The sequence below is a fragment of the Anaerococcus obesiensis genome, from assembly GCF_016599815.1.
Classification (GTDB): Bacteria; Bacillota; Clostridia; order Tissierellales; family Peptoniphilaceae; genus Anaerococcus; species Anaerococcus vaginalis.
Genome location: NZ_CP067016.1, coordinates 1326447 through 1384117, shown reverse-complemented (window position 1 = coordinate 1384117; position 57671 = coordinate 1326447). Strand labels below are relative to the sequence as shown.

The 57671-nt window shown below is 27.3% G+C and carries 61 protein-coding genes, 3 tRNA genes and 4 pseudogenes (2 of these 68 cut by a window edge); 4 read left to right on the top strand and 64 right to left on the bottom strand.

Going from position 1 to position 57671, the window contains the following annotated elements; all coding sequences use genetic code 11:
• The 3 genes in view from I6H46_RS06990 to murB are tightly spaced (each overlapping or abutting the next) and all read right to left on the bottom strand, a layout consistent with a single transcriptional unit that may run on beyond the window.
• On the bottom strand, positions 1-141 hold the start of the coding sequence (locus I6H46_RS06990) for a tyrosine-protein phosphatase (protein WP_019117963.1). Its footprint begins 582 nt before the window's first position; only the first 141 of its 723 coding nucleotides appear in the window; it begins with the start codon at positions 139-141; the stop codon falls past the left edge of the window.
• Complete coding sequence (rapZ, locus tag I6H46_RS06985; RefSeq protein WP_019117964.1) at positions 129-983, bottom strand: RNase adapter RapZ; 855 nt, start codon at positions 981-983, stop codon at positions 129-131. The genes I6H46_RS06990 and rapZ overlap by 13 nt, the downstream gene beginning before the upstream one ends.
• A complete protein-coding gene (murB, locus tag I6H46_RS06980; RefSeq protein WP_019117965.1) occupies positions 983-1885 on the bottom strand; it encodes a UDP-N-acetylmuramate dehydrogenase in 903 nt (300 codons plus the stop codon). The genes rapZ and murB overlap by 1 nt, the downstream gene beginning before the upstream one ends.
• 164 nt (positions 1886-2049) lie before the next feature.
• Here murB and rpmB point away from each other — a divergent pair, with 164 nt between their 5' ends.
• Positions 2050-2238, top strand: a complete 189-nt coding sequence (gene rpmB, locus I6H46_RS06975; RefSeq protein WP_004838566.1) for a 50S ribosomal protein L28 — start codon at positions 2050-2052, stop codon at positions 2236-2238.
• Positions 2239-2339: 101 nt separating this feature from the next.
• Here the strand turns inward: rpmB and rpe are convergent, their stop codons facing one another.
• The 31 genes and pseudogenes from rpe to I6H46_RS06830 all read right to left on the bottom strand — a co-directional run bounded on the left by rpe (position 2340) and on the right by I6H46_RS06830 (position 27414).
• Positions 2340-3002 (bottom strand): ribulose-phosphate 3-epimerase, encoded by a 663-nt coding sequence (gene rpe / locus I6H46_RS06970; protein WP_019117966.1) that lies wholly within the window; start codon positions 3000-3002, stop codon positions 2340-2342.
• Positions 2996-3859, bottom strand: coding sequence for a ribosome small subunit-dependent GTPase A (gene rsgA, locus I6H46_RS06965; RefSeq protein WP_019117967.1), 864 nt, complete (start codon positions 3857-3859; stop codon positions 2996-2998). Before rsgA ends, rpe begins: the two co-directional genes overlap by 7 nt.
• Positions 3856-5859, bottom strand: coding sequence for a Stk1 family PASTA domain-containing Ser/Thr kinase (pknB, locus tag I6H46_RS06960; RefSeq protein WP_019117968.1), 2004 nt, complete (start codon positions 5857-5859; stop codon positions 3856-3858). The genes rsgA and pknB overlap by 4 nt, the downstream gene beginning before the upstream one ends.
• A 7-nt stretch (positions 5860-5866) precedes the next feature.
• Positions 5867-6595: a Stp1/IreP family PP2C-type Ser/Thr phosphatase gene (locus I6H46_RS06955; protein ID WP_019117969.1), complete on the bottom strand. Its 729-nt coding sequence runs from the start codon at positions 6593-6595 to the stop codon at positions 5867-5869.
• A gap of 2 nt (positions 6596-6597) precedes the next feature.
• Positions 6598-7629, bottom strand: a complete 1032-nt coding sequence (rlmN, locus tag I6H46_RS06950; protein ID WP_026074041.1) for a 23S rRNA (adenine(2503)-C(2))-methyltransferase RlmN — start codon at positions 7627-7629, stop codon at positions 6598-6600.
• A complete protein-coding gene (gene rsmB / locus I6H46_RS06945) occupies positions 7626-8906 on the bottom strand; it encodes a 16S rRNA (cytosine(967)-C(5))-methyltransferase RsmB (protein WP_019117971.1) in 1281 nt (426 codons plus the stop codon). The genes rlmN and rsmB overlap by 4 nt, the downstream gene beginning before the upstream one ends.
• A 1-nt stretch (position 8907) precedes the next feature.
• Positions 8908-9867, bottom strand: a complete 960-nt coding sequence (gene fmt, locus I6H46_RS06940; RefSeq protein WP_051008242.1) for a methionyl-tRNA formyltransferase — start codon at positions 9865-9867, stop codon at positions 8908-8910.
• The gene (gene def / locus I6H46_RS06935) at positions 9839-10303 is read right to left on the bottom strand and encodes a peptide deformylase (protein WP_004838558.1); all 465 of its coding nucleotides are present in this window, start codon (positions 10301-10303) and stop codon (positions 9839-9841) included. The genes fmt and def overlap by 29 nt, the downstream gene beginning before the upstream one ends.
• Before the next feature lie 11 nt (positions 10304-10314).
• A complete protein-coding gene (gene smc, locus I6H46_RS06930) occupies positions 10315-13845 on the bottom strand; it encodes a chromosome segregation protein SMC (protein WP_200225709.1) in 3531 nt (1176 codons plus the stop codon).
• Positions 13832-14908 (bottom strand): annotated as a pseudogene (locus I6H46_RS10465) (elongator complex protein 3). The gene smc and the pseudogene I6H46_RS10465 overlap by 14 nt, the downstream one beginning before the upstream one ends.
• Entirely contained in the window at positions 14901-15617 is a 717-nt protein-coding gene (gene rnc, locus I6H46_RS06920) for a ribonuclease III (protein ID WP_070607148.1), read from the bottom strand. The pseudogene I6H46_RS10465 and the gene rnc overlap by 8 nt, the downstream one beginning before the upstream one ends.
• Positions 15617-15841, bottom strand: coding sequence for an acyl carrier protein (locus I6H46_RS06915; protein WP_004838554.1), 225 nt, complete (start codon positions 15839-15841; stop codon positions 15617-15619). Before I6H46_RS06915 ends, rnc begins: the two co-directional genes overlap by 1 nt.
• Positions 15838-16812, bottom strand: a complete 975-nt coding sequence (gene plsX, locus I6H46_RS06910; protein WP_019117977.1) for a phosphate acyltransferase PlsX — start codon at positions 16810-16812, stop codon at positions 15838-15840. Before plsX ends, I6H46_RS06915 begins: the two co-directional genes overlap by 4 nt.
• A 48-nt stretch (positions 16813-16860) precedes the next feature.
• Positions 16861-17040: a 50S ribosomal protein L32 gene (rpmF, locus tag I6H46_RS06905; RefSeq protein ID WP_004838552.1), complete on the bottom strand. Its 180-nt coding sequence runs from the start codon at positions 17038-17040 to the stop codon at positions 16861-16863.
• Positions 17041-17109: 69 nt separating this feature from the next.
• A complete protein-coding gene (locus I6H46_RS06900) occupies positions 17110-18297 on the bottom strand; it encodes an acetate/propionate family kinase (protein WP_004838551.1) in 1188 nt (395 codons plus the stop codon).
• 11 nt (positions 18298-18308) lie between these two features.
• The gene (locus I6H46_RS06895) at positions 18309-19223 is read right to left on the bottom strand and encodes a hypothetical protein (protein WP_019117978.1); all 915 of its coding nucleotides are present in this window, start codon (positions 19221-19223) and stop codon (positions 18309-18311) included.
• A 218-nt stretch (positions 19224-19441) separates the two neighbouring features.
• Positions 19442-19690: a type II secretion system protein gene (locus I6H46_RS10060; protein WP_234287329.1), complete on the bottom strand. Its 249-nt coding sequence runs from the start codon at positions 19688-19690 to the stop codon at positions 19442-19444.
• Positions 19687-20001 carry a competence type IV pilus minor pilin ComGE gene (comGE, locus tag I6H46_RS06885; RefSeq protein WP_019117980.1) on the bottom strand — a complete coding sequence of 105 codons (315 nt, stop codon included), beginning with the start codon at positions 19999-20001 and terminating at the stop codon, positions 19687-19689. The genes I6H46_RS10060 and comGE overlap by 4 nt, the downstream gene beginning before the upstream one ends.
• Entirely contained in the window at positions 19994-20401 is a 408-nt protein-coding gene (locus I6H46_RS06880) for a type II secretion system protein (RefSeq protein ID WP_019117981.1), read from the bottom strand. Before I6H46_RS06880 ends, comGE begins: the two co-directional genes overlap by 8 nt.
• A 7-nt stretch (positions 20402-20408) precedes the next feature.
• A complete protein-coding gene (locus I6H46_RS06875) occupies positions 20409-21104 on the bottom strand; it encodes a prepilin peptidase (protein ID WP_019117982.1) in 696 nt (231 codons plus the stop codon).
• Positions 21101-21484 carry a prepilin-type N-terminal cleavage/methylation domain-containing protein gene (locus tag I6H46_RS06870; RefSeq protein WP_019117983.1) on the bottom strand — a complete coding sequence of 128 codons (384 nt, stop codon included), beginning with the start codon at positions 21482-21484 and terminating at the stop codon, positions 21101-21103. Before I6H46_RS06870 ends, I6H46_RS06875 begins: the two co-directional genes overlap by 4 nt.
• A 10-nt stretch (positions 21485-21494) precedes the next feature.
• Positions 21495-22592, bottom strand: coding sequence for a type II secretion system F family protein (locus tag I6H46_RS06865; protein ID WP_019117984.1), 1098 nt, complete (start codon positions 22590-22592; stop codon positions 21495-21497).
• On the bottom strand, positions 22593-23150 hold the full coding sequence (gene frr, locus I6H46_RS06860; protein WP_004838543.1) for a ribosome recycling factor: 558 nt from the start codon (positions 23148-23150) through the stop codon (positions 22593-22595). It lies immediately after the preceding gene.
• Positions 23140-23862, bottom strand: a pseudogene (gene pyrH / locus I6H46_RS06855) (UMP kinase). The gene frr and the pseudogene pyrH overlap by 11 nt, the downstream one beginning before the upstream one ends.
• A gap of 248 nt (positions 23863-24110) precedes the next feature.
• Positions 24111-24668, bottom strand: a complete 558-nt coding sequence (locus I6H46_RS10055) for an ABC transporter permease (RefSeq protein WP_234287328.1) — start codon at positions 24666-24668, stop codon at positions 24111-24113.
• Positions 24669-25116: 448 nt separating this feature from the next.
• Positions 25117-25569 carry an ABC transporter permease gene (locus I6H46_RS10050; RefSeq protein WP_234287327.1) on the bottom strand — a complete coding sequence of 151 codons (453 nt, stop codon included), beginning with the start codon at positions 25567-25569 and terminating at the stop codon, positions 25117-25119.
• Positions 25570-25776: 207 nt separating this feature from the next.
• Positions 25777-25947: a hypothetical protein gene (locus I6H46_RS10045; RefSeq protein ID WP_234287326.1), complete on the bottom strand. Its 171-nt coding sequence runs from the start codon at positions 25945-25947 to the stop codon at positions 25777-25779.
• 45 nt (positions 25948-25992) lie between these two features.
• The gene (locus I6H46_RS10320) at positions 25993-26127 is read right to left on the bottom strand and encodes a hypothetical protein (protein ID WP_267907439.1); all 135 of its coding nucleotides are present in this window, start codon (positions 26125-26127) and stop codon (positions 25993-25995) included.
• Between the two features lie 69 nt (positions 26128-26196).
• A pseudogene (locus tag I6H46_RS06840) lies at positions 26197-27131 on the bottom strand (ABC transporter ATP-binding protein).
• Positions 27132-27248: 117 nt separating this feature from the next.
• Positions 27249-27334, bottom strand: a tRNA-Leu gene (locus I6H46_RS06835).
• Between the two features lie 3 nt (positions 27335-27337).
• A tRNA-His gene (locus I6H46_RS06830) sits at positions 27338-27414 on the bottom strand.
• Between the two features lie 327 nt (positions 27415-27741).
• Between I6H46_RS06830 and I6H46_RS06825 the strand changes: the two genes are divergently transcribed.
• Both I6H46_RS06825 and I6H46_RS06820 read left to right on the top strand, forming a co-directional pair.
• Positions 27742-28338 (top strand): regulatory protein RecX, encoded by a 597-nt coding sequence (locus tag I6H46_RS06825; RefSeq protein WP_200225707.1) that lies wholly within the window; start codon positions 27742-27744, stop codon positions 28336-28338.
• On the top strand, positions 28335-28610 hold the full coding sequence (locus tag I6H46_RS06820) for a GIY-YIG nuclease family protein (protein ID WP_019117987.1): 276 nt from the start codon (positions 28335-28337) through the stop codon (positions 28608-28610). The genes I6H46_RS06825 and I6H46_RS06820 overlap by 4 nt, the downstream gene beginning before the upstream one ends.
• Here the strand turns inward: I6H46_RS06820 and I6H46_RS06815 are convergent.
• From I6H46_RS06815 to I6H46_RS06700, 24 genes and pseudogenes are all read right to left on the bottom strand, one after another.
• Positions 28607-29533 carry a ribonuclease E/G gene (locus I6H46_RS06815; protein ID WP_019117988.1) on the bottom strand — a complete coding sequence of 309 codons (927 nt, stop codon included), beginning with the start codon at positions 29531-29533 and terminating at the stop codon, positions 28607-28609. The two genes, I6H46_RS06820 and I6H46_RS06815, sit on opposite strands and share 4 nt — an antisense overlap.
• Positions 29530-30156 (bottom strand): hypothetical protein, encoded by a 627-nt coding sequence (locus I6H46_RS06810; protein ID WP_019117989.1) that lies wholly within the window; start codon positions 30154-30156, stop codon positions 29530-29532. Before I6H46_RS06810 ends, I6H46_RS06815 begins: the two co-directional genes overlap by 4 nt.
• A gap of 1 nt (position 30157) precedes the next feature.
• Positions 30158-33520, bottom strand: a complete 3363-nt coding sequence (locus I6H46_RS06805) for a penicillin-binding transpeptidase domain-containing protein (protein WP_019117990.1) — start codon at positions 33518-33520, stop codon at positions 30158-30160.
• An 11-nt stretch (positions 33521-33531) separates the two neighbouring features.
• Positions 33532-34023 (bottom strand): rod shape-determining protein MreD, encoded by a 492-nt coding sequence (mreD, locus tag I6H46_RS06800; RefSeq protein WP_019117991.1) that lies wholly within the window; start codon positions 34021-34023, stop codon positions 33532-33534.
• 9 nt (positions 34024-34032) lie between these two features.
• Positions 34033-34863, bottom strand: a complete 831-nt coding sequence (gene mreC / locus I6H46_RS06795; protein ID WP_070641792.1) for a rod shape-determining protein MreC — start codon at positions 34861-34863, stop codon at positions 34033-34035.
• A 2-nt stretch (positions 34864-34865) separates the two neighbouring features.
• Positions 34866-35879 (bottom strand): rod shape-determining protein, encoded by a 1014-nt coding sequence (gene mreB, locus I6H46_RS06790; RefSeq protein ID WP_004838531.1) that lies wholly within the window; start codon positions 35877-35879, stop codon positions 34866-34868.
• Positions 35880-35888: 9 nt separating this feature from the next.
• Complete coding sequence (gene radC, locus I6H46_RS06785; protein WP_019117992.1) at positions 35889-36569, bottom strand: RadC family protein; 681 nt, start codon at positions 36567-36569, stop codon at positions 35889-35891.
• Complete coding sequence (locus I6H46_RS06780; RefSeq protein ID WP_019117993.1) at positions 36562-37080, bottom strand: Gx transporter family protein; 519 nt, start codon at positions 37078-37080, stop codon at positions 36562-36564. Before I6H46_RS06780 ends, radC begins: the two co-directional genes overlap by 8 nt.
• Complete coding sequence (locus I6H46_RS06775) at positions 37077-37466, bottom strand: NusG domain II-containing protein (RefSeq protein WP_200225705.1); 390 nt, start codon at positions 37464-37466, stop codon at positions 37077-37079. Before I6H46_RS06775 ends, I6H46_RS06780 begins: the two co-directional genes overlap by 4 nt.
• Positions 37467-37577: 111 nt before the next feature.
• Positions 37578-38375 (bottom strand): RnfABCDGE type electron transport complex subunit B, encoded by a 798-nt coding sequence (locus I6H46_RS06770; protein ID WP_019117995.1) that lies wholly within the window; start codon positions 38373-38375, stop codon positions 37578-37580.
• A gap of 12 nt (positions 38376-38387) precedes the next feature.
• Positions 38388-38963, bottom strand: a complete 576-nt coding sequence (gene rsxA / locus I6H46_RS06765; RefSeq protein WP_004838526.1) for an electron transport complex subunit RsxA — start codon at positions 38961-38963, stop codon at positions 38388-38390.
• A gap of 8 nt (positions 38964-38971) precedes the next feature.
• Positions 38972-39637 (bottom strand): electron transport complex subunit RsxE, encoded by a 666-nt coding sequence (rsxE, locus tag I6H46_RS06760; RefSeq protein WP_019117996.1) that lies wholly within the window; start codon positions 39635-39637, stop codon positions 38972-38974.
• An 11-nt stretch (positions 39638-39648) separates the two neighbouring features.
• Positions 39649-40188 carry an FMN-binding protein gene (locus I6H46_RS06755; protein WP_019117997.1) on the bottom strand — a complete coding sequence of 180 codons (540 nt, stop codon included), beginning with the start codon at positions 40186-40188 and terminating at the stop codon, positions 39649-39651.
• The gene (locus I6H46_RS06750) at positions 40181-41119 is read right to left on the bottom strand and encodes an RnfABCDGE type electron transport complex subunit D (protein ID WP_019117998.1); all 939 of its coding nucleotides are present in this window, start codon (positions 41117-41119) and stop codon (positions 40181-40183) included. Before I6H46_RS06750 ends, I6H46_RS06755 begins: the two co-directional genes overlap by 8 nt.
• A gap of 11 nt (positions 41120-41130) precedes the next feature.
• Positions 41131-42447, bottom strand: coding sequence for an electron transport complex subunit RsxC (gene rsxC, locus I6H46_RS06745; protein ID WP_019117999.1), 1317 nt, complete (start codon positions 42445-42447; stop codon positions 41131-41133).
• A gap of 64 nt (positions 42448-42511) precedes the next feature.
• A complete protein-coding gene (locus I6H46_RS06740; RefSeq protein ID WP_019118000.1) occupies positions 42512-43168 on the bottom strand; it encodes a lytic transglycosylase domain-containing protein in 657 nt (218 codons plus the stop codon).
• The gene (coaE, locus tag I6H46_RS06735; RefSeq protein ID WP_019118001.1) at positions 43165-43755 is read right to left on the bottom strand and encodes a dephospho-CoA kinase; all 591 of its coding nucleotides are present in this window, start codon (positions 43753-43755) and stop codon (positions 43165-43167) included. Before coaE ends, I6H46_RS06740 begins: the two co-directional genes overlap by 4 nt.
• Positions 43742-46381 (bottom strand): annotated as a pseudogene (gene polA / locus I6H46_RS06730) (DNA polymerase I). Before polA ends, coaE begins: the two are co-directional and overlap by 14 nt.
• A 175-nt stretch (positions 46382-46556) precedes the next feature.
• Positions 46557-46643 (bottom strand) — tRNA-Leu (locus I6H46_RS06725).
• Positions 46644-46695: 52 nt separating this feature from the next.
• Positions 46696-47286 carry a phosphatase PAP2 family protein gene (locus tag I6H46_RS06720; protein ID WP_019118003.1) on the bottom strand — a complete coding sequence of 197 codons (591 nt, stop codon included), beginning with the start codon at positions 47284-47286 and terminating at the stop codon, positions 46696-46698.
• A gap of 71 nt (positions 47287-47357) precedes the next feature.
• Entirely contained in the window at positions 47358-48632 is a 1275-nt protein-coding gene (locus I6H46_RS06715; RefSeq protein ID WP_019118004.1) for a CapA family protein, read from the bottom strand.
• Between the two features lie 61 nt (positions 48633-48693).
• Positions 48694-50010, bottom strand: coding sequence for a sodium-dependent transporter (locus I6H46_RS06710; protein ID WP_019118005.1), 1317 nt, complete (start codon positions 50008-50010; stop codon positions 48694-48696).
• A 17-nt stretch (positions 50011-50027) separates the two neighbouring features.
• Positions 50028-51350: a sodium-dependent transporter gene (locus I6H46_RS06705; protein WP_019118006.1), complete on the bottom strand. Its 1323-nt coding sequence runs from the start codon at positions 51348-51350 to the stop codon at positions 50028-50030.
• 121 nt (positions 51351-51471) lie between these two features.
• Entirely contained in the window at positions 51472-51828 is a 357-nt protein-coding gene (locus tag I6H46_RS06700; protein ID WP_019118007.1) for a PaaI family thioesterase, read from the bottom strand.
• A gap of 88 nt (positions 51829-51916) precedes the next feature.
• On the opposite strand from I6H46_RS06700, the gene I6H46_RS06695 reads away from it, so the two are divergent.
• Complete coding sequence (locus I6H46_RS06695) at positions 51917-52834, top strand: diacylglycerol/lipid kinase family protein (protein WP_019118008.1); 918 nt, start codon at positions 51917-51919, stop codon at positions 52832-52834.
• 64 nt (positions 52835-52898) lie between these two features.
• On the opposite strand, the gene I6H46_RS06690 is transcribed toward I6H46_RS06695, so the two are convergent.
• The 6 genes from I6H46_RS06690 to I6H46_RS06665 form a co-directional block, all read right to left on the bottom strand.
• The gene (locus I6H46_RS06690; protein ID WP_019118009.1) at positions 52899-53507 is read right to left on the bottom strand and encodes a DNA-3-methyladenine glycosylase; all 609 of its coding nucleotides are present in this window, start codon (positions 53505-53507) and stop codon (positions 52899-52901) included.
• A 54-nt stretch (positions 53508-53561) separates the two neighbouring features.
• Positions 53562-54188: an HAD-IA family hydrolase gene (locus tag I6H46_RS06685; RefSeq protein ID WP_200225703.1), complete on the bottom strand. Its 627-nt coding sequence runs from the start codon at positions 54186-54188 to the stop codon at positions 53562-53564.
• Positions 54189-54263: 75 nt separating this feature from the next.
• The gene (locus tag I6H46_RS06680) at positions 54264-54782 is read right to left on the bottom strand and encodes a ClbS/DfsB family four-helix bundle protein (protein WP_019118011.1); all 519 of its coding nucleotides are present in this window, start codon (positions 54780-54782) and stop codon (positions 54264-54266) included.
• A 384-nt stretch (positions 54783-55166) separates the two neighbouring features.
• A complete protein-coding gene (locus I6H46_RS06675; RefSeq protein ID WP_234287325.1) occupies positions 55167-56321 on the bottom strand; it encodes an ABC transporter in 1155 nt (384 codons plus the stop codon).
• Positions 56322-56346: 25 nt separating this feature from the next.
• Positions 56347-57240, bottom strand: a complete 894-nt coding sequence (locus I6H46_RS06670; protein ID WP_019118013.1) for an ABC transporter ATP-binding protein — start codon at positions 57238-57240, stop codon at positions 56347-56349.
• Positions 57221-57671, bottom strand: the 3' portion of a protein-coding gene (locus I6H46_RS06665; RefSeq protein WP_019118014.1) for a hypothetical protein. Its footprint extends 338 nt past the window's final position; only the last 451 of its 789 coding nucleotides appear in the window; its start codon lies off the right edge, out of view; its stop codon occupies positions 57221-57223. Before I6H46_RS06665 ends, I6H46_RS06670 begins: the two co-directional genes overlap by 20 nt.

The following is a 57671-nucleotide window of genomic DNA, read 5'->3' as shown; positions in this document are numbered from 1 at the left end:
TGTGCAAGAATCAAGATTTGCACTTCTAATAAAAGATTTCCAAGAAGTAATTTCCCCATTAATGGTTGGATAGCCTCCCAAGTTTCTAGCATTTTTTATATTTTCAAATGGTAAAATTTTTAAATATTTTATTTTTTCCATTTTTCCCTATCCCTGTGTTTTCTCACAACTATATAATCACTATCCTTGAGTTTTTCATAAATTTTCTCACACATATAAACTGACCTGTGTTGACCACCTGTGCAACCAAATCCAATAGAAATTGAGTTTTTGCCCTCTTTAATAAAATAGGGAATAAGCTTTAACAAATTATCATACACCAAATTTTTAAAGTCATTTGCAATTTCAAAGCCATCAAGATATTCTTGTAGTTTTTCGTCAGTTCCATTTAGGTGCTTTAAATCTTTTATATAAAAAGGATTTGGTAAAAATCTCAAATCAAATACTACATCAACATCAAGGCTTAGACCATTTTTATATCCAAAAGAAAATAAATTTATAATGAAATTTTCTTTATTTTTAGAAAAATTAAGGAGAACTTTTTTTAAATCCTTGTTATTATAAGAGCTTGTATCAATTATAATATCTGCCATTTCCTTAATTTTTTTCAATTCCCTTTTTTCCTTCATAAGACCATCTTTTACATCTCCAAAAGAACCCAAAGGATGAGGACGTCTTAGTTCATTATATCTTTTTAAAATTGTTTCATCTTGACTTGTAAGATAAATTATTTTAGTATCTTCGTTTATTTTTTTGAGATTTTCCAGATTTTCTACCAAATTTTTATCAACTTTTATAGACCTAAAATCAACAACACAAGCAAGCTTGTCTATTGGTTTTTCCTGCTGTTTATTTAATTTTATAAAACTTTCCAAAAGTGTTGCAGGAACATTATCCATAGCATAATAATCAAGATCTTCAAAAATTCTAAGAGCTGTCGATTTTCCAGAGCCACTAAGTCCTGTTATTATTTTTACCTTCACTATTTTTCTCCTATGACTTTAACTTCCCTTTCAAGTTTAAAACCAGTTTTTTCAAAAACAATACTTGCAACTTCCTCAATAAAATTGATCATTTCCTCATAACTTGCATTGCCATTATTAATTAAAAATCCACAATGTTTTTCGCTAACTTGACAATCGCCTTTTCTATAGCCTTTCAAACCACATTCATCAATTAATTTTGATGCGAAAGAGCCTACAGGTCTTTTGAAAGTAGAGCCTGCAGATTTTTTATCAAGAGGTTGTTTTGTAACCCTTCTATTTGTAAAATCCTCATATTTTTCATAGATTTTTTCTTTATCATCTTTTTTCAATTCAAAAACCGCCTCAGAAACAACCAAATCATCATCAAAAACCTTAGAATGTCTATAAGAAAAATCCATATCCTCATTAGAAACTTCTAAAATTTCCCCAGTTTTAGAAACCAATCTTACACTTTTAATTATATCTTTCATCTCAACGCCATAAGCTCCTGCATTCATAGCAACAGCTCCACCAAGGCTTCCAGGAATTCCAGAAACTTCTTCCATGCCAGTTAGAGAATTCTCAAAAGAAAATTTGCTAGCTTTTGATAAAAGACATCCCGCACTTACTCTCAACAAATTTCCATCAAGAGAAATTTTATCATAATTTTTAGAAATAATAATAACACAACCCCTAATTCCTTTATCAGTAACCAAAATATTTGTCCCATTACCAATGATTGTTGTTTCTATATTATTTTTTTGATTAAATTTAATCAAATCTACAAGTTGGTATTCTTCTTTTACTTCCACCAAGACATCTGCTTTGCCACCAATGCCAAAATTTGTATAATTTTTTAATTGTTCATCAAATTTAATAATTCCAAAATCTTTATTTTCATACAATGACTTATAATCCATAAAGCCTCCTTGTCTAACTACTTACTAAAATCTATTTTTATTATACTCTTATTTGATTTTTTGTCTGTTTTTCTATATAATAGCAAGTAGCGATTATATTTGAAAATTTGATATAAATTTGATATAATAACTAAGATATTTCTAAGACATTGGAGGTGTAAAGTATGGCAAGAGAATGTGATATCTGTGGAAAAGGTACAAAATTTGGTAACAAAGTTACTTTCTCACATAGAAGACTAAATAGAAACTTTAAACCAAACGTTCATAAATTAAGAGCTAAAGTTAATGGAAGCGTAAAAACAATCAACGTTTGTACTAAATGTATAAAAAGCGGAAAAGTAGAAAAAGCTTAATAAGAATTTTATAGTGCTATAAGCACTATTTTTTCATTAAAAAAATCTCTTTCGAAATTATAGAATAATAATTTCAAAAGAGATTTTTAATTTTTATTTTTTTATTCATTTATTATTTTTTTATATTTTTCAACTTGTCTAGAAATTGAATTTTCATTATTAGAAAAAATATCAGAACCACTTACAACCAAATCAACACCTGCATCAATTACTTTTTTCAAATTAAAATCTTTAATTCCCCCATCGACTTCAATAAGGCAAGATAAATTTTTTTCATCGATAAGTGCTCTGATTTTTTTAATTTTTTCTAAAGAATCTTCCATAAAAGATTGACCGCCAAAACCTGGTTCAACGCTCATAATAAGACACAAATCAATTTTTTCTAAATATGGAATGATTTTATTTATATCAGTTTTTGGTTTAAAAGTAAGACCAACTTTCATACCAAAAGATTTAATTTTTTCAATAGTTTCATCCAAATTAGAGCAAGCCTCATAATGAATTGTAACTATATCAGATCCACATTTTTTAAAATTTTCAATATATCTTATAGGCTCTTCAATCATCAAGTGAGTATCAAAAACAAAATCATTATCTTTTCTAATCGCTTTTATTATAGGAAAACCAAAAGAAATATTTGGGACAAATTTCCCATCCATTACATCAATATGAAGATATTTAATATTAGATTTTTTCAATTCGTCTAAATCTTTTTGCAAATTAGAAAAATTTGCTGATAAAAGTGATGGGGCTATCTCTACCATGTTTGTCTCCTTTTTTTTATTTCTTCAAACAACAACAAATAATTTTCATACCTAGTTTTTTCAACAAATCCTTTTAAAAGATCATCTTTAACTTTACACTTTGGTTCATTGATATGATTACAATTATTAAATTTACAAGAATTATTATCAAATTCTTTAAAACAATATTTTAAATCTTTTTCATCATCAATAAAATCAATATCAAAACTATCAAAGCCAGGTGTATCAAAAATATTTGTATTTTTTCCTAAATTAAAAATCTCAATATGTCTAGTTGTATTTTTCCCTCTCTTAGATTTTTCTGAAATCGTGCCGATTTCTATTTCATCTTCTACAAGATTATTTAAAAAAGTAGATTTGCCGACACCAGATGATCCAGAAACAGCAGAAGTTTTTCCATCCAAAATTTTTAAAATTTCATTTTTAGGAAAATCATTATAATTGTCAATAAAAACCAATTTATAACCTATTTTCTCATACATTTTTATAAATTCTAAATCTTTATCATCTGCCAAATCTTTTTTGGAAACTATTATTACTACATCAATATTTATATGTTCACACATAGCTAGGTACTTATCAATATTAAAAAGATTAAGGCTAGGATTTTTTATAGTAATAAAATATAAAATTTGGTCAATATTTGCTATATTTGGTCTTTTAATTTCATTTTTTCTATCTAAAATTTTTGTAATATAGCCTTTAGAATTTTCTGTAACATCAAATTCTACATTATCTCCAACTAGAGGTTTTATATTTTTTTTTCTAAAAACTCCCCTAGCCTTGCACATAAAAGTGTCAAGTTCAGTTAGAACATAATATATTTCTTTTTGTGATTTTATTATTTTACCAATCATCTGTTTACTTCATAAACTCCTTGAGACTTATCATCTACTAAAATCTCAACTTTAGTGCCTACAACAGATTTAAAATCTAAATTAATATTTCCACTAGAATCAAGCTCTGATGAACTATGATTTTCATTATATAAAAGATCTGTTCTTTGGTTACTATCAGATATTTTATAAACTTTTACATTAAAACTATCTTTATCTTGAGGTCCTTTTATTGTAAATTTTACATTTACTTGCTTTTGCTTATTTTGATTTTCTTCATTGCTGTCATCTTTATTTGGATCTTTTCCATTTGAAACAACAAAATCAATTTTAGAGCCTTCAGCAACTTGAGTGCCAGCAGAAATAGATTGTTCAATTACAATTCCTTTTTTATAATCATCCGAATATTCATAAGAAATATTTTCTACTGTAAGATTTGCATCTTTTGCAACATTGATTGCGTCTTTTTCGTAAGAGCCTATAAAATAAGGAACTTTTACATTTTTAACTTCAGGTTCTTCTTTTCCCAAACTTATTGTAACATCAACTTCACTACCTGCTTGAACTTTTTCATTTTTTTCAGGATCTTGCTCAATAATTTTATCTTTTTCAACCTTATCGCTATATTCTGTATTTGTTTTTCCTAATTCTAGATCATGTTCTTTTAATTTTTCTTCAGCTTGATCTAAAGTTAAGCCAGAAAGATTTGGAACTTTAACTTCTTTTCCTTGGCTTATAACAAGATTTATAGTTGTGTTTTTCTTAACTTTTGTTTTTGGACTAGGATCTTGTTCCATTACCTTGCCTTTTTCGTAATTAGAACTATTTGCATAGCGAGATACATTTGCCTTTAGATTTTTTTCTTCCAAAATTTCTACAGCTTCTTCTTCACTTAAATTTATAACTGTAGGCACTTGTACCATGTCTGAATCTTTTGATTTTGCATAAAAATATCCAGCCACAATAACAGCAAGTAGCATCAAAACAAATGGCAAAATCTTTCTTTTATTTGATTTTTTTTCAGATTTTTTATCCGAATCATCAGTTGGTGTTACATATACAGCTTCATTTTCTTCTTTTTTAGGTTTTTGTTTTTTCTTTTTATTTTCAACTACAGGAATAAAAGATGTTTCTTCTATTTCATCTTTTGGTTTTTGAATTTTTGCTGTATCTTCTTTTTTGAAATATCCTATATCATAAGAATTATCTTCTAATGCCCTAATTAATTCTTTAGCACTTTTAAATCTTTCTTGTGGATCTTTTTGAAGAAGTTTCATTATTATGTCATTTAATCTTGGAGATAAATTTTCATTTAATTTGATTGGGCTTTCTGGTTCATCTTGGATATGCATAACTGCAATTCCAACTGAATTATCCGCATCAAATGGAACTTTACCAGTTGCCATTTCATACATAACAACACCAAGAGAATATAAATCTGATTTTTCATCAACAAATTTGCCCTTGGCTTGTTCTGGAGAAATATAATGAACTGTACCCAAAATTGATGATGTGTAAGTGATAGTTGCATTTGTAGAAACTCTAGCTATCCCAAAATCTGTAACTTTTAATAAGCCATATTTATCCATCAAAATATTTTGTGGTTTTATATCTCTGTGAATAATATTTGATGAATGAGCTTGATTAAGTGCTTGTGCAATTTGAATTGAATAATCCACTATATCATGATTAGATAGATTTTTTTCCCTATCAATTTTATCTTTTAGCGTTTCTCCATCAACATATTCCATTACTATATAATGAATTTTTTTGCCTTCAATTAAATCTTCGCCTATATCATAAACACTCACAATATTTACATGTGTAAGTCTTGCTGCTGATAAAGCTTCATTAGAAAATTTCTTTACAAATTCTTCATCTTCAGCATATTGATCTTTTAAAATTTTTATTGCTACATCTCTTTGTAGAAGTCTATCAGTCGCCTTATAAACTTTTGCCATTCCTCCTACACCAATAAGATCTTGCAATTTATACCTATTACCTAAAATAATATTGTCCATACTTACCTCAAATCAAAATTGTAGTTACAGTGATATTATCATGTCCACCATTTTTAATCGCCAAATCAACTAGGCTTGATGAAATTTTATCAGCAGTAGAATTATTGGCAATAATAGCTTCTATTTCTACATCACTAACTTCATTTGTCAAACCATCAGTAACCATAAGCATTATATCACTATCTTTCATATCCAAAGACCTAGAATCTGGTCTGATTTTACTTCCTACTCCAACTGCTCTTGTTATAGTAGACTTATTTGCAAAATTTTCTGCTTCATCTTCTGTAAGAGAGCCTGAATCTATAAGATCATTTACCAAAGAATGATCTCTAGTTATAAGTTGTAATTTTTTATCTGAATATATGTAGCATCGAGAATCACCAATGTGTGTTATATGATAAGATTTTTTTTCATAATCTATGCAAACACAAACTACAGTTGTTCCCATATTTGCATATTCTTCGTATGATTTTGATAAAGAAAAAATTTTATCATTTGCACTTTGTAAAGCTTCTTCTTGCAAGTCAATAATAGAAGAAAAATCTTTAATATTAGAATTTTTTATATATTCTAAATAATATTTTGCTGCAAGTTTTGAAGCAATTTCTCCTCCATTATATCCACCCATACCATCGGCTACAATAAAAAAACTATAATTTTCCAAATCAAGATTTCCATAATAATCCTGATTTTCGCTCCTTACTTTGCCGATATTTGAAATAGTACTAAATTTCATTTCTACCTCGCATAGTTATTTCTAAGTTGTCCACATGATGCATCAATATCTGAGCCCATTGATCTTCTTATAGTTGCATTTAAACCCCTAGTTGATAATTTTTTTTGAAATTGATCCATTACATTAGACTTAGTTTTTGAATATTTAAATTCTTCTATTGGATTTAAAGGAATAAGATTTATATGAATATTTTTACCTTTAAAAAGTTTCTCCAATTTATCAATGTCTTCTTTTAAATTATTTACCCCATCTATGACAACATATTCATAAGAAATTCTTCTTTTTGTTTTTTCAAAATAATAATCACAAGCTTTAACAATATCTTTTATTTTATATTTTTTTGCACTTGGCATATATTCCATTCTTTTTTTATCAAAAGCATAATGTAGGGAAACAGCCAAATTAATATCATATCCCAAATCTGCAAGCTTATAAATTTTATCAACAAGTCCCACAGTAGAAATTGTTATTGCTCTGTGAGATAAATTTCTTCCATTGTCATCTGTAATTATTTTAATAAATTTTTCTATATTTGAAAAATTGTCTAAAGGCTCTCCTATTCCCATGACAACAATATTATTAATATCTGAATTTTCTCTTTCTAAAAGATAAATTTCTTCTATTATTTCAGATGCTAATAAAGATCTTTCAAGACCATTTTTAGTAGATGCACAAAATTTGCATCCCATTTTGCATCCTACTTGTGACGAAATACAAATCGTATTTCTATTATTGTATTCCATAAAAACAGCTTCAATAATATTTTTATCATCAAGTTCAAATAAATATTTTTTTGTTTTGTCTAAGTTAGATTTAAATTCTTTTAAAATTTTAATCTTTGGAAAATAGAAAATTTGATCTAATTTTTCCCTCATATCTTTTGACAAATCAGTCATTTTAGAAAAATCATTTATTTTATTTACATGAATTTGCCTAAAAACTTGTTTTACCCTAAATTTTTGAAATCCTAAATTTAAAAAAATTTCTTCTAATTCTTTGATAGTTTTGTCATTTATTGTTTGTTTCATAATCATATCTTTTCAAATTTCGTAAAGAAAAATCCATCAGTTTCATCTTCAAAACTATTAAATTCCAAGTAATCTTTTCCATTAATTTTTATATTTTTAAGCCTTTTTTTCTTAGATAAATAATTGAAATTATCTTTATTTTCAATACTTCCAATTGTACAAGTAGAAAATACCAAAATCCCACCTGTTTTTAAATATAAAAAAGCCTTATCCAAAATATTTTTTTGAAGTTTTGAAAGACTAATAACATCTTCCATAGTCCTATTATATCTTATCTCTGGTTTTCTATCCATAACCCCAAGACCAGAACATGGCAAATCGCATAAAATATAATCAAATTTTTCTTTGTATTCTTCCTTTAAAATACTAGCATCAAAATTTGTAATTTCTATATTTTTTAGTCCCAACCTTTTAATATTTTCATTTATTTTTGATAATTTATTAAAAGAAATATCATTCGCAATTATTTTTGATGAATTGTCGCAAAGCTCAGCTAATAAAGATGTCTTTGTTCCTGGAGCTGCACATATATCTAAAATATTTGAATTTTTTTTAGGATTAAGAATCTCACAAACTTTTATAGAAGCTTCTGATTGGATTGTAAAAAATCCTTTTTTAAATTCTTCTGTGCTTGCTAAAGACTTAGGATTTTTAATTACAAGGCTTAAAGTCGAAATCAAAGAGTCTTCTACAATATATCCCTTATCTTCCAAAAGATTTTTTAATTTTTCTCTTGTGATTTTTGTTTTATTTATCCTTATAGATAATTTTCTTTCCTTATTTAAAGAATCTAAAAATTTTTGAGTATAATCTTTCCCGTATGAATCATTTAAATATTTTATAATCCACAAAGGCATGGAATATTTTATCGAATTAAATTCTTCATCATTTTCTATATTTATTTTTGATAAATTTTTTTCATCTCTTATATATGATCTTAAAATAGCATTTACAAAAGATTTTGATTTAAAAGAAACTTTTTTGGTAAGATTTACTAATTCATTTACTATTGCATAATTTTTTCTATCTAAAAAATGAATATTATAAATTCCAATTAACAAAATAAGTTTTACTTTTTTGTCCAATTTTTTCACTTTTATTTTTGACAATTTTGCCAAAATGTACTCAAGATATAACTTATTTTCCAAAACTCCATATATATTTTTTGTTATATAGGAAATGTCTTCTACTTTTTTTGCTATTTCATTAATAATATCTGTAGATTTTTCGTTTTTGTAGGAAATTCTATAAAGACCATCTAATATTAATTTAAAATCTTCCATATTATCCTAAATAAATTCCTTCTTCAAAATCATTTCCAAGTAAAAAAGATTTTGTGTCCATAGCTTTTTTGCCTGGAAATTGAATTTTTTCAATTATTATCCCACCATTTTTACAGCCAATAATAATTTTGTCATTTTTGTTAGCCTTATATACAAAAGATATTTTTGGATTTTCAATTTCAACTGGGCTTGCTTTTAAAATTTTTACATTTTCATTTTTATATGAGAAATATGCTTTTGGAAATTCTACAAAAGCTCTAATTTTATTTATTATTTCTTCTTTTGATTGATTAAAATCAATCTTTCCCATTTCTTTTGTAATTTTTTTTGTAAAAGTTGCCTTGTCATTATCTTGCTTTATTCTATTTTTCATAAACTCATCATAATTTAATACAGACTCAAGTATAACTTCACTTCCAATTTTTGATAGTTTTTCACTTAAAGATGTAAAATCATCTTCAGCCTTTATTTCAACTTCTTTTTGATTTAAAATATCTCCAGAATCCATTCCTTTTTCTATAAGCATAGCTGATGCATGAGTTTTTTTGTCACCATTTAATAGGCTAAATTGTACTGGACTAGAGCCTCTGTATTTTGGTAGAGATGATGGATGCAAGTTGATTATTTTATTTTTATATTCTTCTAATAATTTTTCTTTTATCAACTGACCAAAAGCAACTACTACTATATAATCAATATTTTTTTCTTTTAATAAATTTATAAATTCATCTGTGTTTACACTATCTGGAGTAACAACTTCAATATTATTATCCAAAGCATATTGCTTAACTACTGTTGGCTTAAATTTATTTCTATTTCTTTTTTTATCTTTTCCACTTACAACTAAACTTAGGTTTATATTTTCGTTTTTATTAAGAATATCCAAAGTTTCTAGTGAAAACTTTGGACTTCCCATAAAACATATATTTATTTTATTCGTCAAATTTAACTTCCTCTTCATAATTATCTATAAATAAAATCCCATTTAAATGATCAATTTCATGGCAAAGAGCTACAGCTTTTAGGCCTTCAGCTTCTATTTTTTTCTCATCTCCATTTTCGTCTAAATATTTTACAACAACATGGGCAGGTCTTTTTACATTTGCATTGAAATTTGGAACCGAAAGACATCCTTCAACTCCAACTTGTTCTCCATCTTTTTCAATAATTTCTGGATTTACAAGTTTAATCAAACCGTCTTCATCTCTAACATCCACAACTATAACTCTTTTTAAAAGTCCTACTTGTGGTGCTGCAAGTCCAACTCCATCAGCCTTATACATTGTTTCTGCCATATCATCTAATAAAATTTTAATTCTATCATTAACTTCTTTTACTTCTTTTGAAGTTTTTCTTAAAATAGGATCTCCAACTTGTCTTATATTTCTAATTGCCATTTTTTCTCCTTCTATTTTTCATCATCAAAATCTATTGAATAAATTTTTGAAATTCCACCATCGCCAATTGTGACTCCATGAATTTTTTCTGCCAATTGCATGGTAGTTTGTCTGTGAGTTATCATTATAAATTGTGTTTTGTCAGATAAGGATTTTAAATAATCTATATATCTTTTTATATTTGATTCGTCCATAGCCGCATCAATCTCATCTAATAAAGAAAATGGAGCAGGATTTGTTTCAAATATTGCAAATAATAAAGCTACAGCCGTTAGTGATTTTTCTCCACCAGATAATAGGCTTATATTTTTTGTACTTTTTCCTGGAGGGCAAGCGGATATATCAATCCCCGCATCTAATAAATCATTTGAATCAAGGCTTAGCTTTGCCTTTCCTCCCATAAACAATTCCTTAAATATCCTTTGAAATTTTTCATCAATTATATTGAAATTTTTGATAAATTCATCTTTCATATCTTCTTCAAGCTTTTTTATCATTTTTTCAATATCTTTTTTGGACTTTTCAAGGTCAATTTTTTGCTTATCTAAAAATTCAAATTCTTTGTATGCTTTTTCAAAATTTTCTTTTGAATTTTCATCAAAAAATCCGACTTGAGTCAATTTTTTTTGAAGATTAAATAATTCTTCCTTTTTAATTTGCTTTGAAGAATTTTCGTAATTATTTTCTTTTAATTCTTCTAGAGATTTTGAAATAAATGGTCTAATTTCATCTTCTAAATTTTTCAAATCCTTGCTTATAGCTTCAAGTTTGTAATTAAACTTCACTATTTTCATAGAATATTCATTTAATTCATTTTCTATATTTTTAGATAGAGATAATAACTTATGATTAGAGTTTTTCTTCTCATCAATTTCCATAGAAATCTTTATTTTATTTTTCTCGTCTTCTTTTACTCTTTCTTTTGTATCTACAACTTTATTTTCACAAGCACTTATTTCTTTTTCTAAATTTATCAAACTTTCTTCTAAAGATTTTTTCATCTTTTGATTAAATTCTATATTTTGTTTCAAATTCAAAAGACTATTTTCATCTTCACTTATCCTATTTTCTAAAATATTTAAATCTCTTGTATTTATTTCAATACTATTTTTGTTTTTAAATATTTCGTTGGATAAATCATTTATTAGTTTGCTATTTTCAATAGATTTTTCCTTTAAAATCTCATCTTCTTTTTTTACATTTGAAAGTTTTAATTTGATTTTTTCTATATCTTTAAAATTTTCTTCTTCTTTTGATTCTTTCAAAGATTCTTTTAACTCGTCAATTCTTTGAATTAGACTTTGCTTTTGATAATTTTTTTTGTCAAAAATAGACCTTATATCTATTAAATTCTCATTAGCTTTTACTAATTCATCTTCTTTTTTTTGCCTTAATCTTTGATTTTCTTCTAATTCTATATTTAAAGAATTATAATTTTCTAATAAGTCATTTCTCTCGTTTCTTAACTTATTTATCCTAGATTTAATTTCATTTATTTTTTTATTTCTATTTAGGATATTAATATTTGATTTTCTAGCCTTATTAACTCCGGCAACCATTGAACCCCAAGTATTAATTAAATCAAGATTTAAAGAAATTATCCTATACCCCTTAATTTTATTTGATAAGCTTACAGCATCGTCTATATTTTTTACAACAACTGTATTAGAAAGAAAATGATTAATAATATTTTCAAGTTTTGAATCAAAACTAACCAAATCATAAGCCATAGCTATAACTTCTTTTTCTTCAACTCTAGCTTTTTTATTTTGTTTTATTGAATCCAAAGGTAAAAATGTAATTCTGCCAAGCTTATTTTTATTTACAAAATTAATTATCTCCCTAGTATCTTTTTTTGACCATGTTACAATATTTTGAAGCCCTTGACCTATAAGATTTTCAATTATCTCTTCATAACCTGATTTTACAGTTATAAGATTTGCTAGGGTATTTATATATAATTTTTCAATCTCTGTATTTTTGGTTTTTTTCAAAAAATCTGAAACAGAATAAAAATACCCTTCATTTCTTTCCATCAAAGACTTTTGTATCTTATAATTTGATATTTCTTCTTTGCAAGAAAGCTTGTTTTGGTTAATTGCTTTTTCCAAATCATCTTTTTTATTTATTTCATTTAAAATTTTTTCTTTTATTTTTTCAAGATTTGTATTTTTTTCTTCAATATATTTTGAAAGATTTTCTTTTTCTTTTTCCAATTCATTTAAATCTTTGCTAATATTTGACAAATCAGAATTTAATTCTTGAATTTTTTCATTGATTATCTTGTTATTTTCAAATCTTTGTTTTTCAAGAATTGTTCTTGTTTTTTGATCTATATCATAGTCATATATTAATTTATTTAAATCTTCGCCTTCTTTTTTTAATCTTTCAATTTCTTTTTGTATTGAAGATAATAAAGCAATACTTTCATCTTTTTTCTCAGATAATTTTCTATTTTTTTCTTCTAAATTCCTTATTACATTTTTCGTATTTTCAAGCTTATCTTTTTGGTTTTTTAGTGAAAGCTCATAATTTTTAAATTTCTCATCATAAGATTTAAAATCACTGTTATTTCTTTCTAAATCTTTTTTATTATAAGACAATTTTTGCCTATCAAGATTTATCTTATTAGTGTACTTATCAATATTTTTTTCATTATCTAAAATACTTTGGTTAAGATTTTTATATTTATTTTCTAAATCTCTGATATTTTCTGCTATCGGCAATAATGATTCATTTATTTTATCAAATTCTCTAGTTTTTTCTTCTTGATTATTTTTTAAAATTTTAATTTGTTCAATTAAATCTTTATTTTTTTCGTTTAAAGACTTTGATTTATTTGCATAAAATAAATATGCTTTTTCATTAAGCAAGCTTTCAATTTCAGTATATTTTTCAAAATTTTTCGCTTCAATTTCAAGCTTATTTTTATCCTTATTTTTGTAGTCCCATTCTCTTTGGATTATCTCAAGATCTTCATCAACCTTAGATAGTTTTTTTAGGGATTCTTCTCTTCTATATTTGTGAGTTGCAATTCCACTTGCTTCTTCAAAAATATTTCTTCTTTCTTGATTTGATGAATTTAAAATTTCATCAATTCTTCCTTGACCTATTACAGAATATCCTTCTTTCCCAATACCTGTATCCAAAAATAATTCTTTTATATCTTTAAGTCTTACTCTTTTTCCATTTAACCTATATTCATTGTCGCCATTTCTAAAAATTCTTCTAGAAATTTTTACAAGATCATAGTCACTAGACAAAGCCCTATCTTTATTATTAAATGAAAGATTTACTTCCGCCATATTCATAGGTTTTTTATCATCAGCTCCTTGAAAGATTACATCATCCATCTTCTTTCCTCTCAAAGATTTTACTGATTGTTCACCTAAAACCCATTTTATGGCATCTGCTATATTTGATTTCCCAGAACCATTTGGACCAACTACAGCAGTTATTTGATTATCAAATTTTATTTTTGTCCTATTAGCAAAGGACTTAAATCCTTTAAGTTCAACACTTTCTAATCTAATATAAATCACCACCGTAAGTTTTTTCTACAAATTCTCTCATAAAATTTTCAATATCATAGGAGATTTTTTTATCCTCATACTCTATAAAATTATTTTCATCATTTTCAAAATTTATAATCAAGCCATATTTTTTGTAAAAATAATTTTTGTTTGCTTTTTTATTTCCAGCTATTATTGAAATTTCTCTGTTTGATATATGAATTTTTATCTTATCTTTTAGCCTATATTTATTTATTAATTCTTCCAAATAAATTTTGTGAATATTTGTTTCAACCAATTGTCTAATTGAAGGATGAAAAGGCCCTGCAACAACATCTTTTTTTTCATTTATATTTTCTGTTGGTTGAAGTCCTATTCTTATTACTGGAATTTTTTAGTATGAATAAATCATATAAAGCCTACTAGATATTTCAATAGCTTCATCCAAGCTAAGAGCTTTATATAAACCTTCTTTATATAATTTTTCAAGTTTTGTATCTTTTATAACCAAAGTTGGATATATTCTTACCATATCAGGATTCATTTTTATAGACTCTAATCCTGTTTTGATAGCTTTATCAAAAGAATCCTTATAAAGACCAGGCATGATTTGATGACCTAATTTGAAACCATAATCTTTTATTAATTTGCTTGCCATAATTGAATCTTCTTTACTATGACCTCTCTCATTTGCATTTAATATTTCATTATCAAGCGATTGTATTCCAAGTTCAATTACATCAACTTCATATTTTTTTAATATATCAAGAATAGAATTATTTATATAATCAGGTCTTGTGGATAATCTGATTCTATCAATAATTCCCTTCTTTTTATAATTAAGTGCAATTTCAAGATAAGAAATCATTACTTTTTCATCAAGACCTGTAAATGAGCCACCAAAAAATGCAATTTCTTTAAGATTTTCATTTTTTGGAAAATATGATAAGTATTGATTAATTTGCCTTATAGTATTTTCTTTATTTATATTGTCCTTATAATTTGTAATTTTGACTTGATTGCAAAAAGCACAATCGTGGGGACAACCCAAAAATGGTATAAAAATTGGTATTATATATTCTTTTTTACTCATTTGTCAACTTCTTATAAGCGATTCTTGCTGCCATTTGTTCAGCTTCTTTTTTATTTTTTCCCTTGCCAGTGCTAAGTTTTTTATTTTTGGCTGAAACTTCCATATAAAATGTTTTATTATGCTCTGGTCCTTCTTCTTTTACAAGTTTATATTTTAAAATTATTCTGTTTGTCTTGTTAAAATATTCTTGTAATTTTGTTTTGTAATCAATAAAAAGCAAGTCATTTTCTAGAAGTTCTTTTACAATTTCATAATAATTTTTCATTAAAAAATCTTTTAGAAAATCATACCCTGCATCAAGATAAATAGCAGCACAAAAAGCCTCAAAAGTATCTGCTTTTACAGATTTTTTTTCTCTACCATTATGACTTTCTTCTCCTTTTCCAAACAACAAATATGAAGATAAATTAAATTTTTCGCTTGCTTTTGAAAAAGATGAAGTACAAACTATCCTTGATCTTATTTTTGTTAATTTTCCTTCTGGATATGTTTTGTGATTTTTGTAAAGTTCTTCGCTTACAATTAAATCAAGAATGCTATCTCCCAAAAATTCCAATCTTTCGTTTGATGATTTATTTTCATCCTTGCTCTCATTAATATAAGAAGAGTGAGTAAGGGCTACATCAATAAGATTTTTATTTTTAAAAATGTAGCCTATACTCTCTTCAAGTTTTTCAATTTCTTCTAATCTTTCTTTACTTAATTTCATTAATTTTTGCTTTCTATTAAAGATATTACATCTGAAAATTTTTCGATTTCATCTAATTCGTCATCAGAAAATTCTATGTCATACTTATCTTCAATTGCCATAATAAAATCAAGCATATCGATTGAATCTATGTCATAAGCTGTGATTTCTTTTTCAAAATCAATTTCATCTTCATTAATATCTAAATTTTCTTTTACTAATTCAATTAATTCTTCTCTTATCATTCTAATTCTCCTTTTATTTTTTCTATTGTATTTGTATTTACATAATCGATTAGACCTAAAATAGCTGAGCTAAATGCTTTTTCATTAGAATTGCCGTGAGCCTTATAAACATATTGGTTTACTCCCAAAAGTGGAGCTCCTCCTATAGAATCTGAGTTATATTTTGATAAATTTTCTTTTAAAGAATTTTTTATCAAGGCACCTCCAATTTTTGTTGAAAATGATTTGTAAATTGCATCTTTAATTTCCTTACTGAAAAGACTAATTACACCTTCTGCAGTTTTTATAGCAATATTTCCGTCAAATCCATCAGCTATTACTATATTAGTCTTGCCAGTAAACAAATCTCTTGCTTCAATATTTCCTTTGAAATTTATTGAAGATTCTTCCAATAATTTGTAAGTTTCTTTTGCTAATTTGTTTCCCTTGTGTTCTTCGATTCCAACATTTAAAAGTGAAACTGTAGGATTTTCTATATGAAGTACATTTTTTGCAAAAACACTTCCCATTATTGCAAATTCTTTTAAAAATTCTGCTTTGCAATCCATATTTGCCCCAGTATCCAATAATAAAGTTGTATTTTCATAAGTTGGTAGGCTTGTTGCTATGCAAGCTCTTTTTATTCCTTTAATTCTTCCAGAAATAAATAATCCGCTTGCAAGAATTGCTCCTGTTGAGCCTGCAGAAACTAATCCATCGTAACCATCTTCATTTAATTTTTCGAAAGCTTTAACCATTGTAGAATCTTTTTTTCTTCTTATGGCCTTTACTGGATCTTCATTATTTTCAATTTTGTCTTTAGCATCTATTATTTCGTAGGATTTTATTCTTCCATCAATAATTTTTTCTATTTTTTCTTTATCTCCAGAAAAAACTGGCACAAAATCTTTTTCTTTTAAAGCACTAATTGCACCTTCTATTGGAATCTTTATTCCGTCATCTACTCCATAAGTATCTATAATTATCTTCATAATTTCCCCTTATTTTTGATATTAAAAAAAGATAGTGTTACCACTATCTTAATTTAACTCAAGAACTTCTTTGCCTTTATGATAACCACAGCTTGGACAAACTCTATGTGGTAACATTGGTTCATGACAATTTGGACACTCTACATAAGTTGATTTATTTAATCTGTAAGCTGAAGCTCTTCTTTTATTTTTTCTTGTTTTTGATGTTCTTCTCTTAGGTACTGCCATTCTAACACCTCCTAGTTATGAGTTTTAGCAATCTTAAACATTATATAAGTAAATGTTAAAATTGTCAAGCTATACTAGTTTTTTAGTGTCTCTTGCAATCATTAATTCTTCGTTTGTTGCTATTACAAAAACTTTTACTTTTGAATCGTCAGTTGAGATTAAATGACAACCGCCACGAACATTATTTTTTTCTGGATCGATTTTGATTCCAAATTGTTCAAAGCCTTTCATTATGTCAGCTCTCATTGTTGCAGAATTTTCTCCGATTCCACCAGTAAATACAATTGCATCAGTTTTTCCGATTTCTGCCATATATCCTGCTACATATCTTTTTGCTCTGTTAGCAAACATTTTTAAAGCAATATCTGCTCTTTTATTTCCATCATTTGCAGCATTTTCAAGATCTCTAAAGTCTGATGATACTCCAGAAACTCCAAGAACTCCTGATTCTTTATTTAGGACATTGTCCATTTTTTTTGTATCATATCCATATTCATTCATCAAAAATGTTACAACTGTTGGATCTAAATCTCCACTTCTTGTTCCCATTACAAGTCCTTCAAGTGGTGTAAGTCCCATTGTTGTATCAAATGATTTTCCTTCTTTAACTGCACATATTGAAGATCCATTTCCTAAATGGCATGAAATCATATTTAAATCTTTTTGATCTTTTTCTAAAACTTTTGCTGTTTTTTGTGTGATGAAATCATGGCTTGTTCCATGGAATCCATATTTTCTAACAGCTTGGTCTTCGTAGTATTTATAATCAATTCCATAAAGGAAATTTTCTTCTGGCATTGATTGGTGGAATGCTGTATCAAATACTGCCACATTTTTTACATTTGGTAGAAGTTTTTCACAAGCTTCAAGTCCCATCATATTTGCTGGATTGTGTAATGGTGCAAATTTTGAATATTCTTTTACAGCTTCTTTAACTTCGTCATCAATTACAACAGATTTTGTAATTTTTTCTCCACCATGAACAAATCTATGGCCAACTGCATCTATTTCAGATAAATCTGAAATCACACCATTTTCTTTATCAGTTATAGCATCAAATACGTGTTTAACTGCTTCAGTATGGTCTTTCATATCTTCTTCAATTATATATTCGTCGTCGCCTTTTTCTTGTTTAAGTCTTGAGCCATCTATTCCAATTCTTTCTACAAGACCCTTTACTAAAACTTCTTCATTGTCCATATCAAATAATTGATATTTTAAAGATGAAGAGCCACAATTGATAACTAATATTTTCATTTATTCCTCCATTAAAATACTTTTTTTGATTTAATTTCAATAAATTTTGGATTTTCTATATCATCAATATAATCTAGTGATTTTTCTTTATTGTATGAATAATCAACTATATTAGTGTAATCATTTTTTGATATTAATTGCCCATCTATAATAAGTTTGCTATTATTTTTTGAAATAATACCGCCTTTTATTATAAGCAAACCATCCAAAACTAAATCATTTTCCAAAATCAAATCTTTACCAATAATTACTATACCACTAATTCGTCTAGGTGTCTTAATTTTATTGGAAAAATTTTTTTCTTCATTTGATAAATTGCTCTGATTTTTCTCTAAATTATCATCATTTGAAATTTCGCTTGATGTAATCTTTTCTTTCTCTCTTTTTACAATTAATTGTCCACCAATTTTTAAAAATCTCTTTTCTAAATCATTTTCTAATTTTAAATTTTCAAATTCTTCAAATTTATTTTGTTTGAATTTTAAATTTTTGTAAAATTCGTCGAAATTTTCATCAAGTATTATTTTTTTATTTTCTCTTAGCGCATACTTATTTCTTAAATCCAAAACCATTTCTAATATAGCCTTTGAATTTCCAATTTTTTTTACACTTCTTAATACAAATTCTTTTTTATTTTGTTTTTGAATTTTTACTTCTTCTTTTTCATCAAAATAATAAAAATAAAATGGATGCCACAAATTGTCATCATTTTCATTTACTATCTCAACATCTTCCAACAAAGTTTTTTTATCATCTACAATTATGGAATAAAGTGATTCTAATTGGTATATAGCTTTTTTCCTATTGTACAAATCCTTATTCGAATCATTGTTATTTATCGCCTGCTCGTATATGAAGGTTAGGCTTATTGATAAAAGAAGTAAAATTATCAAAACATAAATGGATAAAAAACCTCTTTTTTTCATTCAAGCCTCCTTATATAGGTTTTGTAATTTGAATTTCCTTCTTTTTCATAAAAATCAATATCTATTGAAAATGAATCATCATTTTTGTCATAAGATATATTCGAATCACTACAATATCCTATTGGGATTTTTATTTCTCTCTGGCTATTTGAATTTAAATTATTGATATAAACGTATAATTTTTTCCCATTTTGTTCAAATCTATATGTAGACTTATTTTAGCCTTCACTAATTAATAATTTGAAATTATTTTCATTTTTAAAGTCAATTATTTTATCTGATTTTCTTATAACATTTTCTATATATAAAATACAATTTGTTGAATTTTTATAGTCAATTTCATCCTCATAGGCTTTTTTACTAATTGAAAGATTTGTTTTTACAATATTATTTATTAAAACTATAAGGATTGAACCAATAGCTATTGCACAAATTAATTCTAAGAGGGTAAAGCCTTTTTTTCTCATTTTTTTACCACCACTTCCAAATTATATTTATCACATCTTACTTCTATATATTTCAAATTTTCATTGTATGATTCAATACTTGTATTAATTTTAAAGCCATTTTCTAAGTCTTCATATTCTCCTTCATCTCTATTTTTTGATTTTTCTAATACTTCTTGCATTGTAAATAAAATTTTAGAATCGTCTTTTATTTTTCTGGAATTTTCATAAATTGAAAAAAGTGATGGAAGCAGGTAAATGCTTATTATGCTTATAAGAGCTAGAGCAATAATTATTTCAATCAAGGTAAATCCTTTTCTAGTTTTATTCATATCTTATCCTTCCAGCAATCGGCGATACTATAATAGAATATTTTTTGTTAGAAGAAGAAAAATAAATCGTACTTGCTCCCTCTACACTTCCTGTTGGTCTAAATACAAAAGTATTTTTTGTGTTTGCTTTTATATATTTAAAATAAACTTCTTTTACCATTTCATTATCATCAGCTCTTTTTATTGCGTAATTATTAATATCTATATTAATTTTATATTTATAACCTGTAACTAGAGATTTTTCTCTGCAATAATTTATGTCAGCTTGCAAGTTTTCAATTTCTTTTCTTTCTTGAAGTTTTGGTATCAAACCCGATTTTATTAAAATCACACTTGAAATCAAAGAAATTATAGCAAGTGTAACTATTAATTCAATTAAGGTAAAGGCTCTTTTTTTCATAAACACCTCACAAAAGACTTATAATATAAGCAATAAATATATAAATACAAAATGGAATCATTATTTTCATTGATTTTTTCTTGATAGCTATTATAATTGCAAAAATCGCTCCAATCCAAATAGAGCCTAAAATTAAATATAAAATTCTTTCATTTTTTAAAAATAAAAATAAGGCTAAATAGAAAAAATAATCTCCATCTCCTATATTTTTCTTAGATATGAAATAGATTAAAAAATATAGGAAAGTAAAAATTAAAATAATTTTAAAAAATTCAAAATCAAATCCCAAATAAAAAATTCTATATATTAATCCAATAAAAGCTAAAATATAAACATATCCCATATATATTTCCATGCTTTTTAAATCAATCATAGCTATTACAAAAGAAAAAATTAGAGATAAAAAAATCAAACTTCCTTCCATAAAAGTTTTTTCTTTCATAGCAAATATAAATAAAAGACCCCCTATTATTTCATAAAGAATATATGAAAATGGGATCTTTTTTTGGCAAAATCTACACCTTGCTTTTAAATTTATGTAAGAAAAAATAGGTATAAGATCTCTTTTTAATATTTTATTGTTACAAAATGAACAATGACTTGGTGGATAGGCAATATTTTCTCCTCTAAGAGTTCTATCACACAATAAATGTGCAAATGAACCGAATATTGCTCCCAAGAAAAAATAAATTATATTAATCATTTATTTTTCTCTTTTAGATCAAGTGTATCTGGCACAATTGTAATTGTTGAATTTTTAGGATTAATTGTTACCTTATATTCACTTGCATCTAGTCCAATTCCTTTTGGAATCTCAGGCCATTTTTCTACATATTTAAGTGCATCTTCACTTTCTTTTGTCCAAGTTACTTCGCCATCATTTACATTTAATTCATTTAATTTTACGCTAGCTGCAGTTTTTAACATTGACACATTCGCATTATGAGCAGTTATTGCCGCTTGTTTTTTTGATTTTTGATATTTTGGTATAGCTATTGCTGCAAGTATGGCTATAATTGCAATTACAATAATTAATTCAATAAGAGTAAATCCTCTTTTTTTATTTTTAAATTTTTTAAACATTAACTTCTCCTTAAAAATTAATGGCATTAACCGAATCAAACATTGGTATGGCAATAGAAAAAACTACAAATCCAACTACTAAAGCCATAAAAAGTATCAAAAAAGGTTCTGCTAATCTTGATATTCTTTTTAGTCTATAAATATATTCATTAGCATAATAATTAGAGGATTTTTTGAGAGATTTTGTCATATCTCCACTGTCTTCGCCTACCTTTATCATAGCTATAAATAATTTCGTAAAAACATTTTCCTTATCTAGAGAACTTGATAAATTATTTCCTAGTTTTAAGCTCTCCTCTACATTTGTTAGAATTTGTTTTAAATATTGATTTTTGAAAGAATTTTTTATTATATCAATGCTTTCTATAATATCTACATCGCCCTTTTTTAGGATATATAAAAGCGAAGAAATTTGGTATTCTATATTTAAAAGTCTAAATTTTTTAAAAAACATACTTTTAAAAAAGCTTTCATCAATTTTGTTTCTGTATTTATCTTTACGTCTTAGTAAAATTATTGTAAAAACAAAAATAAAAATTATTAATAAAATAAAAAAGCCATTTTTACTAAAAAAATCTGAAATATTTAAAAGAATTTTTGTAGCTATTGGTAAGCTTCTTGCATTTTCTTCAAAAACTTCTATAAAAGTAGGCATAACCTTTGTTAAAATAGTTATAACAACTCCTATAGTAACAATTAATAAAATTATAGGATAAATCAAAGCTTCACTTATTTGATTTTTGTTTTTACTTTCTTCGGTCATATATGTAGATAACTCATCAAGAATCTTTGAAAGATTTCCACTTGCATCTCCACTTTTTACAAAAGCTGTAACAATTGGTCCAAAGGATTTTTCTTCTTTTTTAAAAGCCACATAGGCTTCGTCTCCCTTTTTTAGGGCTAATGATACATTGACCAAAGCCTTGTTCAATTTCTTGTCAAGTCTTTGGTCAATTATTATCATTAAACTATCGTATAAGGATACCGATGAGTCAATAAGTAAACTTAATTGCTTTAAAAATAAGGATAAAATATTGGAATTTATCCTAGCTTTTCCTATATCCTTGTTTAAAAAAGCCTTCAGCTTATCAAATTTTATTTTATTCAATTAAACTTCAAGTAATTCTTTATTTTTGCTTTCAACAGTTTTTTCAACTTTATCGATATATTTTTTTGTAATTTTTTGTATATCTTCTTCTATTGAAAATAAATCATCTTCTGTTAAGTCTGCAGATTTTTCAGCTTTTTTTGCTATATCCATTGAATCTCTTCTTATATTTCTAATTTGAATTTTGCTATCTTCAGAATATTCAGAAACTTGCTTTGTAAGTTCTTTTCTTCTTTCCTCAGTCAAAGCTGGGAATGGAAGTCTAATTACTTCTCCATCATTTTGTGGATTTATTCCTAAATCAGATTTATTAATAGCCTTTTCAATTTCTTTAATATTAGATTTATCCCAAGGTTTAATAACTAAAAGTCTTGGCTCTGGTGTAGATATGGTTGCAGCTTGGTTAATTGGTGTTTGAGTTCCATAATATGAAAATGTAATTCCATCCAATATAGAATCATTAGCCCTACCTGCTCTAATTTTTGATATTCTAATTTCGAATGATTCACAAGCTTTTTTCATCGAAGCTTCAGTATCTTTAATAATCTTATCGTACATCAAAATTCTCCTTTACAATTGTACCAATTTCTTTTCCTTCAACTATTTTAACTAAATTTTCTGGATTATCGATTCCAAAAGCTAGGATTGGCATATCATTATCCATACACAAACTTGTTGCTGTAGAATCCATAATCTTTAATCTTTTTTGTAAAATTTCACTATAGGTTAATTTTTCATATTTAACTGCATCATCAAATTTATTAGGATCTTTGTCATAAATTCCATCAGTTCCTTTTTAGCCTAATAAAATCATATCAGCATTAATTTCCAAAGCCCTAAGAGATGCTGTTGTGTCAGTTGAGAAATATGGTAGACCAGTGCCTGCTGCAAAAATTACAATTCTTCCCTTTTCAAGGTGTCTTACAGCCCTTCTTCTTATGTAAGGCTCAGCAACTTCTTGCATATTAATTGCAGTCATAAGCCTTGTTTCAAGTCCCATTTTTTCAAGCGTATCTTGAACTCTAAGACCATTCATAACAGTTCCAAGCATTCCAATAGTATCACTTGTTGCTCGTTCAATATGTTGACCACTTCTGCCTCTCCAGAAATTTCCACCGCCAACAACTATGGCAATTTCAAGTCCCTTATCTCTAGCTTTTTTTATATTTTCGCAAATAAGATCAATAGTTTCATCATCAAAACCAAATCCCTTATCTTTTGCAAGTGCTTCTCCACTTAATTTTAAAACTACTCTTTTTATATCTCGCAAAACTTTTCCTCCTATTAGTAAAATTATATACTATTTTTTTATATTGATAAAGTTATAGCTAATAAAAATTTATTAAATAGTTTACTATGAATATAGATACCCATATTCAAAAAATTCTATCTATATCAAAAATGGAAAATTTTATATTTTATTATTTTATAGGATTTTATTAAATGACGAAAATTTATCTAATACTAAACTTATCAAAGCAAAAATTATTCCAAATCCTACAAGAATATAAATATTATTTAAAAATATTTCTTTTGAAAATCATTTGCTATCATATTATTGTTTGCTACATAATAAAAGCTTGGAAAAACTCTAGCTAATAAAAGGGCGTTTTTACTTAAAATCTCTTGAGGTACAAAAACCCCTGTTAAAAATGATGAGCCTAGAGCAAATATATTCATTACAGCCATCATAATATTGCTATTACTTATTAATTTCGAAATAAAAAGAGCAAGACTAACTGTAGATAAGGCAAAAATCAATGAATTTATCATCATATATATTATTCTGTTGGATAAATCTTCTTTCCCATTTAAAACAAAAAATGCAATGATATAAAGAATCCAAGAAAAAATAGCAAAACAAATATTACCCAAAAGTATTTGCAAATTTCTTTTTGTTTTACTTAAAGGAGAAATCAAATTTCTTTGACTGATATTTTTATTTTTATAAGTCAGGCTAACCAAAGAAACTACCAAAATTATCTGACTTAAAAATACATAAGATAAAAAGTTAAAGAAAAATAAAATTTTTTCAGGTATAATTTGACCCTTATCTTTTTTTAGAGAAATTTTCACTTTCTTTTGAAAATCTTTCTTCGTATTTTTGATTGCATCATTAAGATTTAAACCTGCTTTTTCATAAAGCGAAATTTGATCTAAATATAAGTTTACTGATTCTTTTACATATTGATAATATTTTGCACTTTGGCTCTTTTTATTTCAACTTTTCTTTCTTTATCAAAATTTTCTGGAATTTTTATATAGGCTGTTACTATTCCATAAAATAAATTATCATCAATATTTTTCCTTTAAGATCAACAATTTTATTTTCTTTTTCCATATATGTAATAAAAGATTTTGATAAATCACTTTGGCATGAGTCTTCTATATAAATTTTTGCCTTTTCTTTTTATAAACATTGGAATTGGTATTAGTAGAATTAGAAAATATAAGTAAGGACATAAAAATTATTGTGTATAAGGCTATTGCCTTTGTATGTCCTCTTATTATTTTAAAATAATTTTTAAATACTATCATATTGTCTACCCCTTGTTAATAAATAAGAAATCAATCCAAATAGCAAAGTCAAAAACAATAAATATCCTATATTCTCCCAATACCTATCCAAAGTATCATAATAATAAAGACTATAAATTCCATCATTAATTAAGCTTGCTGGATTAAGTTTGTTTATTATAGGATAATTTTCTTGGATTAATATTTTCACATCAGAATTCATCATTCCAGCCAGGTATGAAAAAAGCATGCTTACAGCTATTCCTATTCCACTTTTTATTTCTATACTAGCCTTATTGGATAAGCCGATTAAACACCCAAACAAGACTCCAAATAAACTTGCAAGACCTATAAGAAATATTAAAAGACCTAACTTATTAGAAAAATCTATTTTATAAATTTTATTAAAAAATAAAATTGTAAATAAGACTATGGAAAAGTTTATTATAAATCCTGCCAAAATTGATGCTGAAAGGCTTATTGATTTTTTATAGGAGCTATTGCATTTCTTTTTGCAAGACTTGATAGGTTTGCTTCATAATTATAAATAACCAAAAGTCCAAAACTAAATCCATACAATGCCTGCATGCCAATAAGAGCATAGAAAAATGTGTTAACAATATTTATATTTTCTTTGAAATATTCTTTATATGGTTTGAACTTTCAGTTAATATCTTGGGATTAAAACTAGGATTTTTCTAAAAATTTTCTTTGCCATAATCCCTTTTCTAAGATAAGCATTCAAAATACTTTCAACAATCGATTCATATAGACCTGATTTTTTAAATTCTACTTTGTCATAATCTTTTATGTAGGCAGTGATTTTTTCATCATCCATCTTTTTTTATCACAAATTTTAAATATTTTTCTTTTTCTAATGTTTTCAAAAATCATCAAAATATTTATCATCTCTCAAACCATCTTTTACAACAACATTAATAGGCTCAAATTTCATTGAATTTTTTATATTACCAAGAGCAATATTAAAGAAAAATCCCAAGATTAAAGGAAATATCAAAGACCAAAAATAAGACTTTTATCCCTAATTAAAACTTTAAAAGTATTTTTAAAACTGTGAACGAACATACTAATCCCTCAATTCTTTTCCAGTCAATTCAAGAAATACATCATTTAAACTAGGTCTACTTGAGCTTAGATGGTCATATTTTGTTTCAAATGAATTTAATATATCAACAAGATTTAAAATATTTGAATCTTTAGAAAAACTTAATTTACAATTTCTTCCCTTTATAGAAAAATCAATCAAAGAATCCATAGCTTTTATTTTTCAATCAAGTCATCTGATAAATCATCAGATTCAAAAGAAATTTTTCCTTTAAATTTATGGTATCCTTTAAGCTTTCAGCATCGCCTTTTGCAATTATTTTTCCCTTATCAAGAATAACAATGTAATCACAAAGGCTTTCAACCTCATCCATATAATGAGAAGTGTAGATAATGCTTGCTCCATCTTCATTTAACTTTTTTATCCCTTCCAAAATATTATTTCTAGATTGAGGATCAACTGCAACAGTAGGTTCATCAAAAATAATTAAGTCAGGCTTATGAGCTATTCCACAAGCAATATTTAACCTTCTTAGAAGTCCACCAGATAATTGCTTAGGTTTAAATTTAACAAAATCACCAAGACCAACAAGATCTATAGTTTTTTTTACGAGAATTTTTCTTTTATTTTATCTTTTATGTATAGACCGCAAAAATAATCTATATTTTCATAAACATTAAGCTCATCATAAACACCAACATCTTGAAAAACTACACCAATTTTTTCTTAATATTAAATGAATCAGCAGTCATTTCTTCGCCAAAAATTTTAATAGAGCCTCCATCATTTTTTAGTAAAGAAAGAATGCAAGAAATGCTAGTAGATTTTCCAGAACCATTAGGTCCCAAAAGCCCCAAAATTTCTCCTTCATATAAATCCAAATCCAAATTATCAACAGCAATAAAATCTTTATATTTTTTAACCAAAGACCTAACTTCAATAACTTTATTAACCATGATTTTTCTCCTTTTATTTATTTTAGCATATAAGAATGAGTAAAAATATTATAAAAATGTAAAAATATTGTAAAAATAAGCACAAAAAAAGACGTTATTGCTAACGTCTATATTTCTTGGTGCGGGATAAAGGAGTTGAACCTTCACGAGAAAATCTCACTAGATCCTAAGTCTAGCGCGTCTGCCAATTCCGCCAATCCCGCGTATGGGGTGAGTAGAGAGATTCGAACTCTCGATCTCCTGGGCCACAACCAGGTGTCTTAACCAACTGGACCATACCCACCAAATAAATAACTTACTATACAAGTATACATCCAATCAAATCACTTGTCAAGCAAAGTGTAAAATATTCAAAATATTTTTACATTTTACAAGGGCCTTTCTCTTTCGACTTATATATAATACCACTAATAAAAATTTAATGCAAATTTATTTTTATTTTAAAGTTTTACAAAAAATATCTCTTATAGTAAAATACTGTTAAGAAAGATAGATTTAGAGGTGATTTTATGAAGAAAAAATCTAATAGCAAAATGATTTTAAAAATTTTTGCTGTTGTAATTGTTTTGTCTATGGTTATTCCTATTATTATGAATGCTGTTGAATCATTATGATTGTTGAAAATATTGAATATTCTGATAAATATAATTTGGTAAAAATTACCATTTCAAATGAATTTTTTTATATTTCTTATGATTTTTTTAATGATTTAGCTTTATCTATTGGAGCGGTTATTGATTTTGATTTGTATAAGGAAATTTTAAGGGAAAATGACTTTAATAGATGTAAAAATGAAGCTTTAAAACAATTATCTTACGGTGCAAAGACTTCTTTCGATTTGAAAAAAAAATTGAAAGAAAAAAAATTCAATAATGATTCGATTTCTAGGGTTATTGATTTTTTGACTGAATATAATTTAATTGATGATAAAGCTTATGTGAAATCTTATATAAATGATAAATCAAGGATAAATAATTGGTCTAAGGGTAAAATTAGATACAAACTAAAGGCAAAATTTATTGATGATAGTTTAATTGATACTTATTTGGATGAAATTTCCTATGATGAAGAGTATGAAAAAGCTTATGATGCAGGTCTTAACAAAAAAGAAAGTGTAAATGATAAAAATAAGGTATATAGATTTCTTGCTTCTAGGGGATTTTCTTATGATATTATAAGTGATGTGTTGGGTGATTTGTTCAAATGAAAAATGCTTTTGTTTATATTTTAAGATGTTCTGATGGAAGTCTTTACACTGGTTGGACAAATAATTTACAAAATAGATTGGAAAAACACAACAAGGGAATTGGCGCAAAATATACAAGAGCAAGAAGACCTTGTAAACTAGTTTTTTATAAAGAAGTTTCTGATAAAAGTAAGGCTATGAAAATTGAATATAGAATAAAAAGATTAAACAAAAAATTCAAAGAAAATATTGTAAATAATTTTGATAGAAAAAAATTAGAGCTTATTGATTAGATAAGCTCTTTTTCTTTTAATTTTTTATAAAGACTTTCTCCTCTTCTTTTTATTGACAATTCAAATAGTCCCATATTTGTAAATCCATATATTTCGTAAGTGTCAAAATATTTTTTTATATTTTCGTTTATTTTATCAATCAATTGATCATTTTTACTAGATTTTAAAAAATCTATAACTACCATTCCGCCAATATTTCTAAGATTTAAATTGTAAAAAATAAAATCTACCAAATCTTCATTAACCTTATAATAAAAATCATCCTTGTCCATAGTTGATTTTTTCTTTGATGAATTCACATCAATAAAGCAAAGCGTTTCAAGATCATTGATTATTATTGATAAATCATCTTTATAAATCTTTTTTTCCTTAATGCTTTTTATTGAATCTGAAATTATTTTATTATTTTTTATATCTAGTTCAACAAGTTCCAAATCTTTATTTTTTTCACAATATAAGTCAAATTCATTGTAAGTTTTCAAGAGTTTTGGAGAAGGCGTGAAATTTTCTTCATTTATTAATTTTTCTTTAAGTTCAAGTAATTTATTATAATTTTCATGGTTTTTCTTTCTATCTTTTTTTAATTTTGGAAATCCCTTATTTTTGAACCTATACAAATAATAATCTTCATTTTCGATTCTAAAATTTGCACTCATAGTTGCTAATTTATCGTCAAATTCTTCTTTAATAATCTGGCAAATTACACTATCTCCAATTTTGAATTTTTTATTTGATTTTAAAAAAGCCTTTTTGCCATCATCATACAACAAAAAATAAGCATTAATAGAATCAATTTTATTTACTACTTTTGCCCTATAAATATTGAACAAGTAAGGAGAATAAAATTTTAATTCAATAAGCTTGTTATCGACAATTTTACCAAAGGCTTTTTCTTTATAATCTACAAAAATATATGATTTCATTTCGCTAATTTCTTCTTTAATTTTTCAAAAAATCCAATTTTTTCGATATTTTCATTTTTATCATCCAAAAGATTTAAAATAATATTTTCATAAGATGTATCTTTTGATTTTAACCCTAAAAATTTTGAAGATTTAGCAAAAATTTCATCTCTATATTCCCTAATATCAAAATATTTGTCATAAGTTTCGATAAAAAAGTAATCAGAATCAAAGTCTTCATTAATTTCACTTTCATCAGTAATTTGAATTATTTTTTTATCATCTATTAACTCTTTATCTAAACCATTTACAATAAGAACATCATAATAATTTATTTTTCCCAAAAGACTTGATATATCTTCTTTTTTTATTTTATATTTTGAATTTATTAAAGGAGCTATGGCAAAATCTATATTTTCACAAGTTTTTCTAATAATTTTTTCAAGACCTACAAGGTCAAGGAAATAATCACATATATCGTATGTGATCATTCCTCCCATATCAAATAAATCTTCAATATTACAATCCTTGTTTCTTTCAAATGATAGAATCAAAACAGACTTATCCTTAGATAAAATTTTTGAAAAATCTTTTATAAATTTTAATTCATTTTGATTTTTTGAATTTATTAAATATATGTCCATTTTATTCTCCTTGTGTATTTTCTTGATTATTACCTTCGGTTTTTACTTTATTGAGAAGATTTTGCTTATCTGGATTTATTTTTATATCAAAATATTTGCAAACTATGTCTCTAAAAATTGGTGAAACATTAAATGATGTTGCCCCTTGAGTTAAAATTATTGATATTGCAATTTCTGGATCATCGTATGGAGCAAATCCAATCATCCATGCATAAGGGTCGTAACCACTTCCATCTGGATTTTTACCTTCAACTTCTGCTGTTCCTGTTTTTACTCCAACTTCAAGAGGCATTCTATTTAAAATAGCATTATTTTGAGCAACTAACAAGGTACCATATTTTATATCTTCCAAATATTTATCATCTTTAATAGAAATTTTCTTATGCTTTACTTGATTTTGATATAAAATATCTTTCGAATTATGGTTTGTTACTTCTTTTATTAATGTATATTTATTTAAATAACCACCATTTGATATTGTAGACATAACTCTATTCATTTGTAGTGGCGTGTATGAATTTTGCCCTTGTCCTATAACTATATTTAACATATCTGTTATATCCCATTTCGCTTGATTTAGATAAGTAAATTTTAAAGTATCAGCAAGACCTGCCCTATCATCTTTTTTAATTTCTAATGGTTCATAACCCATTTTATCAATCATTTCAATTAATTTTTTTCTATTTATAGAATTTGGATTATCCGCTAATTTTACAAGTTCATTTTTATCATTTTCAATATCAGATTTTGTTTTTTTAACATTTTTTTTCAAATATTTTTTTATATTTTTATCAAGGTACTTCTTCATTAATGATTTTGTAACTTCTAATTTCTTTTCGACAGATGGTATATTTCCACTTGATTCCTGTGGAATATTTATTTCTATTCCAGAAGTTTCATCTAATCCCAAAGTACTAGCAGCTTTTTTTACATCACTTAGTTCAAGCTTAAATCCAAGGCTTTTGCCAGTAGATGGATTTTCTCCCAAAGCCAAACAATAAAAGTAATAGTTACATGAATCTCTAATTGCATCATATAAATTTTCTTCTCCATGAGTTGTACCAGTTGTTGACCAAATTAAACAAGAAAATCTCCTACTTCCTATATCCATAAAACCATTACAATAATTTGTCATTTGTGGATTTAATCCTTTTTCCAAAGCCGCCAAAGAAGTTACTAATTTAAAAGTAGATCCAGGCATAACAGCAGTCTGACTTGCCACATTTAACATAGGTCTTGCTGCTAGCACAGATGAACCATCATCTACTTGTAAGCTTTCCCAATCAGAAGAAGAAATTCCAGTAGAAAATAAATTAGGATCATAACTTGGATATGAAGCCATTGCAAGAACTTCTCCAGTTTTTACATTACTTACAACAACTGCTCCATTTGTTGAATAAGGAGCAATTTCGCTAGTATTAAAATTCCCATATTCAGATTCATAGGTTTTACCTGTTCTAATTGATTCTAGAACTTTTGAAAGAGATTTTTCTGCTTGCGCTTGCAAATTAGCATCTATAGAAAGATAAACATCATTTCCTGGTTCTGATGGAGTTTTTGATAATGTTTCAATTCTATTTCCTGATGAATCAACCGTTACAATACTTTTTCCATTTTTTCCTCTGAGAGTATCTTGATATGATTCTTCGATTCCAGTTTTGCCGACAATTTCATCTCTTAAATATGAATCTTTTTTTACATATTTTTCCACTTCTTCATCGGTTGCAATTGGTCCCATGTAGCCTAAAACGTGGCTTGCCAAATTTCTATTTGGATAAGATCTTATAGGAATTGTTGCCACACTAATTCCCTTTGATTTGTCAATATTTTCTTCAATTCTTAGAACAGTCGAATCATCTAAATTATAAACTAAATTAATTGGTCTAAAACCAAATGAGCCTTGCCTATTAATAATGCTATCGATTGTCAAAATTCCACAAGCCTCATAGTCATTGTCATTTTTTATATCTGATACTGATTTTATATAATCAAGAACTTCTTTTGCGCTTTTTGCTTTATTTAGTTTTTTTACAACCTTATCTCGACTTTCATTTTTATCTCTGCTTGCATAATATTCAAAGAAATCTTTTTTGGCAACATTAAAAGTATAATCCCATTTGCTAGGCTTATCTTCTGAAATATCGATTGATGGATAGACGTTATTTATAGCATTAGCATTTTGTGCCAAATATTTTAAATCTTTATCTAAGATTACGCCCTTCAATAATTTATGTTTATCAGCAAGATTTGCCAATTCTTCTGCTGGATCTCCAGCTTGAGAATTTTTAAATTTTATATCAACAGAATATATATTTTTTTTATCTTTTGTTTCGGTTTTTACTTCTGTTGTAAAGTTTGCATATATACCTTTGTTTTCCAATTTTTCTATCAAAATATCTGCTGGAATTAGGTAAGAGCCATCTTCTTCATTTAAGCTTGCTGATTTTAAAAATTCTTTGATTGAAGATTTTTTTACAATTTCATAAAAATCATCACTAGCTTTTGTATCTAATTTTATTTCTGGATAGCCATCATTTAAACTAGCTTTTTTTTGTATGAGCTTTTCATCTGCCATCAAACTATAATCTTTTAAAATCACATTAGATTCTAAATTTTTTTCTTTTAAAATATTATAAGTTAATAATCTTGCTTGATTATTTTCAAGTATATTTTTTATAACAGACTTATCGTCGCCAATTGCACTAACAACAACGTCAAGAGGATCATCTTTTGTGCTATGACCTAATGCTTTTAATTTTTCTTTTGCATTTTCCTTATATACTAAATTAAGTTTATTATTTTTTTGCTTAACTAATATAGGAATGTCTATTCCTCTTTTTTTCAAGGCAAGAAGGGCAGTTTTTATTGTTTCATATTTTATCCCATCTTTGTTGCTAAAAGATCCTACTATTTCTCTTGTTAATTTTTTTTCAACTATTATATCAACAATTTTATCTTCTGGTGATTTTTCTTCTTTGAAATAATCATCCTCACTTTTGTATTGGAATGAATTTAGTCTAATATCAAAATCATTTTGGTAATTTACACCTGCTTCTTCCAAAATATTTACCAAAGAATTTACAGCCTTTATCCTATCTTCATCATCCAAGCTTGTAAGTTTATCTTTATATAATTGCACAGCAAAAGATGGAACTGTTGTAGCAAGAACATTTCCATTTCTGTCTAAAATATCTCCTCTACTTGCAATTTCATCAACTTCTTGAACTTTTCTATTATCTGATAAATCTCTGTAATGTTCTCCTTGATTTATCATAAGGATAAATAATTTTACAAAAATAGCAAGAAACATTAGACCAAAAACTATTTGCAAAATAGTTATTCTATTTTCTTTTTGTTTTCTCAAAACTTACACCCCTATATCCTATATGTTGGAATATACATTAGTTTTTTTATTATTATATGATAGATTAAATACATTAAAGTATTCAATAAAGCTTCTACCAAAATTGGTACAAATAAATAATTTTTAATAACAACTATATCCCCATTAAAAATATATGTTATTAAACTTACAAATAAAAAGTTTAATATAGTAAAAACAAAAGTTAAAATCAAACCTGTTTTTTTATCGCTACTAAATCTAAACTTTTCATCTCCAACTACATGACCTATCAAAAAATATGATAAAGCTCTTACACCAATTATTTTTGAAAACATAAGATCTTCCAACAAACCAATAACAAGCCCCGTATAAGAAGCACTCTTAGACCCAAGTGTTAAGGATAAACATATTACAAATGCAACTATAATATTGATATTTGCTCCAAATATATCCACCTTAGAAAAGACGCTAACTTGTAGGATAAAAGAAATAAAAGCTATTAAAAATGTTTTAAATTTATTCATATATCCACCTTACTTTCTAAGAACCAAAACCCTATACAAATGGGTAAAATCTGCTGGCGAATCAATAGTTACATTTTTTCTTAGAGAATCCTTGCTCATAATTACATTAGAAATTTCTCCCAAATATAAACCCTTAGGATAAACTCCCCCTATACCACTTGTAATTAATGTATCAGAATTTTTAACATCACTAGAAACTTCTAGCATATAACCACTAATTTTTTTGTTTTTATAATCATCAATAACCCCATAATCTCCACTTCTAGAATTAATAAATGAAACGTCATTTGATGAATTTTTGATTGTTTCAACCTTGCTTGTTGTTGAATTTACCTTTACAACTTTTCCTATAACAGCAGATGAATACTCGCTATTTCCTATAGCTTGCAAAATTACATCATTAACTTTTATCCCGTCTTTTTTACCCTTGTCTATAAAAAATGATTCTTGCATACTTTTTACATCAGAATTAATAACTTGAGCTTTGACGTATTCATATTTTTGATTTTTTATAGCATCATTTTCAGCTTTCAAAAAATCTTTTCTATTAATAACTTCCATTAAGTTAGCATTTTCTTTTAAAAGATTTTGATTTTCTATCTTTAATTTTTCAACTTCGGCTCTTGTTTGCTTTGAACCAATAGTATCTTCTATAGCTTTAATTATTTCTGAAGTTATTGAATAAGAAGCTTTGTTTACGGGCTTGAATATGGTATTTGTTATATTATTACCAGCCTCTACCAAATCATCAGTAAGGCTTGATGTAAATATCAACAATACTAACAAAATAACCGTTATAAAAAAATGTTTATTGTTTTTTTTCTTTCTTCTATAAGCCATACTTACCTACTTTGATATTTTAAAAATCTATCTGGATTTTCCATAATTAAGCCTGCACCTTTTATAGCATCTAATTCTGGCTTGTCAGATATTTTCGCCTTTAAATTTATTATTTTTTCAATATATTCACGAAGACCTCTAACATTTGCCATACCTCCAGTCATTAAAAATCCATCATTTTTAATATCACTGGATAATTCTGGCGGTGTTTTTTCCATTACCAAATAAATCATCTCTATTAGACTATCAGCAAATTCGCTTATGCAAGGTGCTATTTCTTCACTTGTAACTTTTATTCTTTTAGGTTGAGCATCTTTTACATCTCTACCTTCAACTTCCATTCCTATATCCTTATCTTTAAGTCTAAGTGATAGCAATTCCTTTTTAATAAGCTCTGCTGTATTTATACCTACTTCGATTTTTTTCTTTTCTCTCAAAAAATTTTGGATATTTTTATCGATGTCATCTCCGCCCATTTTTAAAGTTTTACTAGCAACAATTCCATTAAGGCTTATTACGCAAATCTCACTTGTTCCAGCCCCAAGATTTAAAGTCAAAATACCTCTTGGATCTTCTGGAGTAAGTCCAACTCCAAAACAAGCCGCAAGTGATTCATCAACCATTATTACATCCCTACTTCCAGCATGCAAAGAAGCATCTTCGACAGCTCTTTGTTCAATGTCAGTAATACCACTAGGAACGCAAACAACAACTCTTGGTTGAACAACCGAAAACCCAGGATTTATTTTTTGGAAAAAATAATTTAACATTGCCTCAGTTAAATTAAAATCAGATATAACACCCTTTTCAATAGGTCTTTGTACTATAATTTCATCAGGAGTTTTTCCAATCATTTCCTTAGCTTGTTGACCAATAGCTTTTATTTCCTTATTTTGGTGGTCAAGAACTAAAACAGATGGTTCAGAAATTACAACCCCTTCATTTTTCTTAAAAACTTTAATACAGCTGGTACCCAAATCAATTGCTAGGTCTTCTGCCATAATTCTAAAATTCATTTTATTCTCCTATATAATATTTTCTTGTCTAAAACTAAAATATTTATTATTGCCAATAATAATATGATCTAATACTTTTATATCCAAAATTTCTCCTGCTTTAACCAATCTTTGAGTAATCTCTTTATCATTACAAGAAGGATTTGGATTTCCACTTGGGTGGTTATGTACAAAAATCACAGAATTTGCACTCTTTTTTACAGCCGAAATAAAACATTCCCTAGGATTAACAATAGAAGAGTTAAGATCCCCAGTAGAAATCAACTCCTTGCTAATAATCACATTTTTTGTATCTAATAATATAGCATAGAAATGTTCTTTTTTTGTGTCTATAAATTTATTTTTCATTAAATTAAAAACATCCTCACAAGAATTAATACTTGTGATTTCCTTATTAACAATTTTCTCAGTAAGTCTTTTACCAAGCTGGATAGCGGCAATAATTTTACTAGCCTTGGCAAGTTTTATCCCATCAATTCCATTTAATTGCTCAATACTTATAGACAAAAGCTCCTCGCTAGAAAAAGTATTTAAAATTTCTCTAGCAAGTTCAATAGCATTTTTCTTCTTAGAGCCCGTTTCGATAAGAATTGCTAACAGCTCCTCATCACTCAAACTTGCATATCCTTCATTTTTCAACTTTTCCCTTGGTCTTTGACTAAGGTCCAAATCTTTGATTTTTTTATTCATTTATAACACCAAGTTTCTTTAAATGCTCAATTATAAAATTAGAACTCAAACCAACAAAAAATCCAGTAAAAATTCCTATAAAAACTAAAACTGGAAAATAATAAAACATCTTTATATTTTGCATAAAAAATATTGCAACAATAATTTGACCTAAATTATGAAAAAAAGCACCAATTTCACTTACTCCAATGAGTGAAAAATCATCATCTACCTTTTTAAGTGAAAAATACATAGCAGTTGTAGAAAAAATAGCTCCAACAAAAGAATAGAAAAAACTCATTACTGATCCAGTAATCAAAACCAACAAAAAAGATTTCAATATACTTACAGCTAAAGCCTTTTTATAATCATAAATATAAATAGCAACTAATATTATTATATTCGAAAAACCAAGCCTAGCACCAGGAATTGGAACAGGCATTGGAACCATAGATTCAATCAAAGAAATAGCAAGAGATAAAGCGACAAAAAGCGATAAATTTACATATACTTTTAAAGTTTTATTATTCATCCAACCACCTTATCAATTTCTTCCTCATTGCTATCCTCTTTTTCAGAAACAATTTCTAAAATCAATCTATGAGGAAGGCAAACTATAGTTTCTCCAACTTTTTTTATACTAGGCATGTGAGTACAAAGCAAATCTCTACAATTAGCTTCCTTCATACTAACTTGCCCATTTTTTATCTCAACAATATTAAATTCATCATCGTCAATTTTAATTTTAAATTTTTTATCTTTATTAAGTGGATATTTACCATATTCTTTCCCATTAAGCTCAACTCTCAAATAATTTCCATCTTCTCCCGACTTAATTTTTTGCACAAAAAAAGCCATACTCAAGCTTAATAATAAAAGTAATAAAATTACAATAATATCTCTTTTTTTTAATTTCATATCTACCTCTTATAAGAGTTTATCATTTAAAACAGATTAATGTCAATTTAAAAAATCCAAATAAAAAAAGACCACCGATTTATTTCGATGGTCAAATCTTTATCTTATTTTTTATTCAACATCAATACATTTTGCAGGACATTTTTCTGCAGCTTCTTTTAAAAGATTTAGATCTAAATTATCAGATATTGTTTCTTTTGATAAGAAATTATCCATTGTAAATCCTTCTGGATAAGTTCTTGCACAAATTGAACAACCAATACATCCAACTTTACAATTTCCTCTAACATCTTTTCCTTTATCATGAGAAGAACATTTTACAATTGCTTTTTGTGAATAAGGAACAAGCTCAATAATATTTTTTGGACAAGTTTTAACACAAGCTCCACAAGCCACACATTTTTCCTTATCTACAACACTTACTCCATCCACCATATGTATAGCATCAAATTCACAAGCTTTAACACATGAGCCACAACCAAGGCAACCATAATTACAAGCTTTTTTTCCACCAAATAAAGCAATTTGTGCTCTACAATCTTCAAGACCTGCATATTCGTATAAATCTTTTGCATTTTCGCAAGTTCCATTACATTTTACAACTGCAACTTGCTTGTCCCCAGCTCCAGCTGACTCAACTCCCATAGCACTTGCAACTGCATCTGTTACAGATTGTCCACCAATTACACAAGCAGAAACAGGAGCTTCTCCCTTTGCAATTGCATTTGCACAACCATCACAACCAGGATAACCGCAAGCTCCACAGTTTGCTCCAGGAAGTGCATCTCTTACTCTTTCAACAATTGGGTCTGTTTCAACCTCAAATTTTTTACTAATAACACCTAATAAGCCAGCTAGTACAAATCCTAATATGGCTAATACAAGTGTTGGAATTAATATATTATTCATCACATTTCTCCTCTATGCTAATCCTGCAAAGCCCATAAAGGCAATTGACATTAGACCTAGAGTAATCAAAGTAATAGGTCCACCCTTGAAAGCTTCTGGCAAGTCGTTATCTTCGATTTTTTCTCTTATAGAAGCAAGTATTACTAAAGCAATTAAGAAACCTACTGCAGCTGCTGCTGCGTTTATTGTTGTTTCTAATAAATTATAGCTTTCATTTATATTTTTAATAGCCACACCAAGTACTATACAGTTAGTTGTAATTAATGGTAGATAAACACCAAGAGCCTCATAAAGATTTGGCATTGATTTTTTCATAATCATCTCTACTGTTTGCACTAATGAAGCGATTACTAAAATAAATACAACTGTTTGTAAATATCCAATTTTTAATGGATCTAATATATAATATTGGATAACCCAAGTAATAATTGAAGATAAGGTTACTACGAAAATTACTGCAGCTCCCATTCCTTTTGCAGTTTCAACTTTACTTGTTACACCAAGTGTTGGACAAATTCCTAAAAATTGTCCCAAAACATAATTATTTACAAATATTGATGCAATAATTATTGAAAATAATTCTGACATAATTCCTCCTACTTATTATTTTTCTTCTTGTTTGAAATAGCTGCTGCTACTGCAAACATGATTCCTAGGATAATAAATGAAGATGCTGGTTGAATTAAAAATCCAATTGTATAATCTTCAGGAATTATTCTATTATCTAGTAATGTACCATTTCCAAATAATTCTCTAATAGCTGCAAGAATAGAAATTGCTATTGTATAACCTAAACCTTGACCAATACCATCAATAATTGATGCTATAGGACCTTGTTGTGAAGCAAATCCTTCAGCTCTTGCAAGAATTATACAGTTTACAACTATAAGTGGAATAAAAATTCCAAGTGATTGATCAAGTGCTGGCAAGTATGCTTTTATAATCATTTGAACCATAGTTACGAAACTTGCAATTACAACTATAAAAGCTGGAATTCTTACTTCATCTGGAATAAAATTTCTCAAAACAGAAATTACCAAGTTTGAAAGTGTAAGTACAAAAATTACTGCAGCTCCCATTCCAATCGCATTAGAAAGTGAAGATGAAATAGCAAGTACAGAACACATTCCTACCATTTGTACAAATACTGGGTTATTTGAAAATATTCCGTCTTTAAAAACTTTTCCCAAATTTACAGATTTTTTCTTTCTTTTTTCTTTTTCTTTTTGAACATCTATAGGTTTTCCAGTTTGTCTTTCCATATCTTTACCTCCTACTTAAGATCTTTCAATACTTCACGAGCAGTATTTATACCATTAAGGATAGTATTAGTTGAATATGTAGCTCCTGAAATTCCTACAATTTCGTTTTCAGATCCGGCTTCTGATGCACCGACTTTCTTGTCAACACTTACGCCTTTAACTCCTTCTTTAAACCAATCTTCTTCCATTTGAAGACCAAATCCTGCAGATTCTGAATGTTTTAAAGGACTGAAACCTGTTAATTTATTTTCACTATCAACCCCAACGATAAATTCGATGTCTCCACCATATCCACCTTTAGAATTTACATCAAACACATATCCTTTGCCTCCATCAGCTTTATAAACTCCTTTTACAGCTTCAGGAAATTTTCCCTTAACTTCTTCAAAGTCTTTTCCTTCTGGATAGGCAATTTTTAATGATTCATTTAATTTTTCTTGTTCAGCTTTTTTTATAATTGGTTCTGTAACTGAATTTGTAAAGGCCAATACTAAAGCTGATACAGCTGTAATTATTAATAGTTTAATTCCTAATTTTAATGCTTTATTCATCTTTTGCCCCTTTACTAGCTACACCAAATACCTTAGGCATTGTCTTACTATCAATAAGAGGAACTAATAAGTTCATTAATAAAATTGAATATGAAACACCTTCTGGGTATCCACCGAATACTCTTATTAGTGAAGTGATAAGTCCGCAACCAAAAGCAAATATTATTTCTCCTTTTTTTGTTACAGGACTTGTTGTATAGTCTGTTGCCATGAAAAATGCTCCAAGCATTAGACCACCTGATAATAATTGTTCGATTATTCCATCAACAGATTTATTAAATACCATCAATAGGATTGCTGTTGTTAATATGTATACTGCAGGTATTCTTAGTGAAATAACTTTTCTAATTACAAGATATGCTGCTCCAATTAATATAGCGATAGTTGAAACTTCTCCAATACATCCACCCATATTTCCTATAAACATATCTAATAAAGCTGGTTTTTCTCCTCCTGATAAAACCGTTGCAGCTGATACTGCTGAAACTTTTCCTGGTGCAACATAATTTGACATATTTTTTGACCAAGATGCAAGTAAAAATGCTCTTGCTCCCAAAGCTGGGTTTACAATATTTTGTCCTATTCCACCAAAAAATTGCTTACAAATAACTATAGCAAAAGCTGCGCCTATTACTGTTTGCCAAACTGGCATGGTAACTGGGATATTATAGGCTAAAAGTAAACCTGTAACTATTGCTGATAAATCATTTATTGATGATTGTCTTTTCATAACTTTGTTAGATATAAATTCTGCAATAACACAACTTGCTACTGATGCAATCATTAAAACAAGTGCTTTCATTCCAAAGAAATATATTCCTGCAAGTCCTGTTGGAATAAGAGCAATTATTACATCTAACATTTCTTTAGTAACAGTTCTCTCGCTTCTCATATGAGGAGAGGATGATACTAATAATTTTTTTGCTTCCATTTATTTCTCCTCTACTTTCCTGCTTGACGAATTTGTCTTTTTCCAAACCTAATAGCTTCAACCAAAGGTCTTTTTGATGGACAAATATATGAACATGATCCACATTCTATACAATCAAGTATATGAAGATCTTGTGCCTTATCAAATTTTTCTTTTAATGAAAATTTGTGAATTAATAATGGCATAAGTCCAACTGGACAAACATTTACACACTTAGCACATCTTATACAAGGATTTGTAATTGGTGCTTTTGATTCTTCTTCGTTTAAAACTAAGATACAGTTACTAGCTTTTTCTACTGGTTGATTTATATTTGGTTGGGCAATTCCCATCATTGGTCCACCATTTATAACTTTTCCAGCATCTTCTGTAAGTCCGCCAGCTTCTTCTATCATATGATCAAAACTTGTTCCAATTCTTACTAGGAAATTTGAAGGATTTTTTATTCCATGACCTGTTACTGTCATATATCTTTCTATTAGTGGTTTTCCGTAATAAACTGCTTCATAAACTGCGTTTGCTGAAGAAACGTTTGACACTATAACTCCAACATCCATTGGAAGACCACCTGATGGTACTTCTCTATGTAATACTGCATTTATTATTCTTTTTTCATCACCTTGTGGATACTTGGTAACCATGGTTGCCACTTCAAGTTTTGATGAATTTTTATTTGCAAGTGCCTTTTTAACCTTTTCGATTGCTTCTGGTTTGTTATCTTCGATTGCAATAATTCCTTTTTTTGCATCTACTGCTTTAACAAGTAATTCCAAAGCATCTACTATTACTTCAGGTTTTGTTTTCAAAATAAAATCATCGCAAGTAACGTAAGGTTCACACTCAGCACCATTTATAATAACAGTATCAATTGGTTTGTTTGGTGAATATTTAATATGTGCTGGGAATGATGCTCCTCCCATACCTACAAGACCATTTTCTTTCATCGCCTCAACTATTTTTTCTTTAGTCAAGTTTGTAACGTCTTTTCTTTCGTAGTTAATTTCTTGGTCATAGCCTTCTGTGTCAATAACAACAGCTTTGCTGTTTTTACCAGATGCTGTTTGGATATCGATTACACTTGAAACTTTACCATTAACTGATGAGTGAATATTACAAGAAAAATTTCCTACAGCTTCGCCGATAAGCTGTCCAATTTTCACTTCATCGTTTTTCTTAACTAAACATTTACTTGGAGCTCCAATGTGTTGAGTAAGTGGAATTGTTACAGTTTTTGGAATTTTTGCAACAATTAAGTCTTTTTTTTCACTTAATTCCTTATACTCTGGAATTTTTACTCCATTAGCAAATGTTAAATTTTCTAGAGCCATAATCTCTCCTTTCATTTAATCCGTATACTAGCATTATAATTTATTTAAAAATATTATTCAATGATTATAATACATCAAATAATATTTTTTTAACAAATTTCTTATAATTTTTTATAGATAATGATTTTCTATCTTTTAATTCTTCCTTGCTTGGAAGTCCATCATCGTAAAATACCTTCATCAAATCATAATTTGAATTTATTTTTATTACATATTGTCTAGTTTCTTTTGTAGGAATTTTTGTTGGATCTGGGTCGTGTTTGTCTATTTTTTTGTCTGCAATTAGTTTGTCTATATTTCCTATTCCTCCATTATAAGCTGCAAGAGCCAAGTCGACATTATTATAATATTCATTCAAATATTTGAAATACCCCACGCCAAGATTTAAATTATAATCTACTTCTTTTAATTTGTCTGGATAATATTCTTCTCCAATTATTTCTGCACTATGTTTTGCAGATGAATCTAATAATTGCATAAGTCCCATAGCATTTTGACTTGAGTGAGCTTCTGTGTCAAAATCACTTTCTACTTTTATAATTGATGCAATCAAAAGTGGGTCTACATTATATTTTTGTGAATATTTTTCTATTTCTTCTTGGTAGGCAATTTTTTGTCTTGATGTTTGATAGGCTACTATTGAAAAACTAATTATAACAACCATCACAAACGCTAATATTATTATTCCTATTATTTTAAAAATATTTTTTAAAGCTTTCATATATTCTCCAAATTTTTTAAAGCTATTTCTACTTTTTTTTCTAAATTTTCTAAGGATGTGCTATTATCAAAAATCACATCTGATTTTTTTTGCATTTCTAAAAAATCTTGACTCTTAATTTTTTTTAATGCAAAATCTCTTCCTATCTTATCTCTTTGCATTAATCTTTCTATTTGAATTTCTCTATCTGCAATAACTAGCCATACATAATCACAAGGAAATTTTTCTTTCATTTGAAAGTACAAGGGAATTTCTACAAAAATATTTTTCTCATTACTTTCTTTTATCAAATTATTTATATAAGCAATGATATTTTTATGAGTAATTTTATTTATCAATTCTCTTTTTTGAGAATTATTAAAAATTATTTTTGCTAAGATTTTCTTATCTAAATTTTCTCCATCAAAAGCCTCGTCAAAAGCTTTTGATGATAAAATTTCCTTGTAATTTATTTGGTCTTTTTCTAGTAATTTCTTATTTATTTCATCGCTATCAATAACTTGATAGCCTTTTTTTCTCAAAATTTCTGATAAAGAAGATTTGCCACTTGCAATTGTTCCAGTTATAACAATTTTATTTTGACTCATACATACTTTCTCCGCTATCTATGTCAACCAAAAGTGGAACATTTAAATTTACGGCATCTTGCATAGATGATTTAAGAATCTCTTTTGCTTTTTCCAAATCTTTTTTACTTGCTTCTATGATTATTTCATCATGAATTTGTAAAACTATTTTTGCATCTATTTTTGCTTTTTGCAAATTTTGGTATGAATTTATCATGGCAAATTTTATAATGTCCGCAGCTGTTCCTTGAATTGGTGTATTTAAAGCAACCCTTTCTCCAAAACTTCTTACATTGAAATTTTTAGAATTTATTTCTGGAACATACCTTCTTCTATTAAATATTGTATTTACATATCCATCTTCTTTGGCTTTTTTTACAATATCTTTCATGTATTTTTAGATTTCTGGATAGGTGTCAAGGTAATTTTCTATATATTCCTTGGCTCTTTTTCTTGGTATATTTAAATTTTGGCTAAGTCCATAATCGCTTATACCATAGATTATTCCAAAATTTACTGCTTTAGCCTCACTTCTTTGTAATTTTGTAACCTCATCAATTGGAGTAGAAAAAACTTCTGATGCAGTCTTTGTGTGTATATCAATATCTTTTGAAAAAGCCTCTTGCATTTTTTTATCATTTGCAAGATGAGCCAAAACTCTTAATTCAATTTGTGAATAGTCCGCATCAATTAATACTTTCTCATCATCAGCTTTGAAAGCTTTTCTGATTTTTCTGCCCTCTTCGGTTCTAATTGGAAGATTTTGTAAATTTGGTTCTGTTGAAGAAAGTCTACCTGTTGCTGTTACATTTTGCTTAAATGTTGACCTAATTCTTCCATCTTTGTCAATACATTCTTCAAGACTTTCAAGATATGTTGATTTTAATTTATACATTTCCCTATATCTTTCAATTTTTTCGATTATAGGGTGTTTTTTTCTTAATTTTTCTAAAACTTGAGCATTTGTTGAATATCCAGTCTTTGTTTTTTTAATTATAGGAAGTTTCAAATCTTCAAATAAAATTTTTGAAAGTTGCTTTGGTGAATTTATATTAAATTCACTACCAGCAAGTTCATAGATTATTTTTTCTAAATCTCCAAGTTCAAGAGAAACTTCATCTTTAATTTTCTCAAGCTCATTTTTATCACAAACAAAACCTGTTATTTCCATATCCGCAAGAACTTTGGATAATTTTATTTCACAATCCTTATAAAGATCAAACATAGAAAGCTCTTTTAATTTTTGGGTTAAAATATCCAGACTATCTTCAATTGCATTTACAATAGATGCCAAATATTTGCCAAGATTATCAGAATCCAAATCCTCATAAGATTTTTTACTTTTTCCCTTACCAAGCAAATCTTCTTCATTTTCTACTTCATATTTCAAAAATGCTTGGCTAAATGTTTTTAAATCATAAGATGACCTTGAAGGATCAATTAGATAGTGCATAAGCATAGTATCATCATAAGGCAAAGAAATATTTATCCCAAGCTTATCAAACAAGACAATATCTTCTTTAATATCAAAAGAAACTTTTTTAATATTATCATCCTCAAAATATTTTTTGAATTTTTCTACAAATTTTTCATCGGGATTATAAATATAAGTTTTTGATGAAGGTGTTTTTATTACTATTTTATAGGCATTAGAGTGAATATAATTATCCCCCTCAAAAATGCTTTTAAAATAAAATACCCCATCTTTTTCAATATCATCTATTATAGAAAAATCATCAGAAAATGAATAAGAAAATTCTATTTCATCTTTTCTTTCTTCGCTAGTATCTTCAAATTTTTCCATAAATTTATTGAAATTATATTTTGAAAATTTTTCTCTCAAAGAATCCAAATCTGGTTCTTTTACCTTTAATTCTGAAATTTTCATCCCAACTGGAGCATTTGTAACAATTGTTCCAATTTTTTTGGACAAAAAGGCAATTTGCTTTAAATTTTCTAGATTTTCCTTAGTTTTTTTGCCCTTAATATCATCCAAATTTTCATATAAGCCTTCCATAGACCCATATTTTTTTATAAATTTAATAGCAGTTTTTTCGCCAATTCCATCAACACCAGGAATATTATCAGACTTATCTCCCATAAGACCTTTAACATCAATTAATTGTTTTGGACTAAGACCATAATCATTTTCAATAGATTTTTCAGTAATTTCTTCCATCTGAGAAATTCCTTTTCTTGTAAGAAAAACCACAACCTTATCATTTACAAGTTGAAAATAATCTTTGTCCCCTGTAATAATTACAGTTTCAAGACCTTCTTCCTTTGCAATTGTAGAAAAAGTTCCAACAATATCATCAGCCTCATAACCATCTATATCCAAATACTTTACATTTAATGAATCAAGAATGTCTTTTAAAATTCCAAATTGATAATTCAATTCGTTTGGCGCCTTATCCCTATTTGCTTTATAATCTTCAAATTCTTTGTGCCTAAAAGTTTTTGTTTTCTTATCAAAAGCAACCAAAATATAATCTGGCTTATATTCTTCAACAGCCCTAAAATACATGGTTAAAAATCCATAAACACCGTTTGTCATAACACCGTCAGCATTTGTAAGATTCGGAAGGGCAAAAAAGGCTCTAAAAATCAAACTAGATCCGTCAATTAGCATTACTTTTTTACTCATATATTTCTCCTTTCTATAAGTATAACACATTTTAATTTTCACAAAAAAATAAGTAGAAAAATTTGCTGATTAAAAATTTGAAAATTAAAATTTTAAAATAAAAAAATTTAAAAAGGCATCAAAAAAAGCTATGCAATTTTGCATAGCTTAAATATGAAAAAAATAAAAAAATTAATGGTGCTGGTGGTGGGACTTGAACCCACACGTTCCGGAGAACAACAGAGTTTGAGTCTGTCTCGTCTGCCAATTCCGACACACCAGCATTAACACTACCTAATTATTATAACACCATTAATCGCCTTATGCAAATTTTTTTACATTTTTCTCAAATCATTAAAATCATTTCCCAAAATTTTTAAATTATTAATTAGTTTCATCCCACTTTTAGAAAAACAAAATTTCAAAGCAATTAAACTTGTCAATACTCCTATAATAATTCCACAAAAAACATCTGATGGAAAATGAACATACAAATATAATCTTGAAAAAGCAATCAGGATTGCCAAAATGCTTGCCAGTATATTAATTGTTTTTGATTTTGAAAATAATAATATTACTGTAAGCATACAAAAAGAAATTGACGAATGCCCAGATGGAAATGATGGATCTTGAGGTTTTAAAACTAACAATTTAATTCCATCAACAATTTCAAAAGGTCTAATCCTTCCAACAGCAGGTTTTAAAATCAAATTTACAACCAAGGCATTAAATAAAAAACAAACAATCATAAGCCTAGCCATTTTTTTATATTCTTTTGTAGTTAAAAAAATCAAAATCAATAAAATCCAAAAAATTCCCATATTCCCAAGAGCAGTAATGGTTGTCATTATTTTATCCAAGATGGGACTTTTTATATTTTGAATTAAATTCAATAATGAAATATCTATTTTTGTTATAAAATTCATACTTTCCCCTTTATTTTTACAAATATAATATCACAAAGAAGAAAAATAAAAAAGACTGCGCTAAGCAGTCTCTATTGTACTTTTGTATTTATGGTTTCTTTAACCATTTGATCGGCTTTTAAAATTCTTGCTCTTTGATTTTCGTCAACCTTATCAAAATATTTTCCTCCTTCAAGAAAATCTTTTGTTCTGTAAACTCTTGAAAGTTTTCCATATTCATCATTAATATGTCCAACCCAAATCGGATAAAAATTAACTTCTCCTAATTTTACTTTTCCAGTTTTTGTATTTTTCTCTACATTTATATCAAAGGCAACTGATTGTTCTGTTCTAATATCTCCCAAAGCCTCCAAGGATTGGTTTGATACAAAATTTCCACAAGCATAAGCAATATATCCTTCTTTTCCATTTTCAGCTTTATATCTTTCTGCTGGTTGAACAACGTGAGGATGATTTCCAATAACTACATCTGCTCCCCACTTTATCATATTTCTTGCCAAAGTAATATGTTCTTGGGCTGGATATGATTGGTATTCTATTCCCCAATGTGGATAAACTATAATAAAATCCGAATTTTTTCTAGCTTCTTTTATGTCTTCTTCTATTATTTTTTCATCCAAATAATTTATAATTTCATTTGGCTTATGATTTACTACTAAACTTTCTAAACCATTAACTCCATAGGTGTAAGCCAAAAATCCTATTTTCATATTTTTTACTTGAATATATTTTATCCTACTTTCTCCTGCTTTTCTTGTTCCGCAGTGAGCGATTCCTTCCTTATCCATGGCTTCCATTGTATCATAGATTCCTTTTTCTTCTGAATCTAGGGTGTGATTGTTAGCTGTTGAAAGTAAATCAAAACCCGCATCTTTTATATCTTTCAAATATTCAGCTGGGCTTGTAAATTGTGGAAAACCAGAAGGTTGTTTATCAGAATTTATGCTTGTTTCAAAATTTCCAATTGCTAAATCAGAATCTGATACAAATTCTTTTATATATTCAAATTGTCTAGAAAAATCATAATTTCCTTTTCCATAATTTTTTGCATAATTTACTTGACCCATGTGAGCCATAATATCTCCAAAAGCTTTTATATTTATTTTTTCGACTTTTGAATCTGAATCATTTGTGTTTGAGTCTTTTTTCTCAATTTTACTTATATTTTTCTTTTTGTTATTTGAATCAGAACTATCATCGTTAGATTTTTTTCTTTCTTTTATTATAATATTTTCTGCAATATTTGAATTAGAATCAGTTTTATCTTCATTTTTCTTACAAGATGTAAAACTAATAGCTAGAAAAAATATTAAAATAACTGATAATATTCTCTTAATTTTTTTCATTTCTACTCCTTTATTTATATAATCGTATACAATTATATATTATTCTATAAATAAAGTCATATTAGAAGGAAATTTGGTATCTTATTGCAATTATACAAAGAATTACAGCAAGTGGAACATATAAATATCTTCCTAAATTATACCAACCATCACCGTGCTTACTTTTTGCACTTTTATTTATTTCATCCATCAAATCTTCTTTTTTCATTACCCAAAACCATGAAATGGCTCCTATAATTGCTGATATTGGAAGAATATAAATTGTTACAAAATTCATCCATGCTCCCCATTTTGCTATAGGATGTAAAAATAATCCACAAACAAATACAAGAATCATTAGAACAAGTAGGACATTAATTCTTTTTAAATTTTCAAATTTTGATGTTATTGCTTCAGCAACTGTTTCTATCATTGATTGAACTGACAATACTCCTGCAAAAACTATTGCTATATACAAAATAATTGCAAAAATTCTTCCTCCAGCTATTTCTTGTAAAACTTTTGGCAAAACAACAAAAATTAATTTTGGTCCTTGTGATTGGGAAAATCCAAAAGCAAAAGTTGCTGGTAGCATTACGAAAGTTGAAAGCATAGCTGCAACTGTATCAAGGCTTGATGTGATTGTTGATGAATGAACTATATCTTCACTATCTGGAAGATAAGAACCATAAACAACCATTACCGTTGAAACAATTGATAGGGAGAAAAATGCTTGTCCCATTGCACCTATCCACAATTTTATATCCAATAATTTTTCTGGTTCTAAAGTAAAAATAAATTTGTATCCTTCTACTGCCTTATTTAAAAATGCAATTCTTACTGCAAGAATTATAAATAAAATAAAAAATAGAGGCATCATAAAAGAATTTGTTTTTTCTATTCCTTTTGTCCCATAAGCTAAGGTCAAAAATACAATAATAACTAATAAGAAATGTTCTTTTGCAAGTGCAAAATCATTTGTAGAAATTGATTCAAACCATACATTCGGATCTTGAGTCAAAAGTGATCCAGTAATTGAATCAAGAAGAGCTTTAAGTACATAAGTAATAACAACTGTATATCCAATAGCTAATAAAACTACACCAACTAAAGGAATCCACCTTATTATTCTTCCTACTCCTTCCTTATTTCTAGATTTCCAAACTTCTCTAAAAACTCCCATTGGCCCTGCTTTATATCTTCTTCCTACTGCACTTTCTGCAGAAAGACCAACACGACCAAACAAAAATACAAAGAATAAATAAGGAATCAAAAATGATAATCCCCCATTCATTCCAATTTTGTAGGGAAAAGCCCATACGTTGGCAAGTCCTACTGCACTTCCAACGCATGCCATTATAAATCCCCATTTGTTACTAAATTTCGAATTATTTTCCATTTTTTTCTCCATAAATTTTAAAAAGTAACTTTAAATACTAAAGCTAAAATTGATAAAACAATTGCTATTGGAACATAAACATATTTTCCAAGCTTGTGCCATCCTTCTCCTGCTTTTTTCTTTGCACCACTATTAACTTCTTCCAAAATTTCATCTTTTTTCCAAAAATAAAACCAAGAAATTGCTCCAATTGATGCTCCTATTGGAATTATATAAATAGAAACAAGATCCATCCATGGGCCCCATTTGCTAATAGCTTCCATATTTACACCAATCAAAAATGTTACAATACCTATTATAGTCAAAGCAGTAATTCTTTTAATTTTGTTATACCTGTGCATAAGAGATTCCGCTATAACTTCAAACATATTTTGTAAAGAAGAAATCCCAGCAAATACAACCGCAGTATAAAGAATTATAGCAAAAATTCTTCCACCTTTTATATTTTGCAATATAGTTGGCAAAACTTCAAATAAAAGTCCAGGCCCACCAGCTTGTGAAAGACCAAAAACCAAAATAGATGGAACAATTACACAAGATGACAACAAAGCTGCCAAGGTATCAAAAAATGCAGTAGATTTTGCTGCTGATAAAATGTCTTCATTTTTATCAAGGTAAGAGCCACACACAATCATTCCACTTCCTGTTACAGAAAGAGAAAAGAAAGCTTGTCCCATTGCATTTTCTATAGTTTTTAAAGACAATTTGTCAAAGTCTAACCTAAACATATATTTATAACCTTCAAGAGCATTTGGCAAAGTTAAAATAAAAATTGCAATAATTAAAAATAAAATAAAAAATGCAGGCATCATAATTTTATTAGATTTTTCTATGGTATTTGCACCCTTCAAACAAGTTAATAGTGTTACCAAAATTATTATAAAATGATAAATAACAACAGAGTAATCTTTATTAGAAAAAGATTCAAACCACTTTTTACTATTTACAACTAAAAGTTCTCCAGTCAAAGAATCTACTAAAGCTTTTAAAACATAAGAAACTATAACAGCATAGCCAATAGCTATAAATAAAGAACCCAATAAAGGCAAAAATCCGATATTTTTACTAATAAAAGAATGCTCTTTCTTATTATTTTTTGAATTTAAGGCATATTCATAAGAGCCCAAAGTTCCAGTTTCAGCTCTTCTACCTATTGCAAATTCACTTGATAAACCCACATAAGCAAAAAGAGCTACAAAAACTAAATAAAATAATAAGAAAAATATTCCACCTTCTTGGAACTTATAAGGAAAGCCCCACACATTTGCCATTCCAACGGCACTACCTACAGCTGTCAGGATAAAACCCAACCTCGATGAGAATTTTTTTTCTTTGTTCATATTTAACTCCTTTTTACTTTAGTACGCCAAGGCGTCGGCGTACTATTGAACTTGTTTCATTATATCATAAATTTATTATTTGTAAAACAAATTTCAAAAATAGTTTAAATATAAAAACAAATCATAATTTCATAAAAGTAAATCTACCAATAGCAATTAAATTTTTCTCATCATCAAAAACATCACAATCAATATTAGCTAATTTCCTACCAATTTTTTTCGCCTTACATTTTGCATAAAGATAAGAAGTCTTGCTTGCTGGTCTAAGAAAATTTACATATCCATCGCTTGTTACAAATTCTCCATCAAAATATTCCGACGCTTTTTTGCCACAAGCCGTATCAATCAAAGTCATAGTCAAACCACCATGAACAATTTTATTTATATTCAAACAATACTCTTCAATAGGAACTCTTGTAATAATTTCTCCATCATCATCTTTCACATATTCCATTTTTAAATAATCAACAAAATTCATAAAATATCCTTTCTATTTACAAATCAATTATAACATTTTCTCGATAAATCATTTAATAGTGATATAATTATTAAATGAAGGATAAATTATGATAAAAATGCTATTTATATTATCGTCCATGGCAGGAAAAACCGAGTTCGATATTAATGAAAAAGATATAGAAAAAATTTATAATAAAAAAGATTTTGAAGAAAATGTTCAAATAATTAGGACTTCTTATGAAGACCACGCAACTGATGCAGCCAAAGCCTTTATTGAAAAATATAAAAATTACAAAAAAACAATAATAGTTGGGGGAGGCGACGGCTCATTAAATGAAATTTGCAATGTGATTTATGAAAATGATTTGGCAAATACAAGTCTTGGTTTAATTCCTATGGGAACTGGCAACGACTTTTCCAAAAATTTTTCATACAAAAATTTCAAAGTAGAAAGTTTATTAAATTTAAAAGAAAAAAAGATTGATTTAATTAAAGTAAATGATAAAGTCGGAATAAACGTCTTATCCCTAGGTTTTGATACAGTTGTTTTAGAAAAAGCCTACGAATATTTAGATAAAAACCCATCTTTAGGGAAAAAAGCATATTTTTTCGGAGTCATTAAGGCATTAAAATATTTGTCTTACCAAAATTTATCATTAACTTTATATGACAAAGATTACAAGCAAATAAAACTTGAAGATGAATTTTTGCTTAGCGCTATCTGCAACGGTGGCTATTATGGCTCAGGATTTAATCCTGCCCCAAGCGCAAAAATTGATGATGGAATTTTAAATTTAGTTTATGCGAAAAAACTTCCAAGTCTCTTGTTGCCATCTTTGATAATAAGATACAAACATGGACTTTTAGAAAATTCAAAATATTTGGATGAAATAAAGGTAAAAAAAGGACAAATAAAATCAGATGAAAAAATTTTAGCAAATATAGACGGAGAAATTTTTGAAAATAAAATAATAAATTTTGAAATTATAGAAAATTGTTTGTCTTGGACTTATTTTGATATGTAATTTTAAAAGGGATTGTTGTAAAATTATGAATAATCATCATTCTACAACAGTCCCTTTTTTATATCTAACTTTCTAATTTTGACACATAAGGATTATCTTTTATATAAAATCTATACAGGTAATCTTTCGCCTCTTTGGCATAATCTATGCCAATTCTTTTTGCTTTTACTATTTCAAAATCTTTCTTGCCTTCTTCCATATAAAAATCTTTGGAAAAAATATCTTTTCCATTAAAATTTTTATCAATTTTTAAGGCTTTTGTAAGTTTTGCTGGGCCATTGCTTAAATTTTTTCTTTGATAAATCGATAGGTCTTGATAATTTTTTCCAAACCTATTTTTTGAAATCAAATCGAAATTATCCAATGGCTCAATTGCTCTCAACAAAACTGCCTCTGGTACTCCTTCTTTCACGCTTGAAATATTTAAAAGAAAATGAATCCCATAAGTTTGATAAACGTACAAAGTGCCTGCATCCATATACATAATTTTATTTCTGTCAGTTTTTTTTCCTAAAAAAGTGTGGCATGCCCTATCATTTACTCCAAGATATGCTTCTGATTCCACGATTTTAGCTCTTATAATTTGTCCATCAATTTTTCTAACTAAAATATTTCCAAGCAAATCATTGGCAAGATCTAGGGTATTTTTCCTAAAATATTTCCTATCAAGCATTGTTTTCTCCTTTATAAAAATAGCCCCTAAATCTTTTTGATTTAAGGGTTTAGTCTAGTTTTCCATTATTATTTTTTTTATATCACTTGCTTTATTTGCAATAAAATTTGCATTTTCAAATTCTTCTTTTTTTCCATAACCATAAGCTACAGCAATTGATTTTATGGATAATTCATTGCTCGCATCTATGTCATAAGACCTATCGCCTATCATAATAGATTCATTAGTTTTTAAATCATTTTCAAAAAGTAGATGTTCAATTACCTTTTTCTTTGTATTTTTATCATTAGAAGAACCAGAAATATAAGAAAAATATTGCAAAATTCCAAAATATTCTAAAATTTTCTTAGAAGATTCTTCGCCCTTGCTTGTTGCAAGATAAATATTAAAGCCTTTATCATATAAATCTTCTATTAATTCTTTAACTCCCTCATAAAGAGAAGTTTCAAACAGACCGTTTTTAAAGTAATACTTTCTATAATAATAAACTCCATCATCAGCCAAATCCTCTCCCAATTCTTTTACAAAAGAATCTCTCAAAGGTGGACCAATGTATTCATATAACTTTTCTCTTTGATAAGACTTGCCCATTTTTTCCAAAGCATATTCAAAAGCATTCAAAATCCCGCTAGCAGATTTTGAAATTGTTCCATCAAGGTCAAAAATAATATTTTTAATCATAAATTATCCTTTCTGGTATATTTTTCCAAATATTTTCAAAATAGATTCTATTTTCTGTTATTTTTATAAAAAATATTATAGAGCTATTTTTTTCCATTTTCGAATTTTTGTCCTAAAAGTTCCAAAAGGTGCAACAGTATTGATGTGAATAAATTTATAAACTTCCCAAACAGCCGTTTTTGTTGCATCATCAGCCCATTTTCTCATGTGTGGTTTAAATAATTCATCATCACTCAATGAATCAAGCATTTTATAAATATCTTCGATATTTTCACTTAATTTTTCCCTTAATTCTTTTAACGATAAATGAGCATAAGTATCCGTAAAATGTTGATACAATTCCCCAAGTTGATTCCACTTAAAATATTCAGATGGCGTCTTAACTTCAAGACCTTTCTTTTCATCATCTTCCCATTTTAAAACCAATGTAGTCCATCCAACTTGATAAGCAAGGTTTTCAGCTGGAGTTCTATCAACTTCTTCAACTCTCTTATCTTTCAATTCTTCTGGAATATCATCAAATTCCGAAATATATTTTTCAAATTTCTTCTCAATTTCAGCTTTCAATTCTTCTCTATTACTATAAGTTCTCATAAATTTCTCCAAATTTTTAAATCTCTAAGTTTTTATAGAATTAATTATATCATAAATACTCATTAATAGCTTTTTCCAAGAAAAAATTATCAATATTTAAATTTTTCCAATAAAAAAAGGCTGATTATTATCAACCTTATACTGTTGACAAAGTATACAAATCCTCATGCTAAGAATATCATACGGAAAAAATTGATTTGATTTCAAATTTTAAAATTCGTCAAAAAACGCACTGTTTGAGCGTTAGCGAGTTTGCGTTTTTAGAATTTTGAAATTTAGAAATCAACAATTTTTGAAGTCCGATATTCGTGCTTGAGGGTTTGTCTAAGCTCTGAGGCTGATTATTATCAACCTTTTAAAAATTATATTAATAAATTTTTTTATCTATTTTTGCCCATATTTTCTAAATGTGAAATATATAAATGGAATCAATATTATTGAAATTAGCAAATATAATATAATTATCATTGGTATTTGCATAAATATATGACCAAAAATTTCATATAATATTGGTAGTTTTATGCAATTATATATATTTACTAACTGATCTGGTGTTATTTTAAATAAATTTTCAAATGGCAAGACTCTTCCAATAAATGGCGATACTACGAATAATATTATTGGAATACACAGGCTTAGAAGTGACGAATGTGTTTTGGATGATGTTAGCATTGTTAATACGCTTGCAAAAATGCTTCCAATATATCCTCCAATAATTATTAGCAAATATCTTTCAAAAAAAGTGTAATTATAAATACAATAACTGTATTCTAATTGAATGGGCGATTTTGCTCCGCTTACACCCATTATCGTAAAAGATATTATGCAAAGACTTAGCATTAATGCCCAATATATAATTGTTGTCATCAATAAGCCTGTTCCTATTTTTATCTTAACTCCCTTATTTTTTCCTAATTTTGTGCTAAAAAAAATCGAATCAGCTTTCAATTTAAAATCTTCAGTAAATATTCCTGATACAAGAAATGATATGCCAATAATCAATATTAATGAGTAGGTTGTTGCATATAAGCCCATAGTTATCCACGAATCGGCAGGTTCGTAATAAAAAGGAGTTTTATTTTTTGAAAATTTTTCTTTCAAATATTTCATTTTTTTCTCAGTAACTCCATATCCTTTTACCAATTTTTTTATATTTTCTTTCCTAATATGGTAAATATTTTTTGCTTTGCTGACTTCTAAAAAATCAAATTTTTCATAATCCATTTCACTTCCATAGGACAAAGTGCTTACCATAAAATCTTTTATATCCATATACTCTTGCGTATTTGTAGCATATATTTTTTCTGGAATTTGATTTTTATAAATAGCCTTAATTTTTTTATCTTTTTTTATCACATCTTCAAATACATCAGGATTTAATTTACCCGCATATTTAGATTTTTTCTCGCATAATTTTCTTGGTGCAAATATTCCATTATGGGTATTTCCATTATTATCCACAAAACTTATGCTCCATACTGCAAATATGCTAAAAGAAACTGCTATAGCAAACAAAAATATTAATAAAATTTTATTCATACGATTGCTAAGTAATAATTTTATCTCATGCCTTATCATATTTATCTCCACTTTCTGTTCTAAAATAATAGAAAAAAACATCTTCTAGAGTGATTTCAACGCATTTTGCATTGTTGTCGGGATTATCTTCTGATAAAATTCTCATTTCAACATATTCTCCACTCTCTTTTACAAAACTAATCGAATCCTTAAATTTGCTTATTACTTTATCTGCTTGATCGGATTTACAACGATAAGTCCATGCTTTATAAGAAATATTTGAACATAATTCGAAAGCACTTCCTTGTTTTATAATTTTTCCATCTTTCATGACAAATATATGTTTTGCAATAGCTTCAATATCAGAAACTATATGGGTAGATAAAAGAACAATCTTATCCTTGGAAAGCTCTCCTATTAAATTTCTAAATTTAATTCTTTCCATTGGATCAAGTCCTGCAGTTGGCTCATCAAGTATAAGTATTTTTGGATCATTTAATAAGGCTTGAGCAATTCCAACTCTCCTTTTCATTCCACCCGATAATTTTTTCATTTTTTTTGACGAATGAATCTGCATTCCCGTAATTTCTAATAATTTTTCAATACGCACTTTAGTCAATCTTTTATTTAATCCTTTTAAAGAAGCTATATAAGAAAGATAATCTTTGACACTAAGGTTTGGATAAAAACCAAATTCTTGCGGAAGGTAGCCAATAATATTTCTATACCTACCATCCATTTCAAATATATCCTCGCCATTATAATATATTTTTCCATCACTGGGTTTTAAAACTGTACATAAGATTCTCATAAGGGTAGTTTTTCCCGCTCCATTTGTGCCAAGAAGTCCATATAAGCCATTTTCCATTTCAATTGAAATACCATCGACTGCCACCATATTCCCAAATTTTTTTCTAACATTATTCAAAACTAAGCTCATTAAATTTTCCCTCCAAATATTCAGTGTTATCGTGTAAAACTTTTTGAATAAAATAAAATAATAATAAGGCACACATAATAAAGATTAAAATCCATACTATTGGTGTTATTTTTAAATAGAGATTATCATTCAAAATTATTAACATCCATCCCATATTGGCAGCCAAACAAATAATCATTGTCACAAATTGATTTAAATATCTTTTTCTAGAAAAAGCCATCATACAAATGATTGATGAAATCATAATCGGAAATACAAACTGCCCCAAAAGATCTACGACCAATATTTTTTGAATTTCTACCGCATAAATACAAAACACAGTTAAAATTCCTGTATCAATAAGTCCAAAGGCTATTAATTTAGCGGCATATACTCCTCTCAAATCAAAAAGTGAGCTTTTTTCAATTTCCATCGATTTATTTTCAATGTTT

Bases quoted from the DNA above. Each gene is read 5' to 3' on its own strand.
- murB (WP_019117965.1), bottom strand. From the start codon at position 1,885: ATGGATTATAAGTCATTGTATGAAAATAAAGATTTTGGAATTATTAAA.
- rpmB (WP_004838566.1), top strand. From the start codon at position 2,050: ATGGCAAGAGAATGTGATATCTGTGGAAAAGGTACAAAATTTGGTAAC.
- rpe (WP_019117966.1), bottom strand. From the start codon at position 3,002: ATGGTAGAGATAGCCCCATCACTTTTATCAGCAAATTTTTCTAATTTG.
- rsgA (WP_019117967.1), bottom strand. From the start codon at position 3,859: ATGATTGGTAAAATAATAAAATCACAAAAAGAAATATATTATGTTCTA.
- pknB (WP_019117968.1), bottom strand. From the start codon at position 5,859: ATGGACAATATTATTTTAGGTAATAGGTATAAATTGCAAGATCTTATT.
- I6H46_RS06955 (WP_019117969.1), bottom strand. From the start codon at position 6,595: ATGAAATTTAGTACTATTTCAAATATCGGCAAAGTAAGGAGCGAAAAT.
- rlmN (WP_026074041.1), bottom strand. From the start codon at position 7,629: ATGATTATGAAACAAACAATAAATGACAAAACTATCAAAGAATTAGAA.
- rsmB (WP_019117971.1), bottom strand. From the start codon at position 8,906: ATGGAAGATTTTAAATTAATATTAGATGGTCTTTATAGAATTTCCTAC.
- fmt (WP_051008242.1), bottom strand. From the start codon at position 9,867: ATGAAGAGGAAGTTAAATTTGACGAATAAAATAAATATATGTTTTATG.
- def (WP_004838558.1), bottom strand. From the start codon at position 10,303: ATGGCAATTAGAAATATAAGACAAGTTGGAGATCCTATTTTAAGAAAA.
- rnc (WP_070607148.1), bottom strand. From the start codon at position 15,617: ATGAAATTAAGTAAAGAAAGATTAGAAGAAATTGAAAAACTTGAAGAG.
- I6H46_RS06915 (WP_004838554.1), bottom strand. From the start codon at position 15,841: ATGATAAGAGAAGAATTAATTGAATTAGTAAAAGAAAATTTAGATATT.
- plsX (WP_019117977.1), bottom strand. From the start codon at position 16,812: ATGAAGATAATTATAGATACTTATGGAGTAGATGACGGAATAAAGATT.
- rpmF (WP_004838552.1), bottom strand. From the start codon at position 17,040: ATGGCAGTACCTAAGAGAAGAACATCAAAAACAAGAAAAAATAAAAGA.
- I6H46_RS06900 (WP_004838551.1), bottom strand. From the start codon at position 18,297: ATGAAAATATTAGTTATCAATTGTGGCTCTTCATCTTTAAAATATCAA.
- I6H46_RS06895 (WP_019117978.1), bottom strand. From the start codon at position 19,223: ATGAAAAAAAGAGGTTTTTTATCCATTTATGTTTTGATAATTTTACTT.
- I6H46_RS10060 (WP_234287329.1), bottom strand. From the start codon at position 19,690: ATGAGAAAAAAAGGCTTTACCCTCTTAGAATTAATTTGTGCAATAGCT.
- comGE (WP_019117980.1), bottom strand. From the start codon at position 20,001: ATGAATAAAACTAGAAAAGGATTTACCTTGATTGAAATAATTATTGCT.
- I6H46_RS06880 (WP_019117981.1), bottom strand. From the start codon at position 20,401: ATGAAAAAAAGAGCCTTTACCTTAATTGAATTAATAGTTACACTTGCT.
- I6H46_RS06875 (WP_019117982.1), bottom strand. From the start codon at position 21,104: ATGATTAATATAATTTATTTTTTCTTGGGAGCAATATTCGGTTCATTT.
- I6H46_RS06870 (WP_019117983.1), bottom strand. From the start codon at position 21,484: ATGTTTAAAAAATTTAAAAATAAAAAAAGAGGATTTACTCTTATTGAA.
- frr (WP_004838543.1), bottom strand. From the start codon at position 23,150: ATGTACGATAAGATTATTAAAGATACTGAAGCTTCGATGAAAAAAGCT.
- I6H46_RS10045 (WP_234287326.1), bottom strand. From the start codon at position 25,947: ATGGATGATGAAAAAATCACTGCCTACATAAAAGATTATGACAAAGTA.
- I6H46_RS06825 (WP_200225707.1), top strand. From the start codon at position 27,742: ATGATTGTTGAAAATATTGAATATTCTGATAAATATAATTTGGTAAAA.
- I6H46_RS06820 (WP_019117987.1), top strand. From the start codon at position 28,335: ATGAAAAATGCTTTTGTTTATATTTTAAGATGTTCTGATGGAAGTCTT.
- I6H46_RS06815 (WP_019117988.1), bottom strand. From the start codon at position 29,533: ATGAAATCATATATTTTTGTAGATTATAAAGAAAAAGCCTTTGGTAAA.
- I6H46_RS06810 (WP_019117989.1), bottom strand. From the start codon at position 30,156: ATGGACATATATTTAATAAATTCAAAAAATCAAAATGAATTAAAATTT.
- mreD (WP_019117991.1), bottom strand. From the start codon at position 34,023: ATGAATAAATTTAAAACATTTTTAATAGCTTTTATTTCTTTTATCCTA.
- mreC (WP_070641792.1), bottom strand. From the start codon at position 34,863: ATGGCTTATAGAAGAAAGAAAAAAAACAATAAACATTTTTTTATAACG.
- mreB (WP_004838531.1), bottom strand. From the start codon at position 35,879: ATGAATTTTAGAATTATGGCAGAAGACCTAGCAATTGATTTGGGTACC.
- radC (WP_019117992.1), bottom strand. From the start codon at position 36,569: ATGAATAAAAAAATCAAAGATTTGGACCTTAGTCAAAGACCAAGGGAA.
- I6H46_RS06780 (WP_019117993.1), bottom strand. From the start codon at position 37,080: ATGAATAATAAAACTTTAAAAGTATATGTAAATTTATCGCTTTTTGTC.
- I6H46_RS06775 (WP_200225705.1), bottom strand. From the start codon at position 37,466: ATGAAATTAAAAAAAAGAGATATTATTGTAATTTTATTACTTTTATTA.
- I6H46_RS06770 (WP_019117995.1), bottom strand. From the start codon at position 38,375: ATGAATAATATATTAATTCCAACACTTGTATTAGCCATATTAGGATTT.
- rsxA (WP_004838526.1), bottom strand. From the start codon at position 38,963: ATGTCAGAATTATTTTCAATAATTATTGCATCAATATTTGTAAATAAT.
- rsxE (WP_019117996.1), bottom strand. From the start codon at position 39,637: ATGGAAAGACAAACTGGAAAACCTATAGATGTTCAAAAAGAAAAAGAA.
- I6H46_RS06755 (WP_019117997.1), bottom strand. From the start codon at position 40,188: ATGAATAAAGCATTAAAATTAGGAATTAAACTATTAATAATTACAGCT.
- I6H46_RS06750 (WP_019117998.1), bottom strand. From the start codon at position 41,119: ATGGAAGCAAAAAAATTATTAGTATCATCCTCTCCTCATATGAGAAGC.
- rsxC (WP_019117999.1), bottom strand. From the start codon at position 42,447: ATGGCTCTAGAAAATTTAACATTTGCTAATGGAGTAAAAATTCCAGAG.
- I6H46_RS06740 (WP_019118000.1), bottom strand. From the start codon at position 43,168: ATGAAAGCTTTAAAAAATATTTTTAAAATAATAGGAATAATAATATTA.
- coaE (WP_019118001.1), bottom strand. From the start codon at position 43,755: ATGAGTCAAAATAAAATTGTTATAACTGGAACAATTGCAAGTGGCAAA.
- I6H46_RS06720 (WP_019118003.1), bottom strand. From the start codon at position 47,286: ATGAATTTTATAACAAAAATAGATATTTCATTATTGAATTTAATTCAA.
- I6H46_RS06715 (WP_019118004.1), bottom strand. From the start codon at position 48,632: ATGAAAAAAATTAAGAGAATATTATCAGTTATTTTAATATTTTTTCTA.
- I6H46_RS06710 (WP_019118005.1), bottom strand. From the start codon at position 50,010: ATGGAAAATAATTCGAAATTTAGTAACAAATGGGGATTTATAATGGCA.
- I6H46_RS06705 (WP_019118006.1), bottom strand. From the start codon at position 51,350: ATGAACAAAGAAAAAAAATTCTCATCGAGGTTGGGTTTTATCCTGACA.
- I6H46_RS06700 (WP_019118007.1), bottom strand. From the start codon at position 51,828: ATGAATTTTGTTGATTATTTAAAAATGGAATATGTGAAAGATGATGAT.
- I6H46_RS06695 (WP_019118008.1), top strand. From the start codon at position 51,917: ATGATAAAAATGCTATTTATATTATCGTCCATGGCAGGAAAAACCGAG.
- I6H46_RS06690 (WP_019118009.1), bottom strand. From the start codon at position 53,507: ATGCTTGATAGGAAATATTTTAGGAAAAATACCCTAGATCTTGCCAAT.
- I6H46_RS06685 (WP_200225703.1), bottom strand. From the start codon at position 54,188: ATGATTAAAAATATTATTTTTGACCTTGATGGAACAATTTCAAAATCT.
- I6H46_RS06680 (WP_019118011.1), bottom strand. From the start codon at position 54,782: ATGAGAACTTATAGTAATAGAGAAGAATTGAAAGCTGAAATTGAGAAG.
- I6H46_RS06675 (WP_234287325.1), bottom strand. From the start codon at position 56,321: ATGAATAAAATTTTATTAATATTTTTGTTTGCTATAGCAGTTTCTTTT.
- I6H46_RS06670 (WP_019118013.1), bottom strand. From the start codon at position 57,240: ATGAGCTTAGTTTTGAATAATGTTAGAAAAAAATTTGGGAATATGGTG.